52 protein-coding genes and 2 pseudogenes (1 of these 54 cut by a window edge) are annotated in these 56250 nt (G+C 70.6%); 24 read left to right on the top strand and 30 right to left on the bottom strand.

The window, feature by feature from the left end; genetic code table 11:
* On the bottom strand, window positions 1–720 hold the beginning of the coding sequence (locus tag ACWGJB_RS06505; protein WP_453379458.1) for an AMP-dependent synthetase/ligase. It extends 1194 nt beyond the left edge of the window; only the first 720 of its 1914 coding nucleotides appear in the window; it begins with the start codon at window positions 718–720; its stop codon lies beyond the left edge, outside the window.
* A 368-nt stretch (window positions 721–1088) separates the two neighbouring features.
* On the opposite strand from ACWGJB_RS06505, the gene ACWGJB_RS06500 reads away from it, so the two are divergent.
* The gene (locus tag ACWGJB_RS06500) at window positions 1089–1934 is read left to right on the top strand and encodes a MaoC family dehydratase (protein WP_453379132.1); all 846 of its coding nucleotides are present in this window, start codon (window positions 1089–1091) and stop codon (window positions 1932–1934) included.
* 147 nt (window positions 1935–2081) lie between these two features.
* On the opposite strand, the gene ACWGJB_RS06495 is transcribed toward ACWGJB_RS06500, so the two are convergent.
* The 8 genes from ACWGJB_RS06495 to ACWGJB_RS06460 form a co-directional block, all read right to left on the bottom strand.
* Window positions 2082–2795 (bottom strand): TetR/AcrR family transcriptional regulator, encoded by a 714-nt coding sequence (locus tag ACWGJB_RS06495; protein WP_453379131.1) that lies wholly within the window; start codon window positions 2793–2795, stop codon window positions 2082–2084.
* A gap of 38 nt (window positions 2796–2833) precedes the next feature.
* Window positions 2834–3151, bottom strand: a complete 318-nt coding sequence (locus ACWGJB_RS06490; protein WP_453379130.1) for a DUF4229 domain-containing protein — start codon at window positions 3149–3151, stop codon at window positions 2834–2836.
* 75 nt (window positions 3152–3226) lie between these two features.
* Window positions 3227–3751, bottom strand: coding sequence for an N-acetyltransferase family protein (locus tag ACWGJB_RS06485; protein WP_453379129.1), 525 nt, complete (start codon window positions 3749–3751; stop codon window positions 3227–3229).
* Between the two features lie 254 nt (window positions 3752–4005).
* Window positions 4006–5169: an aminofutalosine synthase MqnE gene (mqnE, locus tag ACWGJB_RS06480; RefSeq protein ID WP_093499805.1), complete on the bottom strand. Its 1164-nt coding sequence runs from the start codon at window positions 5167–5169 to the stop codon at window positions 4006–4008.
* 42 nt (window positions 5170–5211) lie between these two features.
* A complete protein-coding gene (locus ACWGJB_RS06475) occupies window positions 5212–5667 on the bottom strand; it encodes an Lrp/AsnC family transcriptional regulator (protein ID WP_073901832.1) in 456 nt (151 codons plus the stop codon).
* A gap of 112 nt (window positions 5668–5779) precedes the next feature.
* A complete protein-coding gene (locus ACWGJB_RS06470) occupies window positions 5780–6424 on the bottom strand; it encodes a UbiX family flavin prenyltransferase (RefSeq protein WP_453379128.1) in 645 nt (214 codons plus the stop codon).
* Between the two features lie 85 nt (window positions 6425–6509).
* The gene (gene mqnP / locus ACWGJB_RS06465; protein WP_453379127.1) at window positions 6510–7412 is read right to left on the bottom strand and encodes a menaquinone biosynthesis prenyltransferase MqnP; all 903 of its coding nucleotides are present in this window, start codon (window positions 7410–7412) and stop codon (window positions 6510–6512) included.
* Window positions 7409–8866 (bottom strand): menaquinone biosynthesis decarboxylase, encoded by a 1458-nt coding sequence (locus ACWGJB_RS06460; RefSeq protein WP_453379126.1) that lies wholly within the window; start codon window positions 8864–8866, stop codon window positions 7409–7411. Before ACWGJB_RS06460 ends, mqnP begins: the two co-directional genes overlap by 4 nt.
* Window positions 8867–8942: 76 nt before the next feature.
* Between ACWGJB_RS06460 and ACWGJB_RS06455 the strand changes: the two genes are divergently transcribed.
* A complete protein-coding gene (locus ACWGJB_RS06455) occupies window positions 8943–9515 on the top strand; it encodes a TlpA family protein disulfide reductase (protein ID WP_453379125.1) in 573 nt (190 codons plus the stop codon).
* Here ACWGJB_RS06455 and ACWGJB_RS06450 read toward each other — a convergent pair whose 3' ends face one another.
* A complete protein-coding gene (locus ACWGJB_RS06450; RefSeq protein WP_453379124.1) occupies window positions 9516–10016 on the bottom strand; it encodes a DUF3515 family protein in 501 nt (166 codons plus the stop codon).
* Between the two features lie 86 nt (window positions 10017–10102).
* Here ACWGJB_RS06450 and ACWGJB_RS06445 point away from each other — a divergent pair, with 86 nt between their 5' ends.
* On the top strand, window positions 10103–10369 hold the full coding sequence (locus ACWGJB_RS06445; protein WP_453379123.1) for a PLD nuclease N-terminal domain-containing protein: 267 nt from the start codon (window positions 10103–10105) through the stop codon (window positions 10367–10369).
* 18 nt (window positions 10370–10387) lie between these two features.
* On the opposite strand, the pseudogene ACWGJB_RS06440 reads toward ACWGJB_RS06445, so the two are convergent.
* Window positions 10388–10492: pseudogene (locus ACWGJB_RS06440) on the bottom strand (DUF397 domain-containing protein); the annotation flags it as partial.
* Window positions 10461–11375 (bottom strand): helix-turn-helix domain-containing protein, encoded by a 915-nt coding sequence (locus ACWGJB_RS06435; protein ID WP_453379122.1) that lies wholly within the window; start codon window positions 11373–11375, stop codon window positions 10461–10463. The gene ACWGJB_RS06435 and the pseudogene ACWGJB_RS06440, both read right to left, overlap by 32 nt.
* Window positions 11376–11489: 114 nt before the next feature.
* On the opposite strand from ACWGJB_RS06435, the gene ACWGJB_RS06430 reads away from it, so the two are divergent.
* Window positions 11490–12128: a DUF7848 domain-containing protein gene (locus ACWGJB_RS06430; RefSeq protein ID WP_453379121.1), complete on the top strand. Its 639-nt coding sequence runs from the start codon at window positions 11490–11492 to the stop codon at window positions 12126–12128.
* 6 nt (window positions 12129–12134) lie between these two features.
* Here the strand turns inward: ACWGJB_RS06430 and ACWGJB_RS06425 are convergent, their stop codons facing one another.
* Window positions 12135–12488 (bottom strand): winged helix-turn-helix transcriptional regulator, encoded by a 354-nt coding sequence (locus tag ACWGJB_RS06425; protein WP_362564349.1) that lies wholly within the window; start codon window positions 12486–12488, stop codon window positions 12135–12137.
* Window positions 12489–12619: 131 nt separating this feature from the next.
* Here ACWGJB_RS06425 and ACWGJB_RS06420 point away from each other — a divergent pair, with 131 nt between their 5' ends.
* From ACWGJB_RS06420 to ACWGJB_RS06410, 3 genes are all read left to right on the top strand, one after another.
* Window positions 12620–13270 (top strand): FMN-dependent NADH-azoreductase, encoded by a 651-nt coding sequence (locus ACWGJB_RS06420; RefSeq protein WP_453379120.1) that lies wholly within the window; start codon window positions 12620–12622, stop codon window positions 13268–13270.
* 70 nt (window positions 13271–13340) lie between these two features.
* Complete coding sequence (locus tag ACWGJB_RS06415) at window positions 13341–13619, top strand: chaplin (protein WP_453379119.1); 279 nt, start codon at window positions 13341–13343, stop codon at window positions 13617–13619.
* Between the two features lie 149 nt (window positions 13620–13768).
* Entirely contained in the window at window positions 13769–15166 is a 1398-nt protein-coding gene (locus tag ACWGJB_RS06410) for a purine-cytosine permease family protein (RefSeq protein WP_453379118.1), read from the top strand.
* A 23-nt stretch (window positions 15167–15189) separates the two neighbouring features.
* Here ACWGJB_RS06410 and gcvH read toward each other — a convergent pair whose 3' ends face one another.
* The 3 genes from gcvH to ACWGJB_RS06395 all read right to left on the bottom strand — a co-directional run bounded on the left by gcvH (window position 15190) and on the right by ACWGJB_RS06395 (window position 18081).
* Complete coding sequence (gene gcvH / locus ACWGJB_RS06405) at window positions 15190–15573, bottom strand: glycine cleavage system protein GcvH (RefSeq protein ID WP_453379117.1); 384 nt, start codon at window positions 15571–15573, stop codon at window positions 15190–15192.
* A 97-nt stretch (window positions 15574–15670) separates the two neighbouring features.
* On the bottom strand, window positions 15671–16672 hold the full coding sequence (locus ACWGJB_RS06400) for a CorA family divalent cation transporter (protein ID WP_453379116.1): 1002 nt from the start codon (window positions 16670–16672) through the stop codon (window positions 15671–15673).
* Window positions 16673–16764: 92 nt separating this feature from the next.
* The gene (locus ACWGJB_RS06395; protein ID WP_453379115.1) at window positions 16765–18081 is read right to left on the bottom strand and encodes a PucR family transcriptional regulator; all 1317 of its coding nucleotides are present in this window, start codon (window positions 18079–18081) and stop codon (window positions 16765–16767) included.
* Between the two features lie 111 nt (window positions 18082–18192).
* Between ACWGJB_RS06395 and ACWGJB_RS06390 the strand changes: the two genes are divergently transcribed.
* The 4 genes from ACWGJB_RS06390 (at window position 18193) to ACWGJB_RS06375 (ending at window position 23363) form a co-directional block, all read left to right on the top strand.
* Window positions 18193–18645: a nucleoside deaminase gene (locus ACWGJB_RS06390; protein WP_453379114.1), complete on the top strand. Its 453-nt coding sequence runs from the start codon at window positions 18193–18195 to the stop codon at window positions 18643–18645.
* A complete protein-coding gene (locus ACWGJB_RS06385; RefSeq protein WP_453379113.1) occupies window positions 18638–19618 on the top strand; it encodes an isopenicillin N synthase family dioxygenase in 981 nt (326 codons plus the stop codon). The genes ACWGJB_RS06390 and ACWGJB_RS06385 overlap by 8 nt, the downstream gene beginning before the upstream one ends.
* A gap of 110 nt (window positions 19619–19728) precedes the next feature.
* On the top strand, window positions 19729–21816 hold the full coding sequence (locus ACWGJB_RS06380; protein ID WP_453379112.1) for a hypothetical protein: 2088 nt from the start codon (window positions 19729–19731) through the stop codon (window positions 21814–21816).
* Window positions 21816–23363, top strand: coding sequence for a hypothetical protein (locus ACWGJB_RS06375; protein WP_453379111.1), 1548 nt, complete (start codon window positions 21816–21818; stop codon window positions 23361–23363). The genes ACWGJB_RS06380 and ACWGJB_RS06375 overlap by 1 nt, the downstream gene beginning before the upstream one ends.
* Before the next feature lie 93 nt (window positions 23364–23456).
* Here the strand turns inward: ACWGJB_RS06375 and ACWGJB_RS06370 are convergent, their stop codons facing one another.
* From ACWGJB_RS06370 to hemL, 8 genes are all read right to left on the bottom strand, one after another.
* Window positions 23457–23852 (bottom strand): hypothetical protein, encoded by a 396-nt coding sequence (locus tag ACWGJB_RS06370; protein WP_453379110.1) that lies wholly within the window; start codon window positions 23850–23852, stop codon window positions 23457–23459.
* 25 nt (window positions 23853–23877) lie between these two features.
* Entirely contained in the window at window positions 23878–24972 is a 1095-nt protein-coding gene (ccsB, locus tag ACWGJB_RS06365; protein ID WP_453379109.1) for a c-type cytochrome biogenesis protein CcsB, read from the bottom strand.
* Entirely contained in the window at window positions 24969–26672 is a 1704-nt protein-coding gene (gene resB / locus ACWGJB_RS06360) for a cytochrome c biogenesis protein ResB (RefSeq protein ID WP_453379108.1), read from the bottom strand. The genes ccsB and resB overlap by 4 nt, the downstream gene beginning before the upstream one ends.
* Window positions 26673–26675: 3 nt before the next feature.
* Window positions 26676–27449 (bottom strand): cytochrome c biogenesis CcdA family protein, encoded by a 774-nt coding sequence (locus ACWGJB_RS06355; protein WP_453379107.1) that lies wholly within the window; start codon window positions 27447–27449, stop codon window positions 26676–26678.
* Window position 27450: 1 nt separating this feature from the next.
* Complete coding sequence (locus ACWGJB_RS06350; RefSeq protein ID WP_453379106.1) at window positions 27451–28041, bottom strand: TlpA family protein disulfide reductase; 591 nt, start codon at window positions 28039–28041, stop codon at window positions 27451–27453.
* 66 nt (window positions 28042–28107) lie between these two features.
* Window positions 28108–29361 (bottom strand): hypothetical protein, encoded by a 1254-nt coding sequence (locus ACWGJB_RS06345; RefSeq protein WP_453379105.1) that lies wholly within the window; start codon window positions 29359–29361, stop codon window positions 28108–28110.
* Between the two features lie 135 nt (window positions 29362–29496).
* Entirely contained in the window at window positions 29497–30180 is a 684-nt protein-coding gene (locus ACWGJB_RS06340) for a histidine phosphatase family protein (RefSeq protein ID WP_453379104.1), read from the bottom strand.
* Window positions 30177–31505 (bottom strand): glutamate-1-semialdehyde 2,1-aminomutase, encoded by a 1329-nt coding sequence (gene hemL, locus ACWGJB_RS06335; RefSeq protein WP_453379103.1) that lies wholly within the window; start codon window positions 31503–31505, stop codon window positions 30177–30179. Before hemL ends, ACWGJB_RS06340 begins: the two co-directional genes overlap by 4 nt.
* Window positions 31506–31981: 476 nt before the next feature.
* On the opposite strand from hemL, the gene ACWGJB_RS06330 reads away from it, so the two are divergent.
* Entirely contained in the window at window positions 31982–32656 is a 675-nt protein-coding gene (locus ACWGJB_RS06330; protein WP_450753841.1) for a hypothetical protein, read from the top strand.
* Between the two features lie 281 nt (window positions 32657–32937).
* On the opposite strand, the gene ACWGJB_RS06325 is transcribed toward ACWGJB_RS06330, so the two are convergent.
* Both ACWGJB_RS06325 and ACWGJB_RS06320 read right to left on the bottom strand, forming a co-directional pair.
* Entirely contained in the window at window positions 32938–33264 is a 327-nt protein-coding gene (locus ACWGJB_RS06325) for a putative quinol monooxygenase (protein ID WP_453379102.1), read from the bottom strand.
* Between the two features lie 2 nt (window positions 33265–33266).
* A complete protein-coding gene (locus ACWGJB_RS06320) occupies window positions 33267–33653 on the bottom strand; it encodes a VOC family protein (RefSeq protein ID WP_360489036.1) in 387 nt (128 codons plus the stop codon).
* A gap of 63 nt (window positions 33654–33716) precedes the next feature.
* Here ACWGJB_RS06320 and ACWGJB_RS06315 point away from each other — a divergent pair, with 63 nt between their 5' ends.
* Window positions 33717–34682, top strand: a complete 966-nt coding sequence (locus ACWGJB_RS06315) for a helix-turn-helix transcriptional regulator (protein ID WP_453379101.1) — start codon at window positions 33717–33719, stop codon at window positions 34680–34682.
* Window positions 34683–34898: 216 nt separating this feature from the next.
* Here ACWGJB_RS06315 and ACWGJB_RS06310 read toward each other — a convergent pair whose 3' ends face one another.
* Entirely contained in the window at window positions 34899–37025 is a 2127-nt protein-coding gene (locus ACWGJB_RS06310; RefSeq protein ID WP_453379100.1) for an amylo-alpha-1,6-glucosidase, read from the bottom strand.
* Window positions 37026–37156: 131 nt separating this feature from the next.
* On the opposite strand from ACWGJB_RS06310, the gene ACWGJB_RS06305 reads away from it, so the two are divergent.
* From ACWGJB_RS06305 to ACWGJB_RS06285, 5 genes and pseudogenes are all read left to right on the top strand, one after another.
* The gene (locus ACWGJB_RS06305) at window positions 37157–38233 is read left to right on the top strand and encodes a LacI family DNA-binding transcriptional regulator (protein ID WP_453379099.1); all 1077 of its coding nucleotides are present in this window, start codon (window positions 37157–37159) and stop codon (window positions 38231–38233) included.
* Between the two features lie 206 nt (window positions 38234–38439).
* On the top strand, window positions 38440–39684 hold the full coding sequence (locus ACWGJB_RS06300; protein WP_453379098.1) for a sugar ABC transporter substrate-binding protein: 1245 nt from the start codon (window positions 38440–38442) through the stop codon (window positions 39682–39684).
* Between the two features lie 6 nt (window positions 39685–39690).
* A complete protein-coding gene (locus ACWGJB_RS06295; protein ID WP_453379097.1) occupies window positions 39691–40857 on the top strand; it encodes a carbohydrate ABC transporter permease in 1167 nt (388 codons plus the stop codon).
* Entirely contained in the window at window positions 40854–41792 is a 939-nt protein-coding gene (locus ACWGJB_RS06290) for a carbohydrate ABC transporter permease (protein ID WP_453379096.1), read from the top strand. Before ACWGJB_RS06295 ends, ACWGJB_RS06290 begins: the two co-directional genes overlap by 4 nt.
* A 119-nt stretch (window positions 41793–41911) precedes the next feature.
* Window positions 41912–42022 (top strand): annotated as a pseudogene (locus tag ACWGJB_RS06285) (GNAT family N-acetyltransferase); the annotation flags it as partial.
* Window positions 42023–42094: 72 nt separating this feature from the next.
* Here the strand turns inward: ACWGJB_RS06285 and ACWGJB_RS06280 are convergent.
* From ACWGJB_RS06280 to ACWGJB_RS06270, 3 genes are all read right to left on the bottom strand, one after another.
* Window positions 42095–42883 (bottom strand): SAM-dependent methyltransferase, encoded by a 789-nt coding sequence (locus ACWGJB_RS06280; protein ID WP_453379095.1) that lies wholly within the window; start codon window positions 42881–42883, stop codon window positions 42095–42097.
* Window positions 42884–43004: 121 nt separating this feature from the next.
* Window positions 43005–44669, bottom strand: coding sequence for a dolichyl-phosphate-mannose--protein mannosyltransferase (locus ACWGJB_RS06275; RefSeq protein ID WP_453379094.1), 1665 nt, complete (start codon window positions 44667–44669; stop codon window positions 43005–43007).
* 116 nt (window positions 44670–44785) lie between these two features.
* Complete coding sequence (locus ACWGJB_RS06270; protein WP_453379093.1) at window positions 44786–45796, bottom strand: cytochrome c oxidase assembly protein; 1011 nt, start codon at window positions 45794–45796, stop codon at window positions 44786–44788.
* A gap of 344 nt (window positions 45797–46140) precedes the next feature.
* Between ACWGJB_RS06270 and ACWGJB_RS06265 the strand changes: the two genes are divergently transcribed.
* The 6 genes from ACWGJB_RS06265 (at window position 46141) to ACWGJB_RS06240 (ending at window position 56140) form a co-directional block, all read left to right on the top strand.
* Window positions 46141–46803: a hypothetical protein gene (locus tag ACWGJB_RS06265; RefSeq protein WP_453379092.1), complete on the top strand. Its 663-nt coding sequence runs from the start codon at window positions 46141–46143 to the stop codon at window positions 46801–46803.
* A 433-nt stretch (window positions 46804–47236) separates the two neighbouring features.
* Complete coding sequence (pstC, locus tag ACWGJB_RS06260) at window positions 47237–48211, top strand: phosphate ABC transporter permease subunit PstC (RefSeq protein ID WP_453379091.1); 975 nt, start codon at window positions 47237–47239, stop codon at window positions 48209–48211.
* Window positions 48212–48213: 2 nt separating this feature from the next.
* Complete coding sequence (gene pstA, locus ACWGJB_RS06255; RefSeq protein ID WP_453379090.1) at window positions 48214–49692, top strand: phosphate ABC transporter permease PstA; 1479 nt, start codon at window positions 48214–48216, stop codon at window positions 49690–49692.
* Window positions 49692–51371, top strand: coding sequence for a phosphate ABC transporter substrate-binding protein PstS (gene pstS, locus ACWGJB_RS06250; RefSeq protein ID WP_453379089.1), 1680 nt, complete (start codon window positions 49692–49694; stop codon window positions 51369–51371). The genes pstA and pstS overlap by 1 nt, the downstream gene beginning before the upstream one ends.
* Window positions 51368–54004: a hypothetical protein gene (locus ACWGJB_RS06245; protein WP_453379088.1), complete on the top strand. Its 2637-nt coding sequence runs from the start codon at window positions 51368–51370 to the stop codon at window positions 54002–54004. The genes pstS and ACWGJB_RS06245 overlap by 4 nt, the downstream gene beginning before the upstream one ends.
* Window positions 54005–54142: 138 nt before the next feature.
* Entirely contained in the window at window positions 54143–56140 is a 1998-nt protein-coding gene (locus ACWGJB_RS06240; RefSeq protein ID WP_453379087.1) for an Ig-like domain repeat protein, read from the top strand.
* Window positions 56141–56250: the final 110 nt, after the last annotated feature.

Below are 56250 nucleotides of genomic sequence, written 5' to 3'. Positions count from 1 at the left end.
GAGTTCGATCGCGTTGTCGACCTCGGCGAAGAAGTTGCCGTGCGAGAGCGCGCAGCCCTTGGGGCGGCCGGTGGTGCCCGAGGTGTAGATGAGGGTGGCGATCGTGTCCGGGCCCAGCATGCCGCGCCGTACGGCCACTTCGGGGTCCTGGATGTGCCCGCCCGCCTCCGCGAGGCGGTCCACGTGCCCCTTCTCCATCACCCACAGGTGGCGCAGGTCGGGCAGCCGGTCCAGTTCGGGACCGAGCGCGGCGGCCTGTGCGGAGGTCTCGGTGACCAGGGCCACGGCACCGGAGTCGTGCAGGATCCAGCGGGTCTGGAAGACCGACGAGGTCGGGTAGACCGGGACGGTCACCAGGCCGGCCGCCCAGGCGCCGAAGTCGAGGAGCGTCCACTCGTACGTCGTCCGGGCCATGACGGCGATCCGGTCGCCCGGCATCAGCCCTTCCGCTATCAGCCCTTTGGCCACCGCCAGCACCTGCGCGGCGAACTGAGCGGCCGTCACCTGCTCCCAACGGCCCTCGCCCGCCGTCGGCTTGCGGCTGAGCACGATCGCGCCGGGATCCAACTCCGCGTTCTCGAACGGCAGGTCGGCGAGCGAGCCGTGCCGAACCGGCGGCGCGAACAGCGGTACGGAGGCCTCCCGCACCACCCCGTCCAGCCGCTGGACGAGGGGTTCGACCAGGATCGGCTTCCCGTCGTAGTCCGTGGCCTGGATCACGACACCCGGGGAGACAGGGGCGACGTTCTGGAAAGACGAAGTGGACACGGAGCGGCTCCTCGGGCGTGCAGCGGGTGAACTGCTTGCTGCATGTCGTACGCGCCTCGCGCACCGAGGCGTTCACCGGGGCCGGGCCTCAGCATGGCGTTACCGGCGGTTAGGTCTGGAGATCGTACGGGGCCGCTGTGGCGGGGATGTGGGGTTTCGGGGATGGTCCGGGGCCGGGCCTGTGCAATCCCGAAGGTTACGTGAGGGTCTCTCACATTAGGCCCCACTTCCGGACCTTTACAGCCGTGACATAGACTTACCTTCGGTAACCTTACTCCAAAGTAAGCACTTGGGGGCCAAAGCCTCGTCGGCGTTGAAAGGTGAACCCCGTGATCGTGCTCAGCAGCGCGCCCTCCCTCACGCCACTTCTCGCCCGCGGCGCCCTGCTGTCGCCGTTCAAGAAGCCCGCCGCAGGTGCCGCGTTCCCTCGCACCCCGCTGGTCCTTCCCGGACTTCGGCCCGATCTCGGCAGGCTCGCCGCCTATGAACGCGTCTGCGGGTTCGCCACCGGCGAGAAGGGGATGCCGATCACCTATCCGCACGTGCTCGGATTTCCGCTCGCCATGCGGCTGATGAGCGAGCGGGAGTTCCCCCTGCCCCTGCTGGGGCTCGTGCACACGTCCGTCGAGATCTCCCGGCACACGGAGATGCCCGCCGAGGGAACGTACGAACTCTCCGTCCAGGTCGCCGGGTTGGGCCCGCACCGGCGAGGGACCGAGGCCGTCGTCGTCACCGAGGTGCGGCACGGTGAGGCCGTCGTGTGGGAGTCGCGGAGCAGGTATCTGGCGCGGCATCGGACCTCGCGGACGACCGAGACCTCCCGGGAGGAGCGGGCACCGCTGCCCGCCGTCGCCGAGTGGCGGATCGCCGCCGATGTCGGGCGGCGGTACGGGGCCGCCTCCGGGGACCGGAACCCCATTCATCTGCACCCGCTCACCGCGCGGCTCTTCGGGTTTCCCCGGGCCATCGCGCACGGCATGTGGACCGCGGCCCGCTGTCTGGCCGCCCACGGGGTGCCGGAACGCGCGCGGGTGGAGGCGGAGTTCAGGACGCCGGTACTGCTGCCGGGGACGGTCACCTACGCGGCGGAGGGAGGCCGGTTCGAGCTGCGCAGCGCGGCGGGACGGGTGCACGTGGCGGGCGGTGTTCGGCCGTACGCCGGCTGATCATCCCCCGGGCTGTGCAAAGAGCGGGTTCGACGAGCAGGGCCGCCCACTGCCTGTGCCGCTGGGCGCCGGCGGCCAGGGACGCGTGCGGCGGGCGGTGCGGAAGGTGGCCCGGCGGGGCGCCAGGCGGCTGTACCGCGTGGGCCGTCAGCGGCTCGCGGCCGCCCTGCGCCGCTGGGGCGCCGTGTGAGTACCGGCGTCCGCCGCCCCGGCCGGGTCCGGTGGCGTCGGCACCCAGGGGCGCCCGTCCATCAGGTTGCCCAGGCCCGCCCACGCGAAGTTCATCAGGGTCGTCGCCGCCTCTCGCGCGGTGACACCGGGAGTGACGTTCGCCCAGGCGGCGAGGGACTCGGCGGCACCGACCAGGGCCTCGGCGAGCCCCGCCACCTCACGCTCGGGCAGATCGGGATCGCGCCGCGCCTCACGAGCGGCGACCACGATGAGCTGGGTCACGAACTCGACGATCTCCGTGCGCATCGCCGCGACCTCGGAGGCGAACCGCTCGCCGTGTGTGCGCGCCTGCAGATGCAGCACCGACCAGCCGTCCGGGTGTTCGGCGGTGTGCGCGAAGAACGCCTCGAGCCCGTCCCAGAGTTGGCGGTCGGCGGGCAGGTCCCGGTGCACGCCGCTGCGGACCGCCTCGGTCAGCGCCTTCGCCTCACGGCGGATGCACGCCGTGAACAGGTCGTCCTTGGAGTTGAGGTACAGGTACACCAACGGCTTGGAGACACCGGCGAGTTCGGCGATCTCGTCCATCGACGCGGCCATGTAGCCGCGCTGCCCGAAGGTTCGCACGGCGGCGTCCAGCATCTGCTGCTCCCGGACCGCCCGCGGCATGCGCTTGGTCTTCACGGCACCCATGGGCAAAGCCTACGGGGGGCCGGCGGCGAGGGAGTCGCTCAGGAAGAGGTCTGGGCCTGTCCCTGGGGCTGCGCCTGCGCCGCCTCGTCGACGACCTCGTCCTCCTGGCTGCGGTTGGCCTCGATGTTGGCCTTCATCCGGTCGACCCGCTGGGAGACCTGGACCGACGCGCGGTCCCGCTCCTTGCGCAGCACGACGAAGCTGATCGGTGCCGACAGGACCAGGGAGAGCAGCAGGACCCACAGGAGGTTGGAGTCGCCGAAGCCACGCGGGAACGCGCCGGCGTAGACCAGGCCCCAGACGACAAGGAGGCAGCCCGCGAAGATACCGAGGCGCATCAGCGTGTAGCGGAGCATCTCAATCCAGTCTTCCGATGACGAAAAGGGGCACCGTCCAGTGAAGCACGGGCCGGGGCCGATCTTGCAGCGGGGTCAGACGAGCGGCAGCAGCATGGTGATGTCGTCGCGGTCGTCGCCCGGGGCCACGCGGATCGCGGCGGGGACGCGGCCGACCTCCTGGTAGCCGCAGGAGCCGTAGAACTTCTCCAGGCCGTGGCCGCCGCGGCAGCCGAGGCGTATCGCGGCTATGCCGTCGAAGCCGCGGGCCGCGTCGGCGGCGGCCGCGAGGAGGTCCCTGCCGTAGCCCTGCCCCTGGTGCTTCGGGTGCACCATCACCGTGTACAGCCACACCCAGTGCTTCATGAGGCGGTGGGTGTTGAAGGAGAAGAAGGCGGTGGCGGCGACGGTACCGGCCTCGTCGCGGCCGACGAGGAGCCGGTTGCGGCCCTCGGCCATGGCGACGAAGTGCCTGACCAGCTCCGGGCGGATCTCCTCGGGGGTCACCGGGGCGACGAACCCGACGGCTCCCCCGGCGTTGGACACGTCCGTCCACAGATCGAGGATGCCGTCGCGGAGGGCGGGGGTGACGGCGGGATCCAGGGTGAAGGTAAGGGGCATGGCGGGCTGGTATCCATTACGGCGGGGTGTGGGCGACGACTATTCGCCGCAGGACGGCAGGTCTCCGCCGACTGAGGGTGAGTGGGGGCTGGTCGCGCCCACGCGGCGGAGCCGCAAATCGACACAGCCCCGCGCCCCCAGAGGGCGGCTGCGCCGCCCGTCCGGGGCGCCGCGACGGCACCTCTTTCCCGACCGAGTCGGGTGGCGGGTGGGCATAGGACCCGGGGGGGCCGGGGGCGGAGCCCCCCGGTGGCTCACACCCGCATCGGCTGAGGGGATTCCCGGCGCGCCGGGTCGGGGCCGTCGTACTCGCGGATGATCTCGTACCGCGTGTTCCGCTCCACCGGGCGGAAGCCCGCGTCGCGGATGAGGTCCAGCAGGTCCTCGCGGGTCAGCTTGTTCGGCGTGCCGTAGTTGTCCGCGTCGTGGGTGATCTTGTACTCGACGACCGACCCGTCCATGTCGTCGGCCCCGTGCTGGAGCGCCAGCTGCGCCGTCTGGACGCCGTGCATGACCCAGAAGACCTTGACGTGCGGCACGTTGTCGAAGAGAAGACGCGAGACCGCGAAGGTCTTGAGGGCCTCCGCGCCGGTCGCCATCTGGGTGCGCGCCTGGAGCCGGTTGCGGACCTTGCCGTCCTTCATGTCCACGAAGTCGTGCTGGTAACGGAGCGGGATGAAGACCTGGAAGCCGTTCGTCTCGTCCTGGAGCTCGCGCAGCCGCAGCACGTGGTCCACCCGGTGACGCGGCTCCTCGATGTGGCCGTAGAGCATCGTGCAGGGGGTCTTGAGCCCCTTCTCGTGCGCCAGCCGGTGGATCCGGGACCAGTCCTCCCAGTGGGTGCGGTGGTCCACGATGTGCTGGCGGACCTCCCAGTCGAAGATCTCCGCGCCGCCGCCGGTGAGGGACTCCAGGCCCGCGTCGATCAGCTCGTCGAGGATCTCCGAGGCCGACAGCCCGCTGATCGTCTCGAAGTGGTGGATCTCGGTGGCCGTGAAGGCCTTGAGCGAGACGTCCGGGAGGGCCGCCTTCAGTTCGCGCAGCGACCGGGGGTAGTACCGCCACGGCAGGTTCGGGTGCAGCCCGTTGACGATGTGCAGCTCGGTGAGGTTCTCGCCCTCCATCGCCTTGGCGAGCTTCACCGCCTCCTCGATGCGCATCGTGTACGCGTCCTTCTCGCCCGGCTTGCGCTGGAACGAGCAGTACGCGCAGGACGCGGTGCACACGTTGGTCATGTTGAGGTGACGGTTGACGTTGAAGTGGACGACGTCACCGTTCTTCCGCGTCCGCACCTCGTGGGCGAGGCCGCCCAGCCAGGCCAGGTCGTCCGACTCGTACAGCGCGATGCCGTCCTCGCGGGTCAGCCGCTCACCGGCCCTGACCTTCTCCTCCAGCTCACGCTTGAGCCCGACATCCATCTCCACACCTTTCGTCACGACCACGACCACCCCACCGTACGGCTAGACCTCTTCGGGCAGTTCCCCGACCCGGTTCTCCCACTTGGTGGACAGCACGATGGTGGTACGGGTCCGGGAGACGCCCTTGGTCCCGGACAGCCGCCGGATGGTCTTCTCCAGGCCGTCGACGTCCGTCGAGCGCACCTTGAGCATGAAGGAGTCGTCGCCTGCGATGAACCAGCAGTCCTCGATCTCCGGCAGGTCCCGCAGCCGCTGCGCCACGTCCTCGTGGTCGGCCGCGTCGGAGAGGGAGATGCCGATCAGGGCGATGACACCGAGGCCGAGCGAGGCCGCGTTCACGGTGGCGCGGTAGCCGGTGATGACACCGGCCGCCTCCAGCCGGTTGATGCGGTCGGTGACGCTGGGTCCCGACAGTCCGACGAGGCGCCCCAGCTCCGCGTACGAGGCCCGGCCGTTCTCCCTCAGGGCCTGGATGAGCTGCCTGTCCACGGCGTCCATGCGATCGAAGCCTTCCGCTGAAAGTTCCCGAAGTAGATGAGAGGTACTGCAGAGGTGGTGCCGGGTGGTGCCGGTGGAGCTGCCCGGTGGTGCCGGGTGGTGCCGGGTCCTGCTACCTGCTGCCGCCCCCGAGGTCGCCCTCCCAGCGGCGGTACAGCCGGTGCCCCACACCGGCCGCGTCCAGCACCCGCCCGGCGACGAAGTCCACCAGGTCCTGGATGTGCGTCGCGCCCGCGTAGAACGCCGGGGAGGTGGGGACGACGACCGCCCCCAGGTCGTCCAGGGTGACGAGGTGACGCAGCGTCTGGCCGTTCAGCGGGGTCTCGCGGACGGCGACGACGAGCGGCCGGCGCTCCTTCAGGTTGACACTGGCCGCCCGCTGGAGCAGGTCCTTGGAGAGCCCGAGCGCGACCCCGGCGACGGCGGCGGTGGACGCCGGCACGATCAGCATGCCCTTGGTCCGGTACGACCCCGAGGACGGCCCGGCGGCCAGGTCCCCGGCGTTCCAGTACCGCACCGGCGCCAGGTCCGCCTGGAAGGTCCCCGGCTTGCCGTCGGCCCCCCGGGCCAGCCACTCCCCCAGGTCGTCCTGCCAGTGCGCGTCCCGGAAGGAGATCCCGGTCTCGTCCAGCAGGGTGAGCCGCGACGCCCGGCTGACCACCAGGTCCACGCTCTCGCCCGCGTCCAGCAGCGCACGCAGCACAGCGGCCGCGTACGGCGTACCGGACGCCCCGGACACCCCCACGATCCAAGGCACGCGCTGTGTTTCTCCTGCGTTCACACCTTGAGCGTACCGGCGCGCCCGACCGAGTTCAGGACGGGGCCACGGTGGCCGACGGTAGTCAGACCGTCAGGCCCCGGACCAGCAGGTCCAGCAGGGCGCACACGAAGAGGGCAATGCCGATGAACCCGTTGACGCTGAAGAAGGCGCGGTTGAGGCGGGAGAGGTCGTGGGGCCGGACGATGGAGTGTTCGTAGGCGAAGGCGCCGGCGACGATCACCAGGCCCAGCCAGAAGAACCCGCCTGCGTGCGTCGCCACGGCGTACCAGACGAACAGGGCCGTCGTGACCAGGTGACAGGCGCGGGCGCCCCAGATCGCGGCCGGGATGCCGAAGCGGGCCGGGACCGACCTGACGCCGATCTCGCGGTCGGTCGTCACGTCCTGGCAGGCGTAGATCAGGTCGAAGCCGCCGATCCAGATGCCGACCGCGAGGCCGAGGATGACCGCGTCCCAGGACCACTCGCCGGTGATCGCCAGCCAGCCGCCGATCGGCCCCATGGCCTGGGCGAGACCCAGGATGGCCTGCGGGAAGTTCGTGAACCGCTTGCCGTAGGGGTAGACCACCATCGGGATCACCGCGACGGGGGCGAGGGCCAGGCAGAGCGGGTTGAGCAGGGCCGCGGCGCCGAGGAAGACCACCACCGCGATCAGCGCGCCGGTCCAGGCGTGCTTCACGCTCATCGCGCCGGTGACCAGCTCACGGTGGGCCGTGCGCGGGTTCCGGGCGTCGATCTCGCGGTCGATGATCCGGTTCACGGCCATCGCGAAGGTACGCAGGCCGACCATGCAGATCGTGACCAGGAGCAGCCGCCCCCAGTGGATGTTCTTGTCCCACTCGAACATCGCGGTCAGCGCGGCGATGTACGCGAAGGGCAGGGCGAAGACCGAGTGCTCGATCATCACCAGCCGGAGGAAGGCTTTCGTGCGTCCCGGCTGCGGGAGCGCTGCGGAAGCGGAACTCACAGGCCGTACTCCTTCCAGCGGCGGTCGACCGTCGCCGCCGTATCCGGGTCCGACAGGACCATGTCCGGCCAGCCCCCGTCCCTGGTGTAACCCTCCTCGGGCCACTTCCTCGTCGCGTCGATGCCCGCCTTGCCGCCCCAGAACTGCTGGTAGGAGGCGTGGTCGAGATGGTCGACGGGGCCTTCCACGACCGTGAGGTCACGGGCGTAGTCGGTGTTGCCCAGGGCTCGCCAGGCGACCTCGTGCAGGTCGTGGACGTCGCAGTCGGAGTCCACGACCACGATGAGCTTGGTGAGGGACATCATGTGCGCCCCCCAGATCGCGTGCATGACCTTCTGCGCGTGCTTCGGGTACTTCTTGTCGATCGAGACGATCGCACAGTTGTGGAAACCGCCGGCCTCGGGGAGGTGGTAGTCCACGATGTCCGGGACGATGATCTTCAGGAGCGGCAGGAAGAAGCGCTCGGTGGCGCGGCCGAGGGGGCCGTCCTCCGTCGGGGGGCGGCCGACGACGATGGACTGCAGGAGCGGCCGCTTCCGCATCGTCACGCAGTCGATCTTCAGTGCCGGGAACGGTTCCTGCGGGGTGTAGAAGCCGGTGTGGTCGCCGAACGGGCCCTCGGGGAGCATCTCGCCCGGCTCCAGCCAGCCCTCCAGGACGACCTCGGCGTTGGCCGGGACCTGGAGCGGGACCGTCTTGCAGTCGACCATCTCGATCCGCCGGCCGGCGATGAACCCGGCGAACAGGTACTCGTCGATGTCACCGGGGAGCGGGGCGGTGGAGGCGTAGGTGACGGCGGGCGGGCAGCCGAAGGCGATCGCGACGGGCAGCCGCTCGCCCCTGCGGGCCGCCACCTGGTAGTGGTTGCGGCTGTCCTTGTGGATCTGCCAGTGCATGCCGATGGTGTTCCGGTCGTGCCGCTGGAGCCGATACAGGCCCAGGTTGCGGATGCCGGACTCCGGGTCCCTGGTGTGGGTCAGGCCCAGGTTGAAGAAGGAGCCGCCGTCCTGCGGCCAGGTGAACAGGGCCGGCAGCTGGTCCAGGTCGACGTCGTCGCCGTGCAGGACGACCTCCTGGACCGGGGCGTTGTCGGACTTCACCTTCTTCGGCGGGACGTGGGCCATCGCGCCGAGCTTCCCGAACGCCTCGCGCACACCGACGAAGCCGTGCGGGAGTTCGGGGCGCAGCAGCCCGCCGATCTTCTCGGAGATCTCGCCGTACGACTTCAGGCCGAGGGCCTTGAGCAGGCGCCGGTCGGTGCCGAAGACGTTCATGGCGAGGGGCATGCTGGAGCCGCGCACGTTCTCGAAGAGCAGCGCCGGTCCACCCGCCTTCTGCACCCGGTCGACGATCTCCCCGACCTCCAGATACGGGTCGACCTCGGCCTTGACACGCTTGAGGTCTCCCTCGCGCTCCAGTGCCCGGAGCAGGGAGCGAAGATCGTCGTAAGCCATGCGTCCCAGTATCGGCCACCGGGGGCCCGGGCCCGGTCACCGCCCCCTGCGATACCCCCTGCGATACTCGTCGGCCGTGATCGTCCGTCGCCGGATACGCCGGTTACCGCTGCTCGCCCTGCTGCTCGTGCTCGCCGCCTGTGCGCCCCGCCAGGACACCGGCGGCTCGCCGGTCTCCGCGCTGACCCGTGTCGCGGCCGCCGACCGCGAGGCCGCCCCGGACCTGTCCGGCAATGGCCTGGACGGCCGGGCGGTTCGGCTCGCCGACTACCGGGGCAAGGTCGTCGTCCTGAACGTGTGGGCGTCCTGGTGCGGGCCCTGCCGGGCCGAGGCGCCCGAACTGTCCAAGGCGCAGCAGGAGTTGGCTGCCAAGGGGGTCCAGGTGTTCGGGGTGGACACGGATGCCCGACGGGACAGGGGGCGGTCGTTCGAGCGTGCGCACGGGCTGGTCTACCCGAGTCTGCACGACCCCGGCAGCCGCAAACTGCTCCGGCTGCCTCGGGGCTACGCGCCGCAGGCGCTGCCGTACACCCTCTTCATCGACCGGGACGGGAAGATCGCCGCGAAGTACCTGAGCCCGCTCACGGCAGCGGACGTCCGCACGATCATCCGGCCGCTGCTGGCCGAGAAAGTACGACCGAAGGCCTGACTAGTCGCCCTTGCTCGCAAGGCACTTGGCGCTCGCCCTGACGGGCGCCACCAGGTGGCTGAGGTCCAGCAGCACCGCGTCCGGGCGGGTCACTGAGTCCGCGATCGAGACCTCCACGGCCGGGCTGCGGCCATAGGTGACCAGGTACTTGCGGTCCCCAGTACGGTCCCCCGCCCGATCCCGCCACACCCAGTCCACGCCGTCCACGCTGACGCACGCGTCCGTCGTCGGGGCGGGCGGGGTGAGGCCGCAGCGCAGCTCCACCGCGCCGTGGCCCCAGACCGCGAGGCCCTCGAAGGTGACCGGGTCGCGGCCGGCGCCGCCGAGGCGGTCGGGGTAGCGGTCGGCGATCCGCGCGCACGCCGGGTCCTTCGCCAGCGGTCCCTGTGCCAGGCCGAACACCGGCGAGCTCAGCTCGTACGCCACCAGTCCGGCACCGGCCACCAGACCGGTCGCGACCACACCGGCCGCCGCCCGGCTCCTGCGAGACCACCCACGCACCCTCACGGATCCCCCTCCGAATCGAGGGGACCCATCATGCCCACGGCCCCGGCACCGGACGTCGGCCACCCGCTACTCTGGCCGCCATGCTCAGGTATCTGCCTTTTCTGCTGGTCCTCGCGCTGTGGATCTACGCCTTCGTGGACTGCCTGAACACCCCCGAGGACGAGGTCCGTGCCCTGCCGAAACTGGTGTGGGTGCTGGTCATCCTGCTCTTCGGCGAGGTGCTGGTCGGGCCGGTGGCCTGGCTGGTCGCGGGCAGGTCACGGCAGCCGCGGGAGCGGTGGGTCGCGCCGGACGACAACCCGGAGTTCCTGAAGTCCCTGAAGCCGGAGGATCCGCGCACCGACTGATCGGACGCGTGGAAGCCGCTACACCGACGCGACGAAAACGTCCCACGCGGGCCGGCCGAGCAACAGGACCGGGCCATCGGGGGTCTTGCTGTCACGGACGGGGACTACGGAGGTGAACTCGGGGGCGAATTCTAGGCAGTCGCCTGCGTTGTCCTGGCTGTAGCTGCTCTTGACCCACTGCGCCGCGCTCAGCTGGTTCCGGTTCATCGTCGCGGTACCCCTCCATCAAGTGGCCGATCAGAGCTGCGGATTCACGAGCAGACAACGCATCCGCCCTGAGCAGATCATAGATTTGACTCTGCTCGGCGTAGGTACTCGGGTCGTTGTTGCAGTGGCCACGAGTCAGCGATTCCGAGTAGAACCAGCGTTCGCCATCGGGCAACACGATCAACGTCAGCGGGCACCTGGGGCGCACCATGTCGTAGCGATCAGCCGGAGCCACTTGGATGCAGTGGTTGGGGAGTTGCCCCACACGCAGCAGATGCGCGCACTGTTCCCGCATCACGGCGGGGCTGCCCACCGGTTGGCGCAGACAGCTCTCGTCCATCACGGTGACGAGCATGGGTCCGTCTTCGACGAGGAAGCGCGGTTGTCGGCTCAGTCGGGCTGTGACGCGCTTTTCGAGCAGTTCGCCGCTGGCTCGCCGGGAAAGCAACGCCTTCGCGTAGTCCGCCGTCTGCAACAAGCCAGGAACGACCATGGACTGGTACTGGTACAGCCCGACAGCCTGCGCCTCCATCTCCACCCTGCGCTCGAACCAGTCCGGGTGCTCCACCTGCGAATACCAGTCCACCCGCCCCCACATGCGCATCAACACCCCACCAGCGCCCAGCACGTCGTCGCACTTCTTCACGAACGACTCCTGCGGCACCCGCGTCCCCGCCTCCACCCTCGCGACCAGCGACCGGTCGCAGGGGACCTGCTTGGCCAGCGCGTCCTGGGTGAGGAACGCGGCCTCGCGGTAGTGCCGTAACAGCTCCCCGAAGAACTCGGCATTGGTGGTCACAACACTGGCCCCCTCCGTGACAGGTGCCGGTGGCACGCGCCCGGCATTGATACCGACCGTTCCCGTCCGCCACGCTCGATACACACAGAGTCACGAAGTGGCGTCGGAGTGCACATGACTGAACACATCGAAAGCGGGATCGAAACGGGAACGGTCGTCTACGACCCCCGCTCGGACAAGGTGGGCGAGTACCGCGGCAACGCGGGTCCCTACGCCCTGCTACGACCGCTCGGCGGCGGCCGGGAGTGGGAGGCGCGGCCGGAGTCGATCCGGCCGGCGACCGCGGAGGAGCGGCTCAGCGCGGAGGTGCGGGCCGCCAACCACCGCTCCAGCACGCTGAGTTACCCGGTCTTGGACTCCCCCGCCCCGGAACCGGTCCCCGGCTGCGCCGCCTGCGCGGAGTTCGCCGGGAAGCGGGAGCGGGCGGCGGCCCGGTCCGACGCCAGCGCGGCGACCGACGCCGACGTGCTGCTGCGCAGGCACCTGCGCCGGGACCACTGGGGGACGCGGCCCCGCCGTCTCTTCCGCTTCGTGCCGTACCTGATCACGCAGGACGACACCGCCGAGCCGGAGTACGAGGCGTACTGCGTGTCCGGGGAGGAGAGGGACTGCGGGGCGGCGTCGGGGCCGTGCGGGTCTCCGGAGGCGGTGGAGGAGTGGCAGCGTCGGCACACCCGGGACACCCGGCACCTGCGCTACCGCCGCAGTTTCACGGACTACGCGGTGCTGGAGCCGGAGGGCGTGCGGCCCTGATCCGGGTCAGCAGGGCGAATCGTCGGGCAGGTGTTCCTTCGCCCACTCGCCGAGTTCCTTCAGCGAGGGCTCCAGCGCGGCGCCCGCCGCGGTCAGGCGGTAGGAGACCCGCAGCGGCGGGCCCTCGTCGACCTCGCGCACGACGAGTCCCGCGGCGCCGAGTTCGGTGAGCCGGTCGGAGAGCATGCGTTCGCTGATGCCGGGGATGGCGCGGCGCAGGTTGGCGAAGTGTGTCGGCTGGTCCATCAGGACGGACAGGATCGGGCCGTTCCAGCGCTTTCCCAGCACCTGGAAGACGCGCGTGATGCCGGCGTCCACACCTTTGCACTGCTCCGGGTCGTGCACCTGGTCCACCGCCATGGAATCAGGGTACAGGCCCACCAACGACGGGGATGAAAAAAAGTAAGTACCTGTGTTATCTATAGCTGAGTACGAATTCTCAGCCCCCGCGTCTCGCGCCGGGCCCGCTATCCCTGTGTCTGGAGACACCCATGGCCACCCTTCTCCACATCGACTCCTCGCTCATGCCGGGCGAGGCGTCCGCCTCCCGCGCCGTCACCGAGGCCTTCCGCACGGCATGGGAGGAGCAGCACCCCGACGGCACGGTGATCTACCGCGACCTGGCGGCGAACCCGGTGCCGCACATCACCGCGGCCTCCCACAGCGCCGGCTTCGTCGACCCCGCCGCCCACTCCCCCGAGCAGGCGGCGGCCTTCGCCGACCGTGTGCGGCTGATCGAGGAGCTGGAGCGGGCGGACGCGATCCTCATAGGCGCGCCGATGTACAACTTCACGATCCCGTCGACGCTCAAGGCGTGGCTGGACAACGTGGTCCTGTTCAACCGCACGATGGGCGAGAACCCCTCCGCCAAGGGCACCCCGGTCACCGTCGTGGCCAGCCGCGGCGGTTCGTACGCGCCGGGCACCCCGCGGGAGCCGTTCGAGTACGTGCAGAACTACCTGAGCGCGGTCCTGGCCGACGGTCTCGGCCTCGAAGTCGACTTCATCGTGCCGGAACTGACGATGGCTCCGCAGAACCCGGCCATGGCCGACCTCGTGCCGCTCTACGAGGCCTCCCGCGACCGCGCCCTCCAGGAGGCGGCCGACAAGGCGAAGGACCTGGCCGGACGCCTCGCCGCGTAGCGACCCGTGGCGGAGCGGGTTGCGCCGATCGGCCCAGCTCCGCATGCGGTGCCTTTGACGGGCGGTTGTGATGAACGCGTTCGCATTCCGCTACCAGGAGGCCTTCATGCGCATCCGAGCCATCGCCGCCACCGGCGCCCTCGCCACCGCCCTCGTCCTCGGCGGCACCACCGCCGCCTTCGCCGACAACGGTGCCGACGCCACAGGCTCCGCGGCCAGCAGCCCGGGCCTGGTGTCGGGCAACGTCATCCAGCTCCCGATCAGCATTCCGGTCAACGCGTGTGGCGACAGCATCAGTGTGATCGGCCTGCTCAACCCGGCGGCCGCCAGCACCTGCACCAAGGGCTGACCCGGCCGGAGCGCTGCCGCGGAAGCTTCCGGAGGACCGACCCGCCTCCGGAAGCTTCCGCATGCGTGCAGGTTGTACGCCGGTGAGCCGTCCGCAACGGACAATGCGCCCCTGGGCCGGACCGGGCGCGATCCCGACACTTACCTCGTATGACGACTGCTCCCGCCGGTTCCACCACCAGTATCGCGCCCGAGTACGGCGACCGGGTCATCGCCGTGGAGGCGGCGGGCTCGGAACCGATCCCCGACGCCGAACGCCACGGCGGCCCGCTCCAGCTCCTGTGGACCTGGGCCTCCCCCAACATCGAGTTCGCGACCGTCTACATCGGCGTGATCGCGGTCCTCTTCTTCGGCCTGGACTTCTGGACGGCGACCGCCGCGATCCTGCTGGGCACGGCGTTCGGCGCGGTCACCCAGGGCGTGCTGTCGCTGGACGGGCCGCGGTTCGGCGTCCCGCAGATGGTGATCGGCCGCTTCTCCTTCGGCTACCTCGGAAACATCCTGCCCTCCGCCGCCAACGGCCTGCTCGCGGGCGTCGGCTGGTTCGCGGTGAACAGCGTGAGCGCGGCCTTCGCCCTGAACACGCTGACCGGACTACGACCGCTCCCCTCCCTGCTCCTCGTCGTGGTCGCGGAGATCCTGATCGGGTTCATCGGCCACAACTTCGTGCACACCTTCGAGAAGTACGCGTTCCCGGCCCTCGCGGTGATCTTCCTGCTGGCCGGGGTGTGGACCTTCAAGGACGCGGACCTCGGCGGCGGCGGCTCGGGCGGCGGTGTCGGCGGCTTCCTGCTCGCGTTCAGCGCGGCCTGGGGGTACGCGGCCGGCTGGAACCCGTACGCCACGGACTACTCGCGCTATCTGCCGCGGACCGCGAACAAGGCGAAGACGGTCCTGTGGCCGGCGGTCGGTCTGTTCGTGTCGGTCTCGATCGTCGCGGTCATCGGCGCCGCCTCGGCCACGATCATCGCCCCGAAGGACGCCACGCCCACGGCCGCCTTCACCGGCCATCTCCCGGGCTGGCTCGGCGACCTCGTCCTGCTCGCCATCATGCTCGGCGGGGTCTCGGCGAACGCCCTCAACGTGTACTCCGGGGCGATCTCCATCGCCTCCTTCGGCCTGAAGCTCCCCACCTGGCTGAGCCGCAGCGCGCTGGTCGTGGTGTCGGGCATCGCCGGTACGGCGGCGGCCTGGGCCTCGCTGGACGACGCGGGTGCCGCCTACGAGGCGTTCCTGCTGGTCATCGCGTACTGGGTGGCGCCCTGGCTGGGCGTGGTGCTGGTCGAGCGGTGGCTCCAGGGCCGTACCGCGACGGACGCGGAGCTGGCCGGGCGGCTGACCGACCGCTCCTTCACCAACTGGCCTGGCCTCGCGTCCCTGTTGATCGGCGTCGCGGTCTCCGTCCCGCTCTTCTCCAATCAGGAGGACTACGTGGGCTGGGTGCCGAAGCACCACCCCGCGTTCGGCGACATCACGCCGGTGGTCGGCTTCGCGGTGAGCGCGCTGCTGTACGCGGCGCTGCGGAGCCGGGCCCGGCGGACGCCGTGACCCGGCCCGGGTGACCGGGAGCCCTACTCGGTCTCCGACTTGAGGTACTTCTCGTACGCGTCGGCGTTCATCAGGCCGTCGAGAGCCTTCTTGTCGGAGACCTCGATCTTGATCACCCACGCCTCGTGCGGCTCGGTGTTGAGCAACTCGGGCTCGTCGTTCAAGGCCTCGTTCACCGCGGTCACCTTGCCGCCCACCGGCATGTAGACCTCGGTCACCGCTTTCACGGACTCCACGGTGCCGAACTCGTCGCCCGCCTCGATCGTCCGGCCCACCGTCGGCACCTCCACGAACACGATGTCACCGAGCTGCTTCTGGGCGAACTCGGTGATCCCGATCTCGGCGGTGCCGCCGTTCATGCGGATCCACTCGTGTTCCTTGGTGTACTTGAAATCTGACGGGTACATGGAGCGGCTCCCTGGAAGTCGGTCGTCGCAGTCAGCCTGCCACCCTCGTCGCCCTGCGTAACGAACCGGCTACGCCGGCGGGGTGATGGGCCACGCGCTAGTCGTCGTCCCGCAGCCGCCGCCAGATACCGGTGCGGTGCAGCACGTAGACGGCGCCGGCCAGGAAGACCACCTGGAGTCCCACGGCGAGCAGCCAGAACTCGTCCCTGGTCTCCAGCTTGTCCGTCAGGAAGGTGAAGTTCATGCCGAAGAACCCGGTCAGGAACGACAGCGGCAGGAAGATCACCGACACGATGGCCAGCCGGTTGATCATGGCGTTCTGTTCGCCCGCGACCAGGGACGAGTAGCTGGCCATGGCGCGGCGCGCGGCGTCCTGGAGGGACTCGATGTCCGTCCGGACCAATCGCGCCGCGCGCGTGAACTCCTGGGCGAGACGCTGCCGTTCCACCGCGAAGTCGCTGCTCATCATCCTGCGGGTGACCACCTCGTCGACCGCCTGGAGGTAGGGCAGCAGCGAGTGGTGCAGGAGGGCGGCCCGGCGGCGCAGCCGGGACAGCAGGTGGATCTGCTCGGGGCGCCGGTCCTCGAACATGTCGTCCTCCAGCTCCTCCACCTGGAGCAGCGCGTCCACCGTGGCGCGGCGGAACGTCGCCAGCGCCTCCTGGAGCAGCAGGAACAGCGTGGCCGCGGCGTCATGGGGCCGCTCCCGCCGCAACTGTGCCCTCAGGCCCGGCGCCAGGGCGGCCCGGCCCCAGTGGGCGGCCACCAGGAAGCGCTCGCCGGCCAGGACGTGCACATGGCTGATCCGGTGGTCGACGACCACGGGTACGACGAATCCGGCGACGTCCCCCAGGTACTCGGCGCGCGGCGACTCGTCCGGCACGCCGAACCAGTCCAGGTCCTCGTCGTCCAGCCCGAGCCGCCGGACCACCGACTCCTCCGCCGGTTCGGCCTCCTGCGGCAGCTGGACCCCGAGGATCAGGAACGGGTCCCCGGCAAGCCGCCGACGGGCCTCCGGCACGGAGATGCGCGTCGTCTCCCCGTCCGGCACCGACACCATCGTTACGATCATCACCTCACCGCTGATCCCGTCGGCCACGGTCCCAGCGTCCGCGCGGTCCCCGGTCCGCGCACTCGCAAGCGCCCGTCTGCCGGGCGGGGCGGCCACCAACGGGTGAGAGCCCGGTTGGCTCACGCCACCGTGCGCAGCCCGCCCACCGCCACCGCCGTCCCCCGTACCACCCGGTGCGCGCAGGCCGCCGTCAGCAGTTCGCCCAGCAGGTCGGGGTCGTCGATCTCCAGCCCGAGGAGGGTCTCGATGCGTTCCAGGCGCTGGTAGAGGGACTGGCGGCCGATGTGCAGAAGGGCCGCCGTGCGGGTCGGGGAGCAGCCGTGGCGAAGGTGGACCTCCAGGGTGCGGACCAGGTCACTGGCGTGGGCGGCCTCCCAGGCCAGCAGCGGGCCGAGGGTGTGCCGGACGAGCGCGGTGAGGCGTTCGCGGTTGGCGGCGATCCCGCCCCGGGTCAGCTCCCGCTCCAGGGCGAGGGCGCGGGCGGAGGTCACCAACGGCCCCTGCGCCGGGGCCGGTTCCGCGGGCGGCACGGTCAGCACCAGTTCGAGGGTGGTGCGGGCCGCGCGCAGCGTCTCGCTCCAGTGCAGCCAGCCGCCGCCCGCGTCGACGGCGTGCCCCACGGCGACGGTGAGCCCGGCGCCGGCGACCGTGCGAAAGACCTCCTGGACCGCGCGCACGGGATCGCGGGTGCCGAGCCCCACGCCGGCACCCGCACCCGCGCCACCCCGCCCCACGCCCGCGCCATCCCGCCCCGCGCCCGGCAGCGCGACCAGCGCGAGTACGTCACCGGGGAACGCCGCCCGCATCGCCCCCGCCCCGCCCAGCAAGCGCACCGCCCGGTCCACGGCGCCCGTCTCCCGCGTCCCGTGCACCGACACCCCGATCAGCCGCGCCCCCGGCCCCGGATGGAACCCGGCGAGCGCCGAGCGGGCCTCCACCTCCGGCTGGTTCAGCGCGGCCCGGTCGGCCAGGTCGGCCAGCAGGGCCGCCGTGTGATCGTCGCCCCAGGGCCGCACCACCGCACGCCCGGACAGTCCGCGCGCGACGATCGCCCGGTTGGCGGCCTCCGTGATCCGCACGAAGGGCACCACCCGGTGCAGGGCCAGCAGGGGCAGGCCGCGGACGCGGGCCTCGTCGGTCACCTCGGGCGGCATGCTCGGCAGCGACCGGCCGACCTCCACCGCGAGTCCGGCCGCACCGCGCGCGGCCAGCTCACGGACGTAGCGGCGGCGGACCTCGTCGCCGACGTCGGTCAGTCCGAAGCCGTTGGTGAGCAGCAGTTCGCCGCCGTCGAGGAAGTTGGCGCCCTCGTAGACCTCGCTGGAGTGCACCCAGCGGACCGGCCGGTCCAGGGCGTCCGCACCGGCGAGCAGCTCGGGGCCGGCCGCCCGCACCGGGTCGAGGGCCAGGACTTCGCGGAGGGTGAGTGCGGGCACGGGGACCTCCAGGGGACGGGCACGGGCGCTGACATTTCGTCCTGCCACGGGTTGCCCGGAGGGTACTTTCCGCACGTTGCCCTCGTGTTTCGGCCACAGGAGAGTGAAGACATGGATCAGCTGCAAGCACGGACCTGGCTCGCCACCGCCGTCGCCGAGGCCCGCGCCGGACTCGCCGAGGGCGGCATCCCGATCGGCGCCGCGCTCTACGGCTCCGACGGCGCACTGCTCGGCCGCGGGCACAACCGGCGGGTGCAGGACGGCGATCCGTCCCTGCACGCCGAGACCGCCGCCTTCCGCGCGGCGGGACGGCAGCGGTCGTACCGGGGCACCACCATGGTGACGACCCTGTCGCCGTGCTGGTACTGCTCGGGTCTGGTCCGCCAGTTCGGTATCTCCCGGGTCGTGATCGGCGAGGCGACCACCTTCCACGGCGGCCACGACTGGCTCGCCGAGACGGGTGTGGAGATCGTCCTGCTCGACGACCAGGAGTGCGTCGACGTGATGCGCGCCTTCATCAAGAACCATCCGGCCCTGTGGAACGAGGACATCGGCGATGAGTGACACGACCAGCACCGGCCCCCGTATCCCCACCGTCGATCTGCGGCCCTGGCTCGACGGCGACGAGGAGACCCGGCGGGAGATCGCCCGGACCGTCGACACGGCCCTGCGGACCGCCGGTTTCCTGCTCGTCACCGGGCACGGGGTCGACAGCGGGCTGCGCGACGCCGTACGGGCGGCCGCGCGGGCCTTCTTCGCGCTGCCGGCCGAGGTGAAGACGGCCTATGAGGCGAAGGTCGGCGGCCGCGGCTGGCTCGGGCCCGGCGCCGAGGCCAACGGCTACTCGGAGGGCACCGAGACCCCGCCCGACCTCAAGGAGTCGCTGACCTTCGCGACCCACGAGCCCTTCGAGGATCCGGTGACCAACGCGGAGTGGTACGCGCCCAACGTGTGGCCGGCCGAGGTGCCGGAGCTGCGGGCGGTCTGCGAGGAGTACCTGGAGAAGATGGGCGAGCTGGAGAAGGTGCTGCTGGAGCTGCTGGGGTATGCGCTCGGGCTCGAACGGGACTTCTTCTCCCGGCACATGGACCATCCGACGTACGGCTTCAACATCAACTGGTACCCGGGAACCGAGGTCGTCGGCGAGCCCGAGCCGGGGCAGTTCCGGATCGGGCCGCACACCGACTTCGGGACGGTGACCGTGCTCGACCGGCAGGCGGGCCGGGGCGGGCTCCAGGTGTACACCGACGAGGGCGGCTGGGAGGACGCGCCGTACGACCCGGCCGCCTTCACCATCAACATCGGTGACCTGATGGCCCGTTGGACCGGCGACCGGTGGCGGTCGGGCCGGCACCGGGTGCTGCCGCCGCCCACGGACGCGCCGAACGAGGAGCTGATGTCCCTCGTCTACTTCGGCGAGTGCACCCCGGGCACGGTCGTCGAGTCGGTCCCGGCGCCGGTCGGCCGGGTGGCGTACCCGCCGGTCGACTCGCACGTGTACCTGAGGGGGAAGCTGGACTCCATCACGGTCGCCTGACCACGGCCGACACTGTCACTCCTGGTGCCGGTTTCGTAACCATACGGACATCACTGGGTCTGGTCCGGAGCAACTCCCCCTTCTTACACTGGCGTTAGGGGGGAGATGCCTTGCACAGACGGTTGCACGGGCGTGGGGCGCTGCTCGATGCGGAGCCGGCCGGGCTCATACCGAGGATCGTCGGGTTACGGCCGCACCAGCACCGTGCCCTTCCCCTCGAACACCCCGGCGAGCTGCCGTTCGTGGTGCTGACCGGGGCCCGGGGACTCGGCAAGAGCGCGGTGCTCGGCGAGTTGCGGGACGCCTACAAGGGGCACACTCCGGTCGCGCTCGTCGACTGCGCGGAGGCACAGTTCACGGCGCCGCCCGCGGAGCGGCCCGCAGAGTCCTGGTCGCCGGTCGCGCAGGCCCTGCTGGTCGTCGCCGAGCAGCTCGCCGAACCGGTGACGGGAGCCGGGCGGATCACCTTCCCGCGCCTCATGTCCGGGCTGGTCGCGGTGGCCGCCGGGGGCTGGGGCGACGCCGACTCGGAGCGGATCCGGCGCGAGGTGGAGCGGATCCTGCTGCTGAACGAGAGCGGCTCCTGGATCAGCGGGTTCGCCGGGCGGTGGGCCGGGAAGGTGGCCGCGAAGGTCGTCGCCGCCGCCACCGGCACCGGGCCCCTGGTCTCCGGCGCCATCGAGGCGACCCTGGAGTCGATCGCCGAGGGCTTCGCCAGCCGCCGGCACCAGAAGGCGTCCGTCTGGTACCGCACGTACCCCAACGCGGGCGGCCACGCACAGCGCGGACTGATCCTGCTGTCCGGGCACTTCCGGGCCGGCGGCACCTCACGGGAGCACGCCGAGCGCTATCTCGTACGGGCCCTGCTCGCCGACCTGACGGAGGCGTACAGCGGGGTGCTGCCCCGGATGCAGCGGCTCGGCCGCCCGCTGGTGCTGGTCGACAACGCGGGGACCGGGCCGGGTCCGGGCCTGCTGGACGCCGTGCTGCGCGACCGCGCCGACGGGGTCGCCGACCAGGTGGCGTTCGTCGCCGGGTTGCGCGGCGACGGCCGGGAGCTGCTGCGCAACGGCGTACGACGGGAGCTGGCCGAGGTCGCCCGGCGCACCGAGTGGGCACCGGACGCGGCCGTCCCGTCCTCGCGGGCGCTGCTGGTGGCATTGCCGCCGCTCTCCCCCGACGACACCCTGCACCTCGTCGCCACCCCGGCCGCACCCCAGCTCCCGCACGCCGTGCACCGGCTGACCGGCGGGAACCCGCTGGGCATCGCCGTGCTCGCGGGGGCTGCGGCCCAGCACCCGGACCTGGCAGGCGCGCTGGGCGACCTGCTGACCGCCGAGGTGCGCCGCACGCAGGACGGACCGTCCGCCCCGGTCTACCGCGAACTCCTCGACCGGCTGGTCCCGCAGGACCGGCTCGACGAACTGACCGTGCTCGCCGCCGCGCACGACCACGACTCGGCGTGCGCCCTGGCCGCCGCGCTGCTCCCGGACGACTTCGGTCCGGCGGACGTACGGGCGTTGCAGAGCCGGCTGGCCGGGGAGGGGCTGCCGGTGGTGCCCGGGCAGTTCGTCGGCGACCCCTTCGTGCGGACCCTGCTGCTGCTCCGGCTGCATCTGCGGGACCCCGACCACGCCGGCTGGCGCACCGCCCACGAGACGCTGGTCGCCTACTACACGCAGGACCGCCCGGACGGGCAGGCCCGCTTCCGGCTCCACCACCAACTGGCCCTGGGCCGCACCGAGCCGGCGGTCGCCCACCTCCGCGACACCTTCCCGGTCCTGGACACCCGCGCCTGGCTGGGGACCCTGCGGTTCGTCGCCTCGGCGCCCTACTTCCACGCCCACGACGCCGAGGGCCGCGACTTCGCCGGGCACGGCGACCGGCGGGCGGCGGTGGCGCTGGGCCGCACGGACGCCGCCCAGCGGGTGCCGGAGGGCGTGGATCCCGTACTGCATCTGCGCGTCCGGCGGCTGCTGCACGCGGTGTGGCATCTGACCGATCCGCTGGTGCTGCCCGACCCGAAGGTCGGCGACCGGCTCCGCTTCGAGCTGGAGCAGCTGTCCAACCTGCGCCCGGCCGGCAACGCGCTGCTGTGGCGGGCCTCCCGGGACTGGCCCGCGGCCGCGCTGGCGGGCCGCCCGCCCGCCGACCCGGAGGACGACGAGGGCGACGACGAGCGGAGCGGGGTGGCGTGATGGCGCGGCGGGGCGTGGGCACATGGTTGCGCGAAGGCGTCTGGGAGATCCCCCTGCGCCGCTATCTCGCCCTGCTGGTCACGGCGGGGCTGATCGCCGGCCTGGTGATCGGGGTGCGGGCGGCCGTCCACGACGACCGGTCCTGTGCGCCGGGAGTGGCCCGGCCCGAGGACAGCGACGAGTGCGTGGGCGTGGCGACGACGGCGTTCGACTTCGGGCACCCGCAGCTGCGGGCCGCGGTCCGGGCGATCGCCCGGGAGAACGCCCGCCTCAAGCCCGGGCGTTATGTGACGGTGGCGGTGATGCTGCCGTACACCGCGACGGCGGCGGCGAGCCTCGCCGACATCCAGCACGAGCTCCAGGGCGCCTACCTGGCCCAGTACCAGGCCAACCACGACTCCAACGGGGAGTCCCCGGCGATCCGGCTGGTGCTGGCCAACCCCGGTTCGACCAGCCAGTACTGGCAGAAGATGGTCGCGCAGCTGGCGCAGATGACCGGCTCCACGGACCGGTTGCGGGCGGTGGCCGGGGTCGGGCAGAGCACCGACAACAACAAGAAGGCCGTCAAGGAGCTGACCCGGCTGGGGATCCCCGTGGTGGGCTCGTCGATCACCGCCGACGACCTCGCCAACGGGCAGGGCGGCAAGGACCCCTACCCCGGTCTGGCGCGGGTGTCCCCGACCAACACCGACGAGGCCCGGGCGCTCGCCTCCTTCGCCAAGGTCGGCGCGGGCCGGGCGCTGCTGGTCTACGACAAGCCGGGCGACCCGTACACGCGGACGCTCCAGACGTCGTTCGCCGCGCTGATCAAGGGCTCGCCCTACGAGCCCCAGCCGTTCACACCGCCGGCCGACCGCAGCAAGGAGGGGACGACCGCGAACACGTTCCGGCAGATCACCAACCTGATCTGCGACACCTCGCGGTCGACCGACACGATCCTGTTCGCCGGCCGGCACACGCAGCTGCGGCAGTTCATCAACGCGCTGGGCGGACGGGGCTGCCAGGACCGGAAGTTCACGGTGCTGACCGGGGACGAGGGGTCGTACCTCACCGGCGAGAAGGACCTGGACCGGGACGCGCTCCGGCACAATCTCTCGGTCCGGTACACCGCCCTCGCCCATCCGGACGCGTGGCTGAAGGACAGCCCGAGGACCGGGGGTTCGGCGGCCGACGCGGAGACGCTGACGCGGCTGCTGAAGAGTGCGGAGAAGTCACCGGTGGGGCCGATCGGGCCGGTGGCCCTGGAGGACGGGCAGCTGATCATCGCGTACGACGCGATGCGGCTCGCGGTGCACGGCATTCGCGAGGCGGTGCCGGAGGGGAAGTCGGTGCCGACGCTCGCCGACGTGGGGTTGCAGTGGCCTCAGGTGAAGGGGTCGCTGCGGGTGGACGGGGCGAGTGGGTGGATCTGCCTGGACGTGCACGGGAATCCGTACGACAAGGCGGTGCCGGTGGTGGAGCTGCGGCCGGAGGGCGGGTCGCGGTTCGTGACGATCGCGTGGCCGGAGGGGAAGCCGCCGGGTGGGGCGTGTCTGCCGCCGTCGTGAGCTGCGGATGGGCGGGGGTTGAGCGCGCCCACGCGGCGGAGCCGCATGTCGACACAGTCCCCCGCCCCTGTCGGGGCGCCTCGGAGAGGTCGACTACGACAGCAGGTCGATCAAGCGTTCGAAGTGGCTCCGCCAGGCCTGTTCCGTCGTCGTCTCGCCCTTGAACTCGTGGGTGAAGCGCAGGGCCGTGCCGGACTCGCCGTCCCGTTCCAGGTGGAAGCGGATTCTGCCGCCGCCGTCCACCGTGTACTCGGCGATCCGGTCGACGTCCCAGGCCGTCACCTTGCCCGTGCCCAGCTCACCGATGGTGACCGTGCCGCCCAGTCTCGGTTGCAGGACGTCTACCGGGGCGAGCCAGGCAGCCAGGCCCTCCGGGGTGGAGAGGCTCGGCCAGACCTGGCCCATGGGCCTCGGGAGCCGTACCAGGAAGTGGAGGATGTGGGTGTTCCCGTGGGTCTGACTGGTGCCCTGAGCGATGGAACCGGTCATGGCACCAGTGTCGCCCCTCTGCGACTCACACGCCCGCGTAGGAGTGCTTGCCGGTGACGAAGATGTTGACGCCGTAGTAGTTGAACAGCCAGCAGCCGAAGGCGAGCATCGCCAGGTAGGCGGCCTTGCGGCCCTTCCATCCCGCGGTGGCGCGGGCGTGCAGGTAGCAGGCGTAGGCGACCCAGGTGATGAAGGACCAGGTCTCCTTGGGGTCCCAGTTCCAGTAGCGGCCCCAGGCGCTGCCCGCCCAGATCGCGCCCGCGATGATCGTGAAGGTCCAGAGCGGGAAGACCGCCGCGTTGACGCGGTAGGCGAACTTGTCCAGCGAGGCCGATGCCGGCAGGCGCTCCAGGACCGAGGCGGCGAAGCGGCCGGGGGTGCCGCCGGTCTCCAGCTTGTTCTCGTAGGAGTCCTTGAAGAGGTAGAGGATCGTGGCGACCGCGCCGACGTAGAAGACCGCGCCGCAGAAGATGGCGGTGGAGACGTGGATGTACAGCCAGTACGAGTGCAGGGCCGGGACCAGCGGCTCGCTCGCCGTGTAGAGGACGGTGACCGCGAGACCGAGGTCGAGCAGGACCGTGGTGATGAGGAAGAGGCCCATCCAGCGGACGTTCTTCCTCAGGGCCAGCAGCGAGAGGTAGATGGCGACGGCGACCGTGGAGAACGTGATGTTGAACTCGTACATGTTGCCCCACGGCGCCCGCTGCACGGAGGCCGCCCGGGTGATCACGCCGGCGAGCTCCACCAGGAAGGCGAGGACCGTGAGGGAGATCGCGATCCGGCCGTAGAGGTCGCCCTGCTCGTCGCCGCCGTGGGCGCCGGGGCCGTCCGGCACGTCACGCGAGCCGGCCGCGGAGCGGACCACGATCTTCGGGCGTTCCAGTACGGCGGTGCCGCCGGCCTTCTTGACCGTCACCGCCGGCGCCTTCTTCGCCGTGCCCTCGGTGGTGAGCGCGTTGGCGGTACGGGCGACGCGGCTGCGGCTGCCCAGCAGCCACTCGAAGATGTAGGCGAAGAAGGCCAGCGTGTAGACGGCCATCGAGGAGTAGATGAGCGTGTTGCTCATGCTGGCGAGATGCTCGTTGGTCGCGGCGAGCGTGGTTGCGGCGGCGGAAGTCATCGCTTCTCAGCCCCTTCGGCAGGTACGGGGGATTCTGCGGAACGGTCGTCTTCACCGGGGTCGGGAGCCCCCGGCGCCTGGTCGTAGAGGATTCCCGCGAGGTCGCCCAGCTCCTCGGGCACCTTCGCCGACTCGCTGCGGCCGAGGCCGGCCATCTCGACGACGGTGACGCCGTCCGGGCCCGGCACGGCCCGCACCCAGACACGGCGGCGCTGGATGAACAGCGAGGCGGCGAGGCCGAAGATCGCGGTGAGGGCACCGCCCAGCGCCCAGCCGCTGCCGGGTTCCTGGACGATCTCGAAGCCGGCCCATTCCTTGACGTCCTTCTCGAACGTCACGGAACCGGCGCCGTTCGGCAGCTGCATGGTCTGCCCGGGCTTGAGGTTGTCGCGCAGCTGCTGCCCCTTGGAGTCCTTGAACTCCTTCATATGGGTCTTGTCGAGCTGGTAGACGCTCTGCGGGATGCCCGAGTTGACGCCGAGGTCGCCGTGGTACGGCGTCAGGTTCAGCACCGGGTTGCCCAGCGACGGGAAGGTGGAGAGAACGGAGGAGCCGCCGCCGTAGGTCGGCAGGAAGAACGCCGAGATGCCGAGCTGCTCACCGACGCCCTGGGCGTTCCGGTAGCCGTCCATCACCTTGACCACGCCCTGGGAGGTGACGTTGGCGTCGAGCGGGAGCAGCGGCACGGCGTCGTGGTAGACCACGTTGCCCTTGCCGTCGCGGACCGTGATGACGGGGGCGTAGCCGTGGCTGACGAGGTAGACCTTGGCGTCGTCGATGTGCAGCGGCTCGTTCACCTTGATGGTGGTCCGCTTCGACTTGCCGTAGGCGCCCTCGCTGTAGTCGATGTCCGCGCTGAACGTGACCGGCGTGCCCTTGCTGGGGCCGCTGGTCTGGTAGCTCGCGTGGAAGTTCTTCAGGTCGAAGCTGAACGGCACCAGGTCGTCGGTGCTGAACAGGGATCCGGACTTGAAGTCGTCGTACTGGAGGATCGAGTTGGCGAACCCGTCGCCCTCGACGACCAGCTTGGTGCCGTCCGACTTGTACATCTGGCCGGAGGCGAACGCGATCAGCAGCACGATCAGCGCCACGTGGAAGGCGAGGTTGCCGAACTCGCGGACATAGCCCTTCTCGGCGGCGACCGCGTCCCCGGCGAGGTGGGCGCGGAAACGCCGCTTCTTCAGCAGCTTCAGCGCCGCCTCACGGACCTCCTCGGGCTCCGCCGTGGTCCGCCAGGTGGTGTACGCCGGAAGGCGGTCCAGCCGCTTCGGAGCACCCGGCGGACGGCCGCGCAGCTGGCCCACGAACTGCCAGGCGCGCGGGATGATGCAGCCGACGAGCGAGACGAACAGCAGGATGTAGATCGCCGAGAACCACACCGAGCTGTAGACGTGGAAGAGGCCGAGCTTGTCGTAGACCGGCGACAGCGTCTTGTGGGCCTTCTGGAAGTCGGCGACCTTGTTGATGTCGGCGCCGCTCTGCGGGATCAGCGAGCCGGGGATCGCGCCCAGCGACAGCAGCAGAAGCAGCAGCAGCGCGACCCGCATGGAGGTGAGCTGCCGCCAGAACCAGCGGACCCAGCCGATCACACCGATGCCGGGGACGATCGGCGGCTCGTCCTGGGAGGGCGCGGTGGACAGCTGCGAGCCGGCCGCGCCGAGTTCCTGATCGTCGGACGCGTTCTTCGAAGTCGTACTCATCGATCAGATCCCTACAGTGAAGCCGTCGGACCAGCCCTGCATGTCCTGTACGAGGCTGTCCCAGGCCCCGGTCAGCAGCAGCACACCGGTCACGATCATCATCGTGCCGCCGATGCGCATCACCCAGACATAGTGGCGCTTGACCCAGCCGAAGGCGCCGAGCGCCTTGCGGAAGGCGACGGCCGCCAGCACGAACGGCACGCCGAGGCCCAGACAGTAGGCGACCGTCAGTATGGCGCCGCGCCCCGCGCTGGCCTGATTGAAGGACAGGGCCGTGACGGAGGCCAGGGTCGGGCCGATGCACGGGGTCCAGCCGATGCCGAACAGCGCGCCGAGCAGCGGTGCCCCTATCAGACCGGTCACCGGCCGCCGGTGGAAGCGGAACTCGCGCTGGGTGAACCAGGGCATCAGACCCATGAAGAACACACCCATGGCGATCATCAGCACGCCGAGCACCTTGCCGAGGGTGCCGGACTGTTCCTGCAGGGTCTGGCCGAAGTAGCCGAACAGCGCCCCGCCCGACACGAACACGGCGGTGAAGCCGAGCACGAAGAGGGAGGCGCCGGCGACCATCCGGCCACGCCGGGCCTCGGCGAGATCCGTGCCGGCGACCCCGGTCACGTAGGAGAGGTATCCGGGTACGAGGGGCAGGACGCACGGGGAGAAGAAGGAGACGAGTCCGCCGAACAGCGCTACCGGCAGGGCGACCAGCAGGGCGCCGCTGAAGACGGTCTCGTTCTTGCCTGTCTCCGCCGCGAGCGTCAGGAGTGCACTCACGTCACTTCTCCGCGACGACCGGCTTGATCATCTTCAGCAGGTTCTCCTCGCTGAGCGCCGCCAGCGAGCGCGCCGCGACGTTGCCCTGCCGGTCGAGGACCAGGGTGGAGGGGATGGCCTGCGGGTTGAGCGTGCCCTTCTTGAAGCGGAGCATCAGCTTGCCCGTCGGGTCGTACAGGCTCGGGTAGCCGATGCCGTTCTGCTTCTCGAAGGCGACCGCGGAACCGGTGCTGGTGTCACGGGTGTTGATGCCGACGAACTGGACGCCCTTGTTCGCGTACGCCTTGGAGACAAAGGCGAAGTAGGGCGCCTCGGCGCGGCACGGGCTGCACCAGGAGCCCCACACGTTGATGACGACGACCTTGCCCTTGTAGCTCGCGACGTCCAGCGTGCTGCCGTCGATCGTCTTGCCCGAGAGGTCGGGGGCCGCCGCGCGGTGGCCCTTCGCGACCGTGTCGATGCCGTTCTTGCCGGTGACGAAGTTGGTGTTGCCGCCTCCGCCGGAGGTGCCGCCGTTGCCGCACGCGGACAGGGTCAGGGCCGCCGCGGCGGCCATGGCGCCAAGCAGGACGGCGCGGCTACGGGTACTCATGTGAAAAGTTTCGCATGCCCGTTCTGAGGATCTTGCGCACCCCCCTTGGTCCGGGAAACGTCCCTTTCAGGCAGCTGCCCCCTGCTTGAGGAAGGTCTTCCAGCCGCCCGTCGGCCGCTGCCCCACGTCCAGCGTGCGGAGCCTCGTCAGGACCTCGGGCTTCTGTACGTCCATCCAGTCCACGAACTGGCGGAAGGAGACCAGGCGTACGTCGGCGCCCTTCTCCTTCTCGCGGGCGATGTGCTTGAAGGCCTCCTCGACGGAGTCCATGTAGATGCCGCCGTTCCACTGCTCGAAGTGGTTGCCTATGAAGAACGGCGCCCGGTTTGTCGTGTACGCCCGCTCGAATCCGGCTATGTACGACTGTGCGGACTGCCGTCGCCAGCCCGGGTAGTTGTAGGCGGGGGCCTTCGTCGAGTTCACCGACTGGTTGGCGAGCATGTTGTAGTCCATGGACAGGACCTCGAAGGAGTGGCCGGGGAACGGTATCTGCTGGAGGGGCAGGTCCCAGATGCCCAGCTTCTTGTCCGGCCAGGTCTGGCGGCCGCCCGGCGAGGAGGCGTCATAGCGCCAGCCGAGCTCGCGGGCGGTGGGCAGCAGGTTGTTCTGGCCGAGGAGGCAGGGGGTACGTCCGCCGACCAGCTCCTTGTCGTAGTCGAAGGGCAGGGACGGCAGGTCGGTCCAGCCGCTGTTGGTCCGCCACTCCTTCACGAACGCCTTGGCCTGGTCTATCTCGCTGCGCCACTGCTTGGGCGTCCAGTTGCCGACCGTGCCGTAGCCGCCGCAGAAGTGCCCGTTGAAGTGGGTGCCTATCTCGTGGCCCTCGAGCCAGGCGCGGCGGACGTTGGTGAGCGTCGCCTTGATGTGCTCGTCGGTGAGGTAGCCGATGTCGGAGGCGCCACGGGGGTTGTTCGGCGGGTTGTACAGCCGCTTCTTCGACTCGGGGAGGAGATAGAGACCCGAGAGGAAGAAGGTCATCGACGCGCCGTGTTCCTTGGCCAGGTCCAGGAAGCGCGGGAAGAGGCCGTTGCCGACCTCGCCGGCGCCGTCCCAGGAGAAGATCACGAACTGCGGCGGGGTCTGCCCCGGCTCCAGCGGCTCGGGGGCGCCGGGCTGGTGGGGCTGCTTGCCGCTGTTCGAGGTGGAGCCGTCACCGAGGGGGCGGGCGGTGGGCTCGGGCTTTCCCGAGGGCTGCCCGCTGGAACCGCCGGCATGGGTCGTGCCGTCCGACGGTGTGTGAGTGCCGCACCCGGCGATGCCGAGTCCCGCCGCGGCGCCCGCGCCGACGCCGAGTATTCCCCTTCGGGTGAAGGTCCGCATGGTTCCCCGATTCGTCGCATCCTCTGGTGGTCACCCAGTCAGAGGGCGCGACGAACGATCGGGTTCCTTCACTTCTTCGCTGTTTCAAGCCGAATGTGACGAAGGGGCGGATAAGTACCGTACGTCGGGGGGGCCTTACGCCCCGAAGGCCTTGTCCTTCCCCTTCACCGGCTTGGCGCCGGCGCGGAGGTGGGCCGGGACGAGGTCGATGGCCGGCTCGCTGTACCCGACGGAAACGATCCTGTCCCCCTCGTATGTGAAAGTCGTCAGGGAGGCGAGGGTGCACTGCCGCTTGCGCGGGTCGTGCCAGAGCCGGCGCTGCTCGACGTACGACCGCAGGATCCAGATCGGCAGCTGATGGCTGACCAGCACCGCCTCATGACCGCGGGCCTGGTCCTTGGCCGCGTCCAGCGCGCCCTTCATCCGGACGACCTGGTCGACGTACGGCTCGCCCCAGGACGGCCGGAACGGGTTGACCAGGTACTTCCAGTTGGCGGGCTTCTTCAGCGCCCCGTCACCGACGCCGAAGGTCTTGCCCTGGAAGATGTTCTCCGCCTCGATGAGCCGCTCGTCGGTGGCGAGGTCGAGCCCGTGCGCCTTGGCGATCGGGGTGGCGGTCTCCTGCGCCCGCTCCAGCGGCGAGGCGACGACGTACGTCACGTCCCGCGAGGCGAGGTGCTCGGCGACCCGGTCGGCCATCTGCCGGCCGAGCTCGGAGAGGTGGTAGCCGGGAAGTCTGCCGTACAGCACCCCGTCGGGGTTGGCGACCTCGCCGTGCCGCATCACATGGACGACGGTGATGTCCTGCTGCTCGCTCATGCTGCCGTGGCCTCCGCGGCCGCTCGGGCCGCCGCCGGGAGGGCGTCGGCGATCTTCTGGATGGCCCGCTCGTCGTGGGCCGTGGAGACGAACCAGGACTCGAAGGAAGACGGCGGCAGGTAGACGCCGTCGGAGAGGAGGGAGTGGAAGAAGGCGGTGAACCGGAAGGACTCCTGGCCCCGCGCGTCCTCGTAGTTCCGCACCGGACGGTTGGTGAAGAACACGGAGAACATGTTGGAGGCGGTCTGCACCTGGTGCGCCACGCCCTCCTTGTTCAGCGCCTCGGTGACCAGCGCCTGGATCTGCGCGGAGACGGCGTCCACCTTCTCGTACGCCGCGTCGTCGAGCAGTCGCAGCTGGGCCAGCCCGGCGGCGGTGGCGACGGGGTTCCCGGAAAGGGTGCCGGCCTGGTAGACGGGCCCGGCCGGCGCGAGGTGCGCCATGATGTCCTCCCGGCCCCCGAAGGCGGCGGCCGGGAAGCCACCCCCCATGACCTTCCCGAAGGTCATCAGGTCGGGCACCACCCCGTCGATCCCGAACCACCCGGCCCGGCTCGTCCGGAACCCGGTCATGACCTCGTCGGAGATGTACAGGGCGCCGTTCCTCTGGCAGGTGTCCCGGACGCCCTGGTTGAACCCGGGCGCGGGCGGCACGACGCCCATGTTGCCCGGCGAGGCCTCGGTGATCACACAGGCGATCTCCCCGGGGTGCCGGTGGAAGGCCTCCTGCACGGCTTCGAGATCGTTGTACGGCAGCACGATCGTGTCCCCGGCCTGGGCGCCGGTGACACCGGGGGTGTCGGGCAGCGCGAAGGTCGCCACGCCCGACCCGGCCGCGGCGAGCAGCGAGTCGACGTGACCGTGGTAACACCCGGCGAACTTGATCACCTTGGTGCGCCGGGTGAACCCGCGGGCCAGCCGGATGGCGCTCATGGTGGCCTCGGTACCGCTGCTGACCAGCCGCACCTGCTCCAGGGGCTCGATCCGGGCGACCATCTCCTCCGCGAGGGCGACCTCGCCCTCGCCGGGCGTACCGAAGGAGGTACCGCGGGAGACGGCGTCCTGGACGGCGGCGATGACCTCGGGGTGGGAGTGCCCGAGGATCATCGGCCCCCAGGAGCAGACGAGGTCGACGTACTCACGGCCGTCGGCGTCGGTGAGGTAGGCCCCCTTGCCGGAGACCATGAAGCGGGGGGTACCGCCGACGGCACGGAAGGCACGCACCGGGGAGTTCACGCCGCCGGGCGTGACCGCGGAGGCGCGGTCGAAGAGCGCCTGTGAGGCGGGCGCGTCGTAGGGATAGGGCGTTTCGCTCTGGGCGCTCATGACGTGCGGCTTCTCCGGCTTCTCGGACTCCGGTTGCTGGGTGACCTCCTCAGGGTAGGCGGAGGAGGGAGCTCTGCTCGCAGCGACGGTGGGCTTCCCGGGACGGAGGGGCTGGTCGGCGCGGCGACCTCGGCGGCCCGCGCACGGCCTCCGCACGGCCCGCGCACGGCCTCCGCACGGCCCGCGCACTGCCTCCGTACGGCCTTCGCGCGACGCGGACGGCGGTCCCTGTGGCAGTCACGGGAGTCTTCTCACGGCGGAAGACGGCGGTCCCCGCGCGGTGCCTGGGGCATCTGCGAGACTGTGACCCGATACACCCAGCTCATCCGGTACATAGCCGGCCGGAGGCTGTAAAGATCCTGCGGACTGATGTTTCGACGCACGTTTCGGCGGGCGGCCGTGGGGGAGGTCACTGACACGATGATCGGGTTGCGCGGCGGGGGCCACGCGTCCTAGAAAAGCAGTCGGGTGGAGATATGCATCGCGGTGGCGGACTGGGCGAGGGGACTGATGACCTGGGTCCTCGACGTGCCCGGCGGGGAAGGCACCGACGCGACGCGGAGGAAGCGGCTGAGGCAGCACGTCAGGAACAGGGCGGCGTACCGAGTGAGTCCGAGCGGCGCGACCGACGTATCGATCAGTGGGACCAGAGGGCCCGGCGGATCGATCGCGGAATCGACCGTCTCGAGAGCGGGAGCAGGAATGGTGGTCGGGTGGGGGTGACGTACAAATACTTCGGCGCACCGGACGGCGCGACCGCGGCCCGGGTCCCGATCTCGATGCGCCCCGAGGAACTCGGCGGCGACGAGCTCGGCATGAACGGCATGTTCACGAAGATCAAGCCGGAGACCATGGCCGCGATGGTGCTGACGGGCATCGAAGGCGTACCTCTGAACAAGGTGCCACCCCTGGAGCTGGTCGTCCTGCACCCGGACTACGCGGTGGTCAAGCTCCCCATGACGGTCGTCGACCCGCTGCGCGGCATAGGCGAGGAAGCGGTCGGCGCGGCGGCCTTCATCTGGTCGACGGTCCCGGACCGGGGCGGCCCGAGGGACGCGTTCAACGTGTACCAGCTGCTGCACGAGTGGCAGGACTTCAGCCATCGGTTGCATGAGGCGGGGCATCAGCCGTACTGCTTGGTGTGGCCCTGAACTGGGGTTTCTTGCAGACTTGGCGGGGTTTTCGGATCCCGCCTTTTTCATGTCCCTGGAGGGGCCGTCAGGCGGCCAGGGCACCGATCGCCTTGCGGGTGCGGGTCTCGCCCGACCTCAGTAGATGCGTCCAAGGTCCGCAGCGTGAATCCCCGGTTCTGACAAGCTCGGTGCCAGAGTGGGCTGCCTGTGTCCACAGGCGTGTGGAAAAAACAGCACCCGGACGTCGCGGCCGCAGGAATGACCTCTGAGCGGGCCATTCCTGCGACCAGGGGCGTCTGTCACGGCCGGCCGTCGGCGGTGGGAACGCCTACTCCGCCGAGGACGGTGAGGTCTGTGCGGTGCGGTGAGGACGACAGCAGCGCGAGGACGTCTGCGGGGCCGGGACCGTCGACGGGCGGCGGAGCGGCAAGGGCGGCCTGCGCGCTGGTGTCGTCCTGCCAGACCTCGGTGACGTGCACCGTGTCCGGGTCTGCTGTGTCCTGGCTGATCAGGTAGATCTCACAGCCAGGGAAGCCGTGCAGCCTTTCCGCGACCCTCAGCAGGACGGCGGCGAGTTCGCCGCCCCTGCCCGGATGCGCGGTCATGGTCATCAGTCTGCCGATCATGTTCAGACCAGAGTGGTGATGCAGAACGGGTGGCCGGCGGGGTCCAGCAGGACCCTCCACCGGTCGGGCTGGGGCTGGGTCGGGGCCTCGACAGCGCCCAGGGCCAGCAGGTGAGCCTGCGCGGACTCCAGGTCGTCGACGCCCAGTTCGATGTGGGCCTGCTTCTCCTGGGAAGGGTCCGGCCAGGTGGGACGCCTGTAGTCGGTCAGCCGATTGAACCCCAGTCCGGCCGAGCCCTCCTGGCCGAGCAGGATGAAGTCGTCGCTGGAGTAGGCGACGGGCAGGCCGAGGGCATCGCCGTAGAAGCGGGCCAGTTCGGCGGGGTCCGGGCAGTCGAAAGTGACGGCCGAGTAGCGGATCGCGGGTGCGGACGGGTTTCCAGTGCTCATGAGGAAGACGCTATGACGGGACCAGGACAGATTCGGTCCTGGTCATGCGGGACACTTGGGAACGTGATCAGCACATCCGCCCGTCTGCTGCGACTGGTCTCACTGCTGTCCGCGCGGCCGTCGTGGACCTGCGGCGAGCTGGCCGACCGGATGACCGTCACCGAGCGCACGGTGCGGCGGGACATCGCCAGGCTCCGAGAACTCGGCTACGGAGTCGAGTCCGACCCCGGGCCATGGGGCGGTTATCGCCTCCGCGCCGGAGCACGGGTGCCGCCGTTGATCCTCGATGACGAAGAGGCACTCGCCGTGGCCGTCGCGCTGCGCGAGGCCGCGCTCAGCGGCGTTCTCGGCGGCGACCAGGCCGCGCTGTCCGCCCTGCTGAAACTGCGTCAGGTTCTGCCACGCCGGATCGCGGACCGGCTGGGCGAGATGGACGCCGCCTTTGTTCACACCACAAGGCTCGACGAGCCGCAGATCGCGCCCGGCATGCTGCTGGAACTGGCCGGCGCCTGTCTCCGGGGCGAGCGCAGCCGCCTGTCCTACCGCGATCGGGAAGGGGAGGCCACGGTCCGGGACGTCGACCCGTACCGCCTGGTGCACACGGGACGCCGTTGGTACTTCGTCGCCCGGGACGTGACGCGGGACGAGTGGCGTACCTTCCGGGCCGACAGGGTCGGCCGGATACAGCCGACAGGGCGCCAGGTGGAACTCATCGACCCACCTGACCCGGCTCTGCTTGTTTCCCGCTCCATAGCGACGGGCGCCTACCCGCTCTACGTGACGATCCGCCTCCCTCTGCCTGTGGAGCAGGCGCTTCGGCTGATCCCGCCGACGGTCGGTACCCACCGCGCGGAGGGCAGCGACGCCACGATCGTCGACATCGGCGGCCCCGACGCGGACGGGCTCGCCAAGTACCTCCTCAGCCTGGCCACACCGCTGCGGGTCCTGTCACCGGACGACGTACGGACAGCGCTGCTGCGCCGTACCCGGGAACTGTTCGAGGACAACGTGAACGGTCAGCCCCGGTAGAGAGACGTTGCACGAGGCATTCAAGAAAGCTGAGCTTCGAGTTCGGCGGCACGCTTGTCGAGAAAGCGGTTGTTCTCGCGCCCCCTTCAACCGGTCTTCCAGCAGGTAGGCGTACGTCCGAGCAGTCCCAGCGGTCCACGTGCGCAGGTACGCGTGCGCCCAGGTCGAAGACTCCTGTTGCCGGGGGCGGAGCCGGGGCCGGAACGCCCCGAGTGGTCAGGGCGTCAGCACGGTGACTCCCTCCGGCGCCGTCACCTGGGCCGTTCCGTCTGCCGTCACCGTGACGTCCAGCCGACCCCCGTCGACCTGGAGTCCGTTCACGGTCAGCGGACCGTAGTTGCGGGCGAAGGTGGGAGCCACCGTGACCGTGCCGCCCGGGACGTCCGCGTTCAGGCCGAGGGCCGCTCGGAGCACCAGGACCGAGGACGCCGCCGCCCATGCCTGGGGCCTGCAGGACGCGGGGTAGGGGGCGGGCCCGGTACCCGCCTCGCTGCCGTGGCCGGCGAAGAGTTCGGGCAGGCGGGCGTCGAAGGCCGCCGATGCCGTCAGCAGGCCGTCGGCCAGGGAGGCGGCGGCGTCGGGGAAACCGGCCCGTACCAGGCCGTGCACGGCGATCGCGGTGTCGTGCGGCCAGATCGAACCGACGTGGTAGCCATAGGGGTTGTAGCCCACGGCTTCGCCGCTCAGCGTGCGCAGGCCATGCCCCGAGTCGAGGTCGGACCCGGTGAGCCTGGCGGCCAGCAGCGCGCTCTCCTCCGCGTTGAGCAGGCCCGTGCCGAGCAGGTGGCCGAAGCCGGAGGTGACCGAGTCGACCGGTCGGCCGTCGCCGTCCAGTGCCACCGCCGGGTACGGGCCCTTCTCGTCCCGCACCCAGAAGCGCTCGCGGAAGCGGGTGGCGAGCCGGTCCGCCCAGTCCTCCCAGTCGTCCGCACCCGGGCGGCCGAACGCGCGCAGCAGTGCGGCCCCGGCCCGGGCTGCCTCATAGGCGTACGCCTGCACCTCGCACAGCGCGATCGGTGGGTGGGCGCGGCGGCCGTCGCGGTAGCGGATGGCGTCGTCGGAGTCCTTCCAGCCCTGGTTGGACAGGCCGTGGCCACCGGTCTGGTCGACGTACTGGAGGAATCCGTCGGTGCCTGCCGCGTCCCGCAGCCACGCGAGCGCCGCCTCGGCGTGCGGCAGCAGTTCCTCGACCTCGGCCGGTGCCATGCCCCAGCGCCAGGCGTCGTGGAGCAGGGTGATCCACAGCGGCGTGGCGTCGACCGTGCCGTAGTACACCGGCGGGAGGGAGAGCCGGTCCCCCAACTGGAGCGTGGCGCGGCGCACTTCGTGCAGGATCTTGCCCGGCTGCTCCTCCGTGGCCGGGTCCGTGGCGGAGCCCTGACGGCGGGCGAGCGTGCGCAGGGTGCCGGCGGCGAGGTCCGTGCCGAGCGGGAGAAGCATGCGGGCGGCCCAGAGCGCGTCGCGGCCGAAGAGGGTCAGGAACCAGGGGGCGCCGGCAGCCAGGAACTGGTCCGGGTGGTCCGGGTCGGATGACTGGCGGTCCGTCAGACGCAGGCGGTCCAGGTCGGCGAGGGACTGGGACAGCCACTGGTCGAAATGACGGTCCGAGCTGTCCAACATGGGGACGCGCCAGGGCAGTCGGCCCGCGGGCGGAGCCGGGAACTGGTCGCCGTCCGCGTAGGCCGCCGTACAGGTCAGTGTCACGCTCCACGAGGTACCGGGCTTGAGCTCGACGTCGTAGCACAGTTCGCCCGTCGGCACCTGAAGCGCGTCCGGCGCAGGGTCGGCGGTCAACCGTACGGTGAAGTCGTCCGCGGACCAGGTCAGTGCGATGGTGCCGTCGTCCGCGACCTGCGCCGGTGCCTCTTCGATGACGTGCCCCGACTTGACCTGTTCCATGGTGGCGAGGTCGGTCCCGGCGCTCACCGTGAGCCGGAAGCGGACGTGTTCGCCGCCCGCGTTGGTGACCTCGAAGACCTCCTCGAACCGGCCGTCGGCGGTGCTGCGGCGGCGGTGCAGGGCGACGGCAGGGTCGGGTGTCACCTCGCCGAGGCCGCGCAGGATCGCCCGGAAGCCGGCGCGGTCGGCGCCGCGCAGGCCGCCTTGGACCGGGGCCAGGGCGATGCCCTCGGCCGTGGCGGCCAGCCGGGACAGGGCCCTGCGGTCGCCGTGGTAAAAACCGTCCGCACCCCCGCTGAGCTGCCCGTCCGCACGCGAGATCGCGAGGCTCGGCGCGTGCAGCGTGACGACCGCGTCATGCAGGAACGGCTGCAGGCCGCTGGTCACGGACGGAGGCGTCGTGACCGGGCCGTTGGTGTCCTGGGTCTTGACAGTGGTGTCCAAGGAAGTAGAACCTCTCAGCGTTGGATCGTTCAAAAGACACTAAGTCAGACGTCAGAGCGATGACAACGGGTTTGGAACGCTAAAATGAAGACAACATCTCCTCAGCAGGTCTCAGTAAGTCGGAGAGCCGCATGCCCCGCTCCAGCAGAAGTTCCTCGGCCAAGGGTGGCCAGGTGACCCTCGCGATGGTCGCCGCCCGGGCCGGGGTCTCCCCGCAGACCGTCTCCAACGCGATCAACTCGCCGGACATGCTGCGGCCCGAGACCCTGGAACGGGTCCGCCGCGTGATCGACGAGATGGGCTACCGCCCCAGCCGCGCCGCGCAGACGCTCCGCACCCGCTCCAGCAGGATGATCGGCTACGGCATCCAGCCCGGCCCGGCCAGCTCCCCGGTCCTGGACCGGTTCCTGCACGCCCTGTCGCAGGCCGCCGACGAGGCCGGCTACCGGATCCTGCTGTTCGCCTCCCCGCCCGGCCTCCCGTCCCTGGACGGGTACGAGGAACTCCTCGACCAGCACGAGGTCGACGGCTTCGTCCTCAGCGGCACCGAGCACGGCGACCCGCGCCAGGCATGGCTGGCCAAGCGCGGGGTGCCGTTCGTCGGCTTCGGGCGTATGTGGTCGGGACGGCAGATCGGCGACTGGGTCGACGTCGACGGCGCCTCGGGCACGGACGCCGCCGTCGAGCACCTGGTCTCCCTCGGACATCGCAGGATCGCCTTCCTGGGCTGGGAGCGCGGCTCCTCCGCCGCCGGTGACGACCGCGCCGAGGGCTGGCAGCGGGCCATGCGCCGGCACGGCCTGCCGGTCCGCGGGCGGCGCGCGCAGAGCGTGAACGAGATCGACGCGGCCCGCACCGCCGTGCAGCCGCTCCTGGACGGGGGTGCGACCGCCGTGGTCGCGGCCAGCGACATGCTGGCGCTCGGCTGCTACCAGACGCTGCGCGAGCGCGGCGCCACCCCCGGCCGGGACGTGGCCGTGGTCGGCTTCGACGACTCGCCGACCGCCGAGATCCTCTTCCCCGCCCTGACCTCGGTGGCCCAGCCGCTGGAGGAGGTCGGCCGGGAGTGCGTACGGCTGCTGCTGGCCCGGATCGGCGCGCCCGACGCGGCGCCGGAGCGTCTGCTGCTGGAGCCGTCCCTGGTCGTGCGCGACAGTGTCCGCGCGCCGGGCGGCGGCGATGCGACGGAGACCGCCTTAGCCGAGTAGCGAACTGCCTCGGTCCTTCGGCGAACGCCTCGATCTTCTGGCCGCCGCCAACGCCTCAACCGGGCAGCGACCCGCCGGGCACTTGACCCGCCCCGGCTCCGCGTCGCCCCAGAAACGTCCCTCCCCTCCTCCCCCACCCCGGGCCCGCGTCCCCGCGTCGACCGGATGGAGCCGCACGCAACACCCGTAACCATCGGAGGATTTCCATGGTCAACCGTCCGGCCGCCACGGCCCTCGTCACCTGCGCGGTGCTGCTGGCCGCCACCGGCTGCTCGTCGAGTTTCGACAGCGGCGACAAGACAGCCCAGGACAGCAGTTCCAAGCAGCACCTGACCGTACTGATAGCCAGCTCCGGCGACGCGGAGACCAAGGCCGTCAAGGACGCGGCGGCCACGTACGCGAAGGAGTCCGGCAACACGGTGACCGTGGACGTCGCCAAGGACATCAACCAGCAGCTCGCCCAGTCCTTCGCCGGGCACAAGCCGCCGGACGCCTTCTACGTCAACTCCGACCAGTTCGCCAACTACGCCAAGGCCGGCTCCCTTTACCCGTACGGCGACCAGGTCGAGGACGCGGACGACTTCTCCGCGCAGCTGCGGACCTCGTTCACGTACGACGGGAAGCTGGTGTGCCTGCCCAAGGACACCTCCACGCTCGGCCTCGCGATCAACACGGACCTGTGGAAGAAGGCCGGGCTGACCGACAAGGACTACCCGACCACCTGGGCCCAGCTGAAGACGGTCTCGGCCAGGCTGACCTCCGGCAAGGTCACCGGGCTGGTCGTCAACGGTGAGTACGCGCGGCTCGGCGTCTTCATGAAGCAGGCAGGCGGCTGGATCACCGACCCCGGCCAGACGAAGATGACCGCCGACAGCACGCAGAACGCCCAGGCGCTCTCCTACGTGCAGTCCCTGCTGAAGTCGGGTTCGCTGAAGTTCGCCAAGCAGGTCGACACCAACTGGGGCGGCGAGGCCCTCGGCACCGGCAAGGCCGCCATGACCGTCGAGGGCAACTGGCTCACCGGCGGCATGAAGGCCGACTACCCGAACGTGAAGTACAAGGTGGTCCCGCTGCCCGCCGGCCCGTCCGGCAAGGGCACGCTCGCCTTTAGCCAGTGCTGGGGCGTGGCCCAGGACAGCGCCCACCGGGCCGCGGCCGTGGACCTGGTCAAGTACCTCACCACCAGCGCGGAGCAGGTGAAGAACGCCGCCGCCTTCGGCGTGATGCCGTCCCGCACCAGCGCCCAGGCCGAGTACGCCAAGGAGAATCCTTCCGCCAGGGCTTGGGTGGACGGCAGCGCCTACGCGCAGGGTCCGGTGACCATCGCCGGCTTCGACAAGGTCCTCACCCAGTTCAACACCGAGCTCGCGGCGCTGACCACCACCGATCCCAAGAAGATCCTCGCCGACCTGCAGAGCAACGGCGAACAGGCCCTCACGAAGGGCGACTGAGCCGCCATGCCTCCCCGTGACACCACACCTACGGTGACAGGCGGCACCTTCCAGACGGCCGACCTGCCGGGCGCACCTGACGCGCCCGGCCGGTCCGGCCCAGCCGCGGCGCCCCGCACCAGGCCCGCCCCACGTGTGGGGCGCCGCGCCGAAGGAACCTGGGGCTGGCTGTTCGTCAGCCCCATGGCGATCGTCCTGGGCCTCTTCCTGGTCCTGCCGATCCTGATGGCCCTGTGGGTCAGCCTGCTGCACTGGGACGGCCAGTCCAACCCGTTCAGCGGGCAGGCCGAGTTCGTCGGCCTCGACAACTACCGGGCCCTGCTCACCCAGAACGGCCTCGACCGCACCCTGTTCGCCACCGCCCTGCGCAACAACTTCTACTACGTGCTGCTGACCGTGCCGCTCCAGACCGTCCTGGCGCTGGGCCTGGCGCTGATCGTCAACCAGCGGATGCTGCGCGGCCGTAGCGCCCTGCGCACCGTGTTCTTCTTCCCCTCGGTGACCAGCTCGATCGCGGTCTCCACGGTCTTCCTCTTCCTGTTCCAGGGCAGCGGCGCGGTCAACACCCTGCTGTCCTGGCTCGGGTTGAAGGGCCCGAACTGGTTCAACGACCCGCGCGGGGTCCTCTCCCTCCTGCTCGGCGCCCTCGGGCTCGCCGACCCCGACAAGCCCTCAGGTGCCCTGGCCCAGCACTCCTTCATGGGACTGTCCTGGTTCGACTGGCTGTCCGGACCGTCCGTCGCGATGTGCACGATCATCCTGCTCGCGGTGTGGACGACCTCCGGCACCTTCATGCTGATCTTCCTCGCGGCGCTCCAGAACATCCCCCGGGAACTGGAGGAGTCAGCCGCCATCGAGGGCGTCAACCGCTTCCAGATGCTGCGCCACGTGACGCTGCCCGCCCTGCGGCCCGTCCTCTTCCTCGTCCTCACCCTCGGCCTGATCTCCACCTGGCAGGTCTTCGACCAGGTGTACGTCATGAGCCAGGGCGCCCCCGGCAACACCACCCTCACCCCGGCCTTCCTGTCGTACTCGACCGCCTTCGACGACGCCAACTACGGGCAGGGCGCGGCCATCGCGTTCCTCCTGCTCGCCCTGATCCTGACCATGACCGCCCTGCAACGCCTCGCGCTCCGCGAGCGCGGCGCCCGCCGCCCCCGGAGGAAGCGATGACCGCCAAGTCCACGCCGGTCCGGACGAAGGTCAAGTCCGTGCCGGTCCCGGCGAAGGCCCGGTCACGAGGGCTTCCCGTGCTCGGCCGCTTCCCGCTGGCGCTACGGGTCCTCGGATACACGGCCGTGGTAGCGGTCGGTCTGCTGTACCTCATGCCGTTCGTGATCCAGCTCGTCACCGGATTCAAGACGGACCCGGACGCGGCGGCCCATCCCCTCGGCCTGCTCCCCACCACCCCGACAACCGCCGCCTACCAGCGCCTGTTCGGACTCAGCAAGGCCGGCGAGGGCGTGCCGTTCCTGCGCTGGCTGGGCAACTCGACGTTCATCGCGGTAGTGGTCACCGCCGGACGGGTCCTGTTCGACTCGATGGCCGGCTACGCGCTGGCCCGGCTTCAATTCCGGGGCCGCGCCGTGCTGTTCGGCTTCGTCCTCGCCGTCATGGCGGTGCCCGGCGTGGCCCTGCTGATCCCGAGGTTCCTGGTCCTCAACACGCTCGGGCTCTTCGACACCTACACCGGCATGATCCTGCCGCTGATGGTGGACGCGGCCGGCATCTTCATCATGAAGCAGTTCTTCGAGTCGATCCCCCGCGAAGTGGAGGAAGCCGCACGCGTCGACGGCGCCGGAATCTTCCGCATCTTCTGGTCGATCGTCCTGCCCATGGCCCGCCCCGCCCTGCTCACCCTCACGATCCTGTCCTTCCAGGGCTCGTGGAACGAGTTCACCCACTTCCTCGTGGCCACCCAGTCCAGCCAGTACGAGACCCTCACCACCGGCCTCGCCCGTCTGGTCTCCGGCGGCCTGGGCGGCGGCACCCAGTACCCCCTGAAGCTGGCGGCGGCCCTGCTGTCCACCCTCCCCGTCGCGGCCCTGTTCTTCTGCTTCCAGCGCTACTTCGTGCAGGACGCGAACGCCGGAGCGATCAAGGAGTAGCGGGCGAGGTCCCTCGGGGACCGCACGCTCACCTGGCCGGACGCTCCCGAAGAAGTCCTTGCCTTCCACCGCGCCCCCGGCTTCACCTGCGTGGCCGGTTCTGTCAGCGACCTCGTGACGAGAACGTCATCCGCAAGCTCGGCATGGTGCCGGAGCGGGAGACGGCGCGCCCGGTGCACGGCTGTCCGCTGCGCGTTCACACCATCGATCTCACCGAGTTCCAGGCGTGAGCCGGCCGAAGCGGGACCTCCGGCCGATGGCCGGCGACGGTCCGTGCGTGCGTCCGGAAGCTGCGCGCTGGTTCAGCGGATACGGGCCACGCCCGCGTAGATGCCACTGCCCTCCGGTGCCTGGGCCGGGACGGTGGGGAACCACTCCGTCGCCGTCACCAGGCCGGGGGAGACGAGATCCATGCCGTCGAAGAACCGCTCCACCTCCGGACGGGTACGGAAGGCGAGCTGGATGCCGCCCTTGGCGTACTCGGCGACGACCTGTTCGACGAGGTCCGGGAACAGGTCGGACGCGGCGTGCGACAGGATCAGATGGCTGCCCGACGGCAGCGTCTCGACCAGGGCACGGACTATGCCGTGGGCGCCCTGCTCGTCGCTGATGAAGTGCATCAGGGCGATGAGCGACAGCGCGACCGGGCGGTCGAAATCCAGGATGTGCCGGGCGTGCCGGACGATCGCCTCCGGGTCGCGCACATCCGCCTGGATGTAGTCGGTCGCCCCCTCGGGGCGGCTGATCAGCAGCGCCTCCGCGTGCCGCAGGACGATCGGGTCGTTGTCGGTGTAGACGACCTTGGCCGAGGGCACGACGTTCTGCACGATCTGGTGGAGATTCGGCTCGGTGGGGATTCCGGTGCCTATGTCCAGGAACTGATCGACGCCCTGTGTGGCGAGCCACGCGGCGGCCCGGTGCATGAACTGACGGTTCTGCCGGGCGGCGTCCCTCGCCTCGGGCGGCAGCTTCTCACCGACCGCCTCGTCGACCGGGTAGTTGTCCTTGCCGCCGAGCAGCCAGTCATAGACCCGCGCAGGGTGTGCCCTGCTGGTGTCGATCGACGGAAACGGCTGAGGGTCGGTCGTCATGGCAACTCCATCGCGCCGGTGAGAAGTACAGAGCGAGTTCGCGGTGATCGTACTCGGGCTCCTCATCTGCCTTGCGCAGGGGCCGACTTGGGAAGCGCAGGGCGTGCACACGTCTCGGCCCTCAGACCCAGCTGTCGAGCCACATCCTGGCCTGCCAGCCGGAGTACGGGATGGTCTGGCCGGTGTAGATCGGGAAGAAGTAGACGAAGTTCCAGGCGATGAGCAGGACCAGCACGCCCGCGGCCACCGCGCCCGTCCACCGCCGCCGTTCCGTCGCGCCCGGCGGTCCCAGCATGGCTCCGATCATCATCGTCACGGCCAGGCACAGGTAGGGCACGAAGACGACCGCGTAGAAGGAGAAGACCGTACGGTCCTGGTAAAGGAACCACGGCAGATAGCCGCCGCCGACCGCGCACAGGACGGCGCCGGCCCGCCAGTCGCGGCGCAGCGCCCAGCGGTAGAGCAGATAGACCAGGGCGCAGCACGCGGCCCACCACAGGACCGGGGTGCCCAGGGCGAGCACCGTCCGGGTGCAGGCGGACGCCGTGTGGCAGCCGTCCTCGCCGGGTTCCGGCGAGTCGTAGGAGAACAGCACGGGACGGCCGAGGACCAGCCAACTCCATGGATTCGACTGGTACTTGTGGGGCGTGTGCAGCCCTACGTTGAACTGGTACACCAGGTACTCGTAGTGCCACAGGCTGCGCAGCGGGGCCGGGATCCACGACCAGGTACCGCCGCGGCCGTCCGCCCAGTGGCGCCCCCAGCCGTCGTCGGACAGGAACCAGCCGGTCCAGGTCGCCAGGTAGGTCACGACGGCGACCGGCGCGAGGGAGAGCAGCGAGGGGCCGAGGTCCCTGCGCAGCACCGCCCGGTACGGGTGGCGGGCCCCGGCCACCCGGCGCGCGCCGACGTCCCACAACACGGTCAGAACCATGAAGAAGGCCAGGAAGTACAGGCCGTTCCATTTGGTGGAGGCGGCCAGGCCCAGGAAGAGACCGGCCGCGAGCCGCCAGGGCCGCCATCCCGTTCCCGCACGGTCACCGGTGTCGCCGTCGGGCCGTACCCGGCCGTCCGCGCCGGCCGGCAGCGCCGCCGCGAGCCGGGCCCGCGCCCGGTCCCGGTCGACCAGCAGGCAGCCGAACGCCGCCAGGGCGAAGACCATCACGACGAGGTCCAGCAGCGCGGTACGGCTCATCACGACATGCAGGCCGTCCACCGCCAGCAGCGCGCCGGCCAGGCAGCCCAGGAAGGTGGACCGGAACAGACGGCGCCCGATCCGGCACAGCATCAGGACCGACAGGGTGCCCAGGAGCGCCGTCATGAAGCGCCAGCCGAACGGGGTGAGGCCGAACAGCCCCTCGCCCAGGGCGATCACCCACTTGCCGGTCGGCGGGTGTGCGACGAAGGAGCCCGCGTCGGAGAGCGGGATCACCTGCGGGTGGGCGAGGATCTGCGGGTCGGCGATCTTGCGGTCCGGCCAGGTGCCCTCGTAGCCGAGGTGCAGCAGGGACCAGGCGTCCTTGGCGTAGTAGGTCTCGTCGAAGACGATCTCCCGCGGCCGGCCGAGCCGCCAGAACCGGATCGCCCCCGCCAGTACGGCGACCAGCACCGGCCCCAGCCACTCCATCGCCCTCGCGACGCGCACCGCCGCCGCGGGCGCGAGCCCGACAAGCACCCCCAGGCGGGGGGACGGTTCCGGAAACGGCGGGACAAGTCGCTCGCGGACATCGACGGGGGGACGCCCGGGAGCCCACCCCGCGATCCGGCGAGCCCGGAGGCGTTCCATCGCGTCCATTTCATCGAGCAACTGAGCCACGTCAGTTGGACGCGTTTTCCCCCACCGGGGTTGCAGTTCCGAGCACCTCTGATGTCACTCCTGCATCACAGTCACGCGCATCACAGTCACTGCTCGCCGGGTTCGCCGTGCTGGCGGCGGATTCTGGCGGCCACCTCGTTCTTCTCCGTCTCCCACCAGGGACGGACCCGTTCGGCGGACGCGGCGGGCTGGGCGGATGCGGCGGCCCGAGCGGACGGGGTGGGTGCGGGGACCGCGGCGGCGGCCTGCTGCTGGTCCAGGTGGCGGTCCAGGGCCGCCGTCTGGGCCCGTTCCGCCCGCGCCCACTGGAACAGGATCGTCAGCAGGAACGGCAACGCGACCAGCTCGGCGATGCTCAGCATCGCGCCGCCGCCGATCTGCTGGTCCTGCCGGACGTCCGGGGACCAGGACGGGTGGTGGTGCAGATACCAGGCACCGGCGATCAGCGTGCCGTGCGTCATGACGACCACGCCCGGGATCGCGTCGATCACGCCGTCCAGGAAGACCAGGCCCGCCCGGACCGGGTGGGTGCACCAGGCGGGGAGGGTCTCCTCCCGGGTCAGCACCGGTACGACGAACAGACAGCCCGCCGCCAGCAGGTGCAGGTACATCAGCTCGTGCAGCCAGCCCACCCGCAGCGCGGTACCGAAGTACGGGGTGAAGTAGATGGTCAGCTCGGTGGCGAGCACCAGCGCCGTGCTGACCAGGGGGAAGGTCAGGAGGCGGAGCACCCGGCCGGTCATCGTGCGGCGGAGCCGTGCCGCCGCGGACTCCGGGAGCGCCTGCACCGCGAGACGGAGCGGGTCGCCCAGTGCCAGGCCCAGCGGCGCGACGAGGTCGAGCAGGATGTTCTGGACGGCGGCCGGCCAGAACAGCGCATGGTCGTAGACGGCGAGGGCCGACATCGTCGCCACCACCAGCGCGCCCAGGCCCAGGACCGTGAAGGCGGCGGTGCGGGCCGGTGACCAGGGCTCGCCCTTGGCGCGTACCCGCAGCACGCCCCACCCGTACAGCCCGCCCAGCACCACGACCAGCAGCAGCGCCGGTACGTCCAGCTGCCACGACGTCAGCAGCCGGCCCGCGGTCAGCTCGGCCATCCCGCTCACCCTCCTCGGGTCTTTGGGTCGATCGGTCCCATGGCCCTGCGGCCCTGCGGCCCTGCGGCCCTGCGGCCCTACGGTCCGGGACGAAACGGGTCAGGTCAGACCCACTGCGCGACGCTATACCCGGCCGGCCCGGTCCTCGCATCCGGGTTGCGTGTGACACGCCTGGCGTGCCGCCCCGCGTCACAGTTCTGTGCCGGGCCGAGGTGATCCTTGTTCACTTTCGCCGGACCGTGCCTAGGGTGATCACCGCGGTTACGGATCTTGACCGGTTCCGGCTCCGCGGGGACTGGTTTTACGCACTGGGGGGCGTTTTCATCATGGGGGAACGATCTGTCATGCCTCGGCGTGCGCCGGCGCGGCCCGTCGCCGCGGTTCTGGCCGCCGTCGGGATCGTCGCCGGGGTGCTGGTCGGCAGACCGGGGCTGGAGTCGGTGGCCGGGTGCGGGACGTCGGGGGACCTCTATCCGTCGCAGACCGCGCGGGACTGGGTGTCGTACGCCGATCATGTCGTCGTCGCCAGCCCGACCCGGGAACAGGAGACCAACCGGCGGAGCTACAGCAAGGGGGCGATCGCGTACGCGATGGACCGGCTGGTGAGCTTCCGGACCGAGAGCCGCCTGTGGTCCCGCAGCTCACCCCGGCACGCCGTCGGGTCGGACTTCGACATGGTCGCGCCGGGCTGGGAGGTCTACCGGTCCAGCGGCACCCGGGTGGCGCAGATGGCCACCGACGCGCCACGGCTCCAGGTCGGCCACACCTATCTGCTCGCCCTGCGCTGGCGCGAGGGCGGCTGGGTGGTCCTCGGCGAGGGCGGGGCCGTGCCCTTCGACGACCACACCGGCGACCAGGGCGAGTGGTGCGGACGGGTACTGAGCAAGGAGGACGTCGCCGAGGGCGAGCGGTTCTCCCGGCACGACGACCACAGCCTGGAGAAGGCGGTGCTCGGCCGGAACGAGGACGCCGTCAAACGCACCCTGGACAACGCCGCCCACCACTGAGCCGACCCGCGCCCGGACTCCCCCGCCGGCGTGCGACCCAACTCCCCTCCCCGGCAGGCGACTCAACCTGTCCGTCACCCAGCCACAGCCCCGACGCCCGCTCCCTGGCCGCACTCGTCCCGGCCGTAAGCCCCGCGCGCCCGCTCACCGGCACCTTCGCCCTCCACCCGCCCCCGCCTTCACACCCGCGCACCGCCCCGCCGGCCTCGCCCCGCCCGACCCTCCAGTACACAGGCGCCCACATATCCCCCACTGAAATGGCATGAACAGTTCACCTGTCCTCCACATTCGACGCGCTGGTGCGCAAGGAACCGGCCATTGACTCTCACCGCGCGGCACCCCGATCGGGGCCGTGTGGGGAGAATCTTCGTATAGGGGGGGCACAGTGGTGTCCGCACTTGAGGGTTCCGCAGGGGCGGAATCCGAAAGACCCGTGCCCAGACGGCTGTCCGCCGCCCGGGGGCTCGGGGACCGGATGTTCCGGTACCAGTTGACGGCCACGGGTGGCATCGTCCTCGCCATCATGGCCGCCGTAGGGCTGTTCCTGCTGCTCCGGGCCGGGCAGGCGCTGCGGGCCAGAGGCGTCTGGGCCTTTCTCACGACCGCCGAATGGCAGCCGGACGTGCACAGGTTCGGCATCGCGGCCGTGCTCACCGGCACGCTGCTCATCGCCGCCGTCGCCGTCACCATCAGCGTGCCGCTGGCCATCGGCACCGCCCTGTTCATCTCAGACGTGGCGCCCCGGCCCCTGCGCCGCACGCTCGTCACGATGGTGGACCTGATGGCCGCCGTGCCGTCCGTGGTCTACGGCCTGTGGGGGCTGTTCTTCCTCCAGCAGCACGTGATCGGGCTCTCCCGCTGGCTGTCGGACTGGTTCGGCTGGATCCCGTTCCTGCACGTCGACGGCACCCAGCCCGGCGAACCCCTGGCCTCCCAGAGCGTCTACACCGCCTCCACCTTCGTCGCCGGGATCGTCGTCGCCCTGATGGTGGCGCCGATCCAGTGCTCGGTGATGCGCGAGGTGTTCGCCCAGGCACCGGCCGGTGAACGCGAGGGCGCCTACGCGCTCGGCGCCACCCGCTGGGGCATGATCCGCGCGGTCGTACTGCCGTACGGCATGGGCGGGATCATCGGCGGCACCATGCTGGGCCTGGGCCGGGCGCTCGGCGAGACCATCGCGGTCTACCTGATCATCTCCCCGGTCTTCGTGATCCAGCCGCACATCCTGCAGACCGGTTCGAACTCGGTCTCCTCCCTCATCGCCCTGCACTACGGCGATGCCTCCACCTTCGGCATGTCGGCGCTGATGGCCGCGGGCCTGGCGCTGTTCCTGCTCACCCTGGCGGTCAACTTCACCGCCTCCTCGATCGTGGCGCGGTCACGGTCCGGCGCGCAGAGCGAGGCGTGACGATGACCGTCGTAGACCTTGAGAAGAACGTTCCGCAGGACGCCACCCGGGACGTGCCCGCGGACGGCACCCCGAACGACACCGTCGCCGAACTTCCCGACGTACCGCGCCGGATCGGCGGGCTCACCCGCTCCGGCGTGCTGTCACTGTTCGGCGCCGCCGCCTCCGGGCTGTGCACCGCCGTCCTGCTCTTCGGTGAACTCGCACCGTTCTCCGGGGCATTGGGGTTCTTCGTCACCGCATACCTTTCATTCGTAGGTATCTACGCGGTGTTGACAGGCCTCGAGGAGGACGGCCAGGCGGTACGGGACCGGGTGATGACCGTCGTCCTGTGGACCTCGGGCGGGCTGATGTTCCTCGCGCTCGCGATGGTCGTCGGCTTCACCGCGTGGCGCGGCCGGGAGGCCCTGCCGCACGGCAACTTCTTCACCCAGGACATGCAGGCGGCGGGCCCGCTCGACCCGCTGACCCACGGCGGCATCGCGCACGCCATGCTCGGCACGCTCATCATGATCACCATCGCGCTGGCGATCACGGTTCCGCTGGGGCTGGCCTGCGCGGTGTACCTCAACCAGATCCGCGGCCGCTTCTCGCGGTTCGTCCGTACGATCGTCGAGGCGATGACGGCGCTGCCGTCGATCGTGGCCGGTCTGATGGTGTACGCGGTCTGGATCCTCGGCCTCGGCATGCAGAAGTCGGGTCTGGCGGCGGGCTTCGCGATCAGCGTGATGATGCTGCCGATCGTGATCCGCGCGGCGGACGTGGTGCTGCGCCTGGTGCCGGGCAACCTGACGGAGGCCTCGGAGGCCCTCGGCGCCCCGCGCTGGCGGACGGTGTGGCACGTGGTCCTGCCGACGGCTCGTTCCGGTCTCGCCACCGCCGTCATCCTCGGCACGGCCCGTGGCATCGGCGAGACCTCCCCGGTCCTGCTCACGGCGGGCTTCACGGCGGCGCTCAACGCCGACCCGACGAGCGGCCCGATGGTCTCCCTCCCCCTCGCCGTCTTCAACTTCGTCAAGTCCCCGGAGCCGACGATGATCGCCCGCGGTTTCGGCTCGGCGGCGGTCCTGATGGCCCTGGTCCTGGTCCTCTTCGCGATCGCCCGGGTGATCGGTGGCCGCGGCCCCGGCCACCAGAACAAGCGCCAGGCGAGAAGAGCGGCGAGGGCGTCCCGCCGGGATGCCACGAGGTTCGCAGAACTCCACACGCCGGGACTGGAGTTGTTCGCACCCGGGGACCGTGACGACTCCGGCGAGAGCAACGAACCCAGGGGCGCGGGGCCGCATCAACCAGCGGCTCCGCCGCGGAGCGCGACCAGCCCCGACGCACCCGCAGCCGACGACGGCGAGCAAGCCCCGGAAGACCACACACCCGCACCCGCCAACGGCGAAGGCACCCCGCAGGGGCCCGCACCCGCCGACGAAACCCGCACGGGTGGTTCGGGTGGCAACGCAGACCCCGCTACAGGAGACAGTCACTGATGTCCAGCCAAGTCATCAACGCCCTCCGACGGCTGGGCATCCTGGCCGCACTGCTCGGCATCATCGGCACCCTCGCCGGTACGCCGGCCTCCGCCGACAGCTACACCCCCATCGCCGGCGCCGGCTCCACCTGGGCCGAGAACGCCGTCGACGAATGGCGTCGCGCCGTCAACCAGTACGGCATGCGGATCAGCTACGCCGGCACCGGTTCGTCGGACGGCCGCCGCCAGTTCCTCTCCGGCACCGTCGACTTCGCCGTCTCCGACATCCCCTTCCAGACGAACCCCACCGACGGCAGCGCGGCCGAACGCCCGGCCTCCGGGTCGTACGCCTACATGCCGATCGTGGCCGGCGGCACCGTCTTCATGTACCACCTCACCGTCAACGGCAAGCGGGTCACCAACCTGCGGCTCTCCGGAGACGTGGTCACCAAGATCTTCACCGGGGTCATCAAGACCTGGGACGACCCGGTGATCAAGGCCGACAACCCCGGCCTCCAGCTGCCGCACCGCACCATCGTCCCGGTGGTCCGCTCCGACGGCTCCGGCTCCACCGCCCAGTTCACGATGTGGATGGCGAACCAGCACAAGGCGCTGTGGAACGCGTACTGCGCGAAGGTCGGCCGGTCCGGGTCCTGCGGCCAGACCTCGTACTACCCCACCGTCTCCGGGATGATCGCCCAGTCCGGTGATCTCGGTGTCGCCGGTTACGTCGCCCAGAACTACGGCGAGGGCGCGATCGGGTACGTCAACTACTCGTACGCCATCAACGCGCGGTATCCCGTGGCGAAGGTCCTGAACCACGCGGGCTACTACACCGAGCCGACCCCGTCGAACGTGGCGGTCTCGCTCCTCAAAGCGAAGATCAACACGAACAAGAACTCGGCGGACTACCTCACCCAGCAGCTCAACGGCGTCTACAACGACACCGACAAGCGCAACTACCCGCTGTCCAGCTACTCGTACATGATCCTGCCACTTAAGGTGCAGGGCACCTTCACCGAGGAAAAGGGCAAGACGCTCGGCGCCTTCTCCTACTACTTCATGTGCCAGGGACAGCAACAGGCCCCAAAACTCGGCTACTCGCCGCTGCCGATCAACCTCGTCCAGGCCGGCTTCGACCAGATCCGCCGGATCCCGGGCGTGAAGACGCAGAACATCAACATCAAGAACTGCAACAACCCGACCTTCACGGCCAGCGGCCAGAACCGGCTCGCCCAGACCGCGCCCTACCCCGCGGCCTGTGACAAGAAGGGCGCCGCGCCCTGCACCACGGGCACCGGCGGCACCAAGGCCGGCACCGGCAACAACGGCGGCGGGACCTCGGGCGGCAGCGGCGGCAGCGGCTCCGGCGGCGCGACCGGCACCGGCGCCGACAGCGGCGGCTCCGCAGGGGGCAGCAGCGCCACGCCCTCCGTGGACCCCGACACCGGCCAGACCGTCTCCCCGGACGGCACCGGCTCCGGCGGCACCGCCTCGGCGGGCGGTACGGCCGCCGGCGGCACCGTCGCCCTCGCCCAGCCGGTCGCCGTGGCCACCGCGCACGGCTGGACCGCCACCCAGACGCTGATGCTGCTGGCCGCGGTCCTGGTCTTCGGTCTGCTCCTGCTGCCCTCGCTGGTCTCCCGGCTGGTGGGAAGCAAGAGCAACGGCCGCTCGGACGACGGGAGTACCCGATGAGACGGCGGATCAGAAACGCCCTGGTCCGGCTTCTCGCCGGCGCCACCGTCGGAGCCCTCGCCGGTCTCGCCGTGGCCCAGGCGGCCCCGTCCGCCACCGCGGCGAGCGGCGCCGGATCCGCCGTGACGGTGTCCGGGCGCGGTGAGTTCAAGGACATGAGGTTCACGGTCAGCCAGACCACACATCTCACCAGCCAGGCCATCTCGGTGAGCTGGTCCGGCGGCGCGCCGACGACCTTCGCGGGCTCCCAGTTCGACACCGGTTTCGTCCAGATCATGCAGTGCTGGGGCGACGACGACGGCACGGTCCCGTCCAACCCCGGCCCGTCACGCACCCAGTGCCAGTTCGGCGCCTCCCCCACCACGAACCGCGGCGGCTGGCCGGGCAACGGGCAGGACGACACCCGGCAGATCTTCTACAGCGCCGACCCGACCAATTACGGCCAGGACGACCGGTACGGCGCCACCAACCCGAACGCCCCCGGCGAGGTCCCTTTCAAGTCGGTGGACGGCACCACGATCACCAGAGACACCCAGAACAACCCTCTCTTCAACTACAACACCACCAACGAGGTCGACTTCGCCCGCACCAGCGCCGACGGCAACGGCCAGGAGTACTTCGAGGTCCAGACCGCCAACGAGGCCCCGCATCTCGGCTGCGGCGTACCCGTCACCACCGACGGCGTCACCAGACCTCGCTCCTGCTGGCTGGTGATCGTCCCGCAGGGCAGCCTCGACCTGGACGGCAAGCCGTACGCGGACCAGAGCCACGTCAACGCGGGCTCTCCGGTCTCCTCGACCAACTGGAAGAACCGCGTCGCCGTCAAGCTGGACTTCAACAGCGTGGGCACCAACTGCGCCCTCGGCTCCGACGAACGCCCGACCACGGGCAGTGAGCTGGCCGCCGACGCGATGACCAGCTGGCAGGCCAGGCTGTGCTCGGAGGGCAAGGTCTACAGCTACACCGAGTACGGCGAGCCCAACACCAGGGCCCGGCTCATCTCGGACGGCTCCACCGGCCTCGCCTTCACCACCCGCAAACTCGGTGCCGACCCGGGCACCACCGCACCATCGGGTACGACGACCTACGCACCGATCGCGCTGAGCGGGGCCGTCATCGGGTTCACGATCGAACGCAGACCCAAGTCCACGGCGCCGGACAGCGTCCAGAAACTCGCGGGCACCAAGGTCGAGTCGATCAAGCTCGACCCCCGCCTGCTGGCCAAGCTGCTCACCGAGTCGTACCGCAACTCCACCTGGGGTTCGGTGCTCAACAGCGGGGTGGCCAAGGGGTACGGCTGGGCGAAGAACAACCCGGCCGGACTCGCCTCCGACCCCGAGTTCATCTCCCTGAACCCCGAGTTCGCCAATCTCTCGGTCGCCGAGACGCCGGCCACCGACACCGATCTGATGACCTCGCTGGGCCACACCGACACCGCCCGCGCGCTCTGGCAGTGGATCGTCGCCGACAAGGACGCCCGGCAGTTCCTCGCCGGTGTCCCCGACGACGACGGGATGCGGGTCAACCCGTACTACAGCACCAACGCCGACCTGAACCCCTCCGGCGCCGCCTTCGACCCGTCGAACACCGACGAGTACCCGAAGAACGACCCCTGGTGCACGGTCCCGCCCGGCTCCGGCGCCCCCGACGACGACAAGCAGTGCATGACCGACTTCCACCCCTACGTGGACGACATGCACGCCGGCGCCCTGCACACCCGGCGCGCGGACACGCTCTGGAAGTCCAGCTGGGACCAGCTGGCCAGCCCGCCGGCATACAAGAGCGTCGGCCCGCAGACGGTCGGCTCGCGCTTCGTGATCACGGTGACGGACGTGGCCTCCGCCGCCCGCTACGGGCTGCAGACAGCTGAGCTGGAGAACAGCGCGGGCAAGTTCGTCGCCCCGACCGCTGCGAGCCTGACCGCGGCCGCCGCGACCGCCTCCGGCTCCGGCGTCGCCGAGATCACCCCGGCGACCGCCACGGCGAAGGGTGCCTATCCGCTGGCCCAGCTGGTCTACGCGGCAGTGCGCCCCGGCAAGGTGACCAAGGCCGCCCGCGAGGACTACGCGGCCCTGCTGCGGTACGCGGCGGCCACCGGCCAGACCTCCGGCTCCGACCCGGGCAAGCTGCCCGTCGGCTACGCCCCGCTCTCCCAGAAGCTGCGCGCCCAGACCGTCAAGGCGGCCGACGCACTGCTTCACTACACCGGGCCGAGCCCCGCCGACGACGGCTCGGCCGACGGCGGCGGCACGGACTCCTCCGGTGGCGGCGCGCCCGGCTCCGCCGGGGACACCGGTGGCGCGGGCACCGTCGGCGGCACGGGCACGGGCACCGGAGCCGGCGGCACCGGCGCCAGCGCCTCGCCGAGCGCGTCGGCGTCGTTCGACGGCGGCAAGGCGCTGGAGACGACCGCGGCCGGCAACACCCCGGCCGACCCGGCGAATCCGCTGCGGTACGCGGTGCCGGTCGGGGCCGCGCTCGGGGCCGTGGCCGGAGTGGGCGCGCCCTTTGCCGGCGGCCGCCAGCTGTCGATTGCCTCCGTGACGACAGCAGTACGTCGTCTGCGGGTGCCTCGTGGCTGGTCGCGCCCACGCGGCGGTAGCCGCAAATCCGATACAGCCCCGCGCCCCTGAAGGGGCGCTACCCCCACCGGAGTCAAGCACTCCCCACAGACGGCCGTCCGCCCCGAAAGGCAGTCGGGGCGGACGGTCTGCACCACCCTGCCAGATCCCTCTGCAACACCCCAGCTAGCTCTCGTCAGGAGACTCTCGATGCGCAATCTGCGCTCCTCGGCGGCGCTCGTCGCCGCGGCCGTGGTGGCCGGCGGCCTGGCCCTCGCCACCCCGGCGATCGCCGACCCCACCCCCGCGGGCACCTTCCGCCAGCTGGTCGGCGTGGGCTCGGACACCACCCAGGACGTGGTCAACGCCCTGGCCGGCGACACCGTCAACGGCAACAGCTACGCCGCGACCGCCGTGAAGTCGGCGGACGGCGCCGGTATCGCCTCGTACGACGCGATCGAGCCCGGCACCGGCTCCACCACGTCCACCATCGTCACCCGCTCCGGCGGCACGCCGTTCACCCGCCCGAACGGCTCCGGCAACGGCCAGAAGGCGCTGTCCGCGTCGTTGACCGGCGACAAGTTCCCGGCCGGCACCGGTACCGCCATCAAGGGCCAGGTCGACTTCGCCCGCTCCTCCGGCGGCCCGTCCAGCGCCGGAACCGCGCTCACCTACGTTCCGATGGCCCGGGACGCGGTCGGTGTCGCGGTCAAGGGCTCGGCCCTGGACTCGCTGACCAAGCAGCAGTTGTTCGAGATCTACTCCGGTTCGCTCACCGAGCTGAACGGCCAGACCCTGCACCCGAAGATCCCGCAGGACGGCTCGGGCACCCGCAAGTTCTTCCTCGCGGCGATCGGCATGTCCACCACGCCGCTCGGGGCGAACGTCCAGGTCGTCCAGGAGAACCAGGGCAACGCGGCCCTCACCGAGGACGGCGCGCTCGTCCCGTTCTCCGTGGGCTCCTGGATCGCCCAGAACAACGGCGTCTCCCCCGACTACAGCAAGGCCGCGGCCGCGGCCGGCGGCCACCTGGCCTCCATCACGCTGCCGAACGACACCGGTGCCACCAGCCCGGTCACCACGGTGAACGGCAAGCTGGCCCCGGTCCAGGCCTACTACGAGAACTCGACGTTCGGCCGTGACGTCTACAACGTCGTCCCGAGCCGGGCGATCGACCCGACCAGCGTCTTTTTCGACAAGGACCTGTACGACGTCTTCGTCACCAGCGGCAGCCACATCGCTCAGACTGCGTCGGACAGCGCCGAGAAGGTCATCTCCGCGTTCGGCTTCGTCAACGAGCCGTACAACGGTTCCATCAACCTGCAGGCCAAGCACGCTCTGCAGGGCGGCCTGGAGGGTGCCTCCTCCGCCATCACGGTGCCGGCCGCGCCGGTCCTCAAGACCACCGTGGGCGACGCCAGCCTGAAGCTGTCCTGGACCGCCCCGGCCGCCACCCCGCTGCCGCTGTCCGACTACCGGGTGACGCTGACCGACGCGGACGGCGGGGTCGTCGCCACCAAGGACGTCCCGGCCACCACCAAGACGTACGCCTTCACCGGTCTCGCCAACGGCACCTACACCGCCACGGTCACCGGCTACAACATCGTCGGCGCCGGCGCGGACGCCACGTGGAAGGGTGCCGTCAAGTACGCCAGCACCACCAAGGCCACCACCGCCACCACCGCCTACGGCAAGACCCCGAAGGTCTCCGTGACGGTCACCGGCACGCACGGCGTCAAGCCGACCGGCAAGGTCACCGTCAAGGACGGCACCACGGTCGTCGGCACCGGCACCCTGGACTCGTCCGGCAAGGTCTCCATCGGCCTGTCGAACCACCTCAAGGTCGCCACGCACTCGCTGTCGGTCTCGTACCCGGGCACCTCCAAGCTCAACGCGTCCTCCACGCTCGTCTCGCTGAAGATCACCAAGGCGACGGCGTCGGTCTCCACCTCGCACCCCACCACGGTGAGCCACACCGCCCGGGCCAAGGTCACCGTCAAGGTCACCGCGACCGGCACCACCCCGGGCGGCACCGTCCGCATCTACCAGGGCTCCAAGGTCATCGCGACCGGCACCCTGAGCGGCGGCAAGGTCACCATCACCCTGCCGAAGCTGGCCAAGGGCAAGCACACCCTGCACGCCTTCTACGTCGGTTCCTCGACCGTGAACTCGAAGACCGGCGCCAACTTCAGCATCACCTCCAAGTAACCCTCCGACGGGCCCCGGGGGGGGGCGCCGGCGACCCGGGGGGCGCCGCCCGGCGTGAGACGGTGGGGGGGGCCGGGGGGGGCGGCGGTGGGCGCACCGCGCTCTCTGGG

This window comes from Streptomyces sp. NPDC054813, from assembly GCF_053611365.1.
This window is presented reverse-complemented; position numbering and strand designations above follow the sequence as displayed.

Excerpts from the sequence above, each read along its gene's own strand:
- ACWGJB_RS06495 (WP_453379131.1), bottom strand. The coding sequence starts at position 2,795 with ATGGGTGCCGTGAAGACCAAGCGCATGCCGCGGGCGGTCCGGGAGCAG.
- ACWGJB_RS06490 (WP_453379130.1), bottom strand. The coding sequence starts at position 3,151 with ATGCTCCGCTACACGCTGATGCGCCTCGGTATCTTCGCGGGCTGCCTC.
- ACWGJB_RS06485 (WP_453379129.1), bottom strand. The coding sequence starts at position 3,751 with ATGCCCCTTACCTTCACCCTGGATCCCGCCGTCACCCCCGCCCTCCGC.
- mqnE (WP_093499805.1), bottom strand. The coding sequence starts at position 5,169 with ATGGATGTCGGGCTCAAGCGTGAGCTGGAGGAGAAGGTCAGGGCCGGT.
- ACWGJB_RS06475 (WP_073901832.1), bottom strand. The coding sequence starts at position 5,667 with ATGGACGCCGTGGACAGGCAGCTCATCCAGGCCCTGAGGGAGAACGGC.
- ACWGJB_RS06460 (WP_453379126.1), bottom strand. The coding sequence starts at position 8,866 with ATGGCTTACGACGATCTTCGCTCCCTGCTCCGGGCACTGGAGCGCGAG.
- ACWGJB_RS06445 (WP_453379123.1), top strand. The coding sequence starts at position 10,103 with ATGCTCAGGTATCTGCCTTTTCTGCTGGTCCTCGCGCTGTGGATCTAC.
- ACWGJB_RS06430 (WP_453379121.1), top strand. The coding sequence starts at position 11,490 with ATGACTGAACACATCGAAAGCGGGATCGAAACGGGAACGGTCGTCTAC.
- ACWGJB_RS06425 (WP_362564349.1), bottom strand. The coding sequence starts at position 12,488 with ATGGCGGTGGACCAGGTGCACGACCCGGAGCAGTGCAAAGGTGTGGAC.
- ACWGJB_RS06420 (WP_453379120.1), top strand. The coding sequence starts at position 12,620 with ATGGCCACCCTTCTCCACATCGACTCCTCGCTCATGCCGGGCGAGGCG.
- ACWGJB_RS06415 (WP_453379119.1), top strand. The coding sequence starts at position 13,341 with ATGAACGCGTTCGCATTCCGCTACCAGGAGGCCTTCATGCGCATCCGA.
- ACWGJB_RS06410 (WP_453379118.1), top strand. The coding sequence starts at position 13,769 with ATGACGACTGCTCCCGCCGGTTCCACCACCAGTATCGCGCCCGAGTAC.
- gcvH (WP_453379117.1), bottom strand. The coding sequence starts at position 15,573 with ATGTACCCGTCAGATTTCAAGTACACCAAGGAACACGAGTGGATCCGC.
- ACWGJB_RS06390 (WP_453379114.1), top strand. The coding sequence starts at position 18,193 with ATGGATCAGCTGCAAGCACGGACCTGGCTCGCCACCGCCGTCGCCGAG.
- ACWGJB_RS06385 (WP_453379113.1), top strand. The coding sequence starts at position 18,638 with ATGAGTGACACGACCAGCACCGGCCCCCGTATCCCCACCGTCGATCTG.
- ACWGJB_RS06375 (WP_453379111.1), top strand. The coding sequence starts at position 21,816 with ATGGCGCGGCGGGGCGTGGGCACATGGTTGCGCGAAGGCGTCTGGGAG.
- ACWGJB_RS06370 (WP_453379110.1), bottom strand. The coding sequence starts at position 23,852 with ATGACCGGTTCCATCGCTCAGGGCACCAGTCAGACCCACGGGAACACC.
- ccsB (WP_453379109.1), bottom strand. The coding sequence starts at position 24,972 with ATGACTTCCGCCGCCGCAACCACGCTCGCCGCGACCAACGAGCATCTC.
- resB (WP_453379108.1), bottom strand. The coding sequence starts at position 26,672 with ATGAGTACGACTTCGAAGAACGCGTCCGACGATCAGGAACTCGGCGCG.
- ACWGJB_RS06350 (WP_453379106.1), bottom strand. The coding sequence starts at position 28,041 with ATGAGTACCCGTAGCCGCGCCGTCCTGCTTGGCGCCATGGCCGCCGCG.
- ACWGJB_RS06345 (WP_453379105.1), bottom strand. The coding sequence starts at position 29,361 with ATGCGGACCTTCACCCGAAGGGGAATACTCGGCGTCGGCGCGGGCGCC.
- ACWGJB_RS06340 (WP_453379104.1), bottom strand. The coding sequence starts at position 30,180 with ATGAGCGAGCAGCAGGACATCACCGTCGTCCATGTGATGCGGCACGGC.
- hemL (WP_453379103.1), bottom strand. The coding sequence starts at position 31,505 with ATGAGCGCCCAGAGCGAAACGCCCTATCCCTACGACGCGCCCGCCTCA.
- ACWGJB_RS06330 (WP_450753841.1), top strand. The coding sequence starts at position 31,982 with ATGCATCGCGGTGGCGGACTGGGCGAGGGGACTGATGACCTGGGTCCT.
- ACWGJB_RS06325 (WP_453379102.1), bottom strand. The coding sequence starts at position 33,264 with ATGATCGGCAGACTGATGACCATGACCGCGCATCCGGGCAGGGGCGGC.
- ACWGJB_RS06320 (WP_360489036.1), bottom strand. The coding sequence starts at position 33,653 with ATGAGCACTGGAAACCCGTCCGCACCCGCGATCCGCTACTCGGCCGTC.
- ACWGJB_RS06305 (WP_453379099.1), top strand. The coding sequence starts at position 37,157 with ATGCCCCGCTCCAGCAGAAGTTCCTCGGCCAAGGGTGGCCAGGTGACC.
- ACWGJB_RS06300 (WP_453379098.1), top strand. The coding sequence starts at position 38,440 with ATGGTCAACCGTCCGGCCGCCACGGCCCTCGTCACCTGCGCGGTGCTG.
- ACWGJB_RS06295 (WP_453379097.1), top strand. The coding sequence starts at position 39,691 with ATGCCTCCCCGTGACACCACACCTACGGTGACAGGCGGCACCTTCCAG.
- ACWGJB_RS06290 (WP_453379096.1), top strand. The coding sequence starts at position 40,854 with ATGACCGCCAAGTCCACGCCGGTCCGGACGAAGGTCAAGTCCGTGCCG.
- ACWGJB_RS06280 (WP_453379095.1), bottom strand. The coding sequence starts at position 42,883 with ATGACGACCGACCCTCAGCCGTTTCCGTCGATCGACACCAGCAGGGCA.
- ACWGJB_RS06275 (WP_453379094.1), bottom strand. The coding sequence starts at position 44,669 with ATGGAACGCCTCCGGGCTCGCCGGATCGCGGGGTGGGCTCCCGGGCGT.
- ACWGJB_RS06270 (WP_453379093.1), bottom strand. The coding sequence starts at position 45,796 with ATGGCCGAGCTGACCGCGGGCCGGCTGCTGACGTCGTGGCAGCTGGAC.
- ACWGJB_RS06265 (WP_453379092.1), top strand. The coding sequence starts at position 46,141 with ATGCCTCGGCGTGCGCCGGCGCGGCCCGTCGCCGCGGTTCTGGCCGCC.
- pstA (WP_453379090.1), top strand. The coding sequence starts at position 48,214 with ATGACCGTCGTAGACCTTGAGAAGAACGTTCCGCAGGACGCCACCCGG.
- pstS (WP_453379089.1), top strand. The coding sequence starts at position 49,692 with ATGTCCAGCCAAGTCATCAACGCCCTCCGACGGCTGGGCATCCTGGCC.
- ACWGJB_RS06245 (WP_453379088.1), top strand. The coding sequence starts at position 51,368 with ATGAGACGGCGGATCAGAAACGCCCTGGTCCGGCTTCTCGCCGGCGCC.
- ACWGJB_RS06240 (WP_453379087.1), top strand. The coding sequence starts at position 54,143 with ATGCGCAATCTGCGCTCCTCGGCGGCGCTCGTCGCCGCGGCCGTGGTG.